Origin of the sequence: Bradyrhizobium sp. RD5-C2 (assembly GCF_019972155.1) — a bacterium.
In the GTDB taxonomy this organism is placed as follows: domain Bacteria; phylum Pseudomonadota; class Alphaproteobacteria; order Rhizobiales; family Xanthobacteraceae; genus Bradyrhizobium.
In genome coordinates this window covers 58,201-115,871 of sequence record NZ_BOVL01000022.1, presented here as the reverse complement: position 1 = coordinate 115,871, position 57,671 = coordinate 58,201, and the positions used below count along the sequence as shown (strand labels likewise).

The 57,671-nt window shown below is 63.2% G+C and carries 49 protein-coding genes, 1 tRNA gene and 1 pseudogene (2 of these 51 only partly in view); 20 read left to right on the top strand and 31 right to left on the bottom strand.

Going from position 1 to position 57,671, the window contains the following annotated elements; translation table 11 throughout:
- Both BraRD5C2_RS29330 and BraRD5C2_RS29325 read left to right on the top strand, forming a co-directional pair.
- Positions 1–589: the 3' portion of a GntR family transcriptional regulator gene (locus BraRD5C2_RS29330; protein WP_223974575.1), read on the top strand. Its footprint begins 161 nt before the window's first position; 589 of the gene's 750 nt are visible here — the last part of the coding sequence; its start codon lies off the left edge, out of view; it ends in the stop codon at positions 587–589.
- Between the two features lie 142 nt (positions 590–731).
- Positions 732–1,595 (top strand): AraC family transcriptional regulator, encoded by an 864-nt coding sequence (locus BraRD5C2_RS29325; protein WP_223974574.1) that lies wholly within the window; start codon positions 732–734, stop codon positions 1,593–1,595.
- 46 nt (positions 1,596–1,641) lie between these two features.
- Here BraRD5C2_RS29325 and BraRD5C2_RS29320 read toward each other — a convergent pair whose 3' ends face one another.
- The 13 genes from BraRD5C2_RS29320 to BraRD5C2_RS29260 form a co-directional block, all read right to left on the bottom strand.
- Entirely contained in the window at positions 1,642–2,835 is a 1,194-nt protein-coding gene (locus tag BraRD5C2_RS29320) for an ABC transporter substrate-binding protein (RefSeq protein WP_223974572.1), read from the bottom strand.
- A 161-nt stretch (positions 2,836–2,996) separates the two neighbouring features.
- Entirely contained in the window at positions 2,997–4,868 is a 1,872-nt protein-coding gene (locus BraRD5C2_RS29315; protein WP_223974570.1) for an AMP-dependent synthetase/ligase, read from the bottom strand.
- A gap of 1 nt (position 4,869) precedes the next feature.
- The gene (locus tag BraRD5C2_RS29310) at positions 4,870–5,649 is read right to left on the bottom strand and encodes an enoyl-CoA hydratase/isomerase family protein (protein WP_223974568.1); all 780 of its coding nucleotides are present in this window, start codon (positions 5,647–5,649) and stop codon (positions 4,870–4,872) included.
- Positions 5,650–5,676: 27 nt separating this feature from the next.
- Complete coding sequence (locus BraRD5C2_RS29305; RefSeq protein WP_223974566.1) at positions 5,677–6,807, bottom strand: LLM class flavin-dependent oxidoreductase; 1,131 nt, start codon at positions 6,805–6,807, stop codon at positions 5,677–5,679.
- A 140-nt stretch (positions 6,808–6,947) separates the two neighbouring features.
- Positions 6,948–7,715, bottom strand: a complete 768-nt coding sequence (locus tag BraRD5C2_RS29300; protein WP_223974564.1) for a creatininase family protein — start codon at positions 7,713–7,715, stop codon at positions 6,948–6,950.
- Positions 7,716–8,483, bottom strand: a complete 768-nt coding sequence (locus BraRD5C2_RS29295) for an enoyl-CoA hydratase/isomerase family protein (RefSeq protein WP_223974561.1) — start codon at positions 8,481–8,483, stop codon at positions 7,716–7,718. It lies immediately after the preceding gene.
- Between the two features lie 165 nt (positions 8,484–8,648).
- Positions 8,649–9,368 carry an ABC transporter ATP-binding protein gene (locus BraRD5C2_RS29290; RefSeq protein ID WP_223974559.1) on the bottom strand — a complete coding sequence of 240 codons (720 nt, stop codon included), beginning with the start codon at positions 9,366–9,368 and terminating at the stop codon, positions 8,649–8,651.
- Positions 9,361–10,086, bottom strand: a complete 726-nt coding sequence (locus BraRD5C2_RS29285) for an ABC transporter ATP-binding protein (RefSeq protein WP_223974557.1) — start codon at positions 10,084–10,086, stop codon at positions 9,361–9,363. Before BraRD5C2_RS29285 ends, BraRD5C2_RS29290 begins: the two co-directional genes overlap by 8 nt.
- Positions 10,083–11,000, bottom strand: a complete 918-nt coding sequence (locus tag BraRD5C2_RS29280; protein ID WP_223974972.1) for a branched-chain amino acid ABC transporter permease — start codon at positions 10,998–11,000, stop codon at positions 10,083–10,085. Before BraRD5C2_RS29280 ends, BraRD5C2_RS29285 begins: the two co-directional genes overlap by 4 nt.
- A 97-nt stretch (positions 11,001–11,097) precedes the next feature.
- Positions 11,098–11,967, bottom strand: coding sequence for a branched-chain amino acid ABC transporter permease (locus tag BraRD5C2_RS29275; protein ID WP_223974555.1), 870 nt, complete (start codon positions 11,965–11,967; stop codon positions 11,098–11,100).
- 6 nt (positions 11,968–11,973) lie between these two features.
- The gene (locus BraRD5C2_RS29270; protein WP_223974553.1) at positions 11,974–12,483 is read right to left on the bottom strand and encodes a flavin reductase family protein; all 510 of its coding nucleotides are present in this window, start codon (positions 12,481–12,483) and stop codon (positions 11,974–11,976) included.
- Positions 12,484–12,549: 66 nt separating this feature from the next.
- Positions 12,550–12,900, bottom strand: a complete 351-nt coding sequence (locus BraRD5C2_RS29265) for a VOC family protein (protein ID WP_223974551.1) — start codon at positions 12,898–12,900, stop codon at positions 12,550–12,552.
- An 88-nt stretch (positions 12,901–12,988) separates the two neighbouring features.
- Entirely contained in the window at positions 12,989–13,147 is a 159-nt protein-coding gene (locus BraRD5C2_RS29260; RefSeq protein ID WP_223974550.1) for a hypothetical protein, read from the bottom strand.
- 128 nt (positions 13,148–13,275) lie between these two features.
- On the opposite strand from BraRD5C2_RS29260, the gene BraRD5C2_RS29255 reads away from it, so the two are divergent.
- Positions 13,276–13,899 (top strand): Lrp/AsnC family transcriptional regulator, encoded by a 624-nt coding sequence (locus BraRD5C2_RS29255; RefSeq protein WP_223974549.1) that lies wholly within the window; start codon positions 13,276–13,278, stop codon positions 13,897–13,899.
- Positions 13,900–13,984: 85 nt separating this feature from the next.
- Here the strand turns inward: BraRD5C2_RS29255 and BraRD5C2_RS29250 are convergent, their stop codons facing one another.
- Positions 13,985–14,506: a filamentous hemagglutinin family protein gene (locus BraRD5C2_RS29250; RefSeq protein WP_223974548.1), complete on the bottom strand. Its 522-nt coding sequence runs from the start codon at positions 14,504–14,506 to the stop codon at positions 13,985–13,987.
- 86 nt (positions 14,507–14,592) lie between these two features.
- On the opposite strand from BraRD5C2_RS29250, the gene BraRD5C2_RS29245 reads away from it, so the two are divergent.
- A complete protein-coding gene (locus tag BraRD5C2_RS29245) occupies positions 14,593–15,630 on the top strand; it encodes a catalase (RefSeq protein WP_263010021.1) in 1,038 nt (345 codons plus the stop codon).
- 8 nt (positions 15,631–15,638) lie between these two features.
- Here BraRD5C2_RS29245 and BraRD5C2_RS29240 read toward each other — a convergent pair whose 3' ends face one another.
- Positions 15,639–16,571, bottom strand: coding sequence for a helix-turn-helix domain-containing protein (locus BraRD5C2_RS29240; protein ID WP_223974971.1), 933 nt, complete (start codon positions 16,569–16,571; stop codon positions 15,639–15,641).
- 272 nt (positions 16,572–16,843) lie between these two features.
- Here BraRD5C2_RS29240 and BraRD5C2_RS29235 point away from each other — a divergent pair, with 272 nt between their 5' ends.
- Positions 16,844–17,788, top strand: coding sequence for a helix-turn-helix transcriptional regulator (locus BraRD5C2_RS29235; protein ID WP_223974546.1), 945 nt, complete (start codon positions 16,844–16,846; stop codon positions 17,786–17,788).
- A 26-nt stretch (positions 17,789–17,814) separates the two neighbouring features.
- Here BraRD5C2_RS29235 and BraRD5C2_RS29230 read toward each other — a convergent pair whose 3' ends face one another.
- Entirely contained in the window at positions 17,815–18,741 is a 927-nt protein-coding gene (locus tag BraRD5C2_RS29230) for a helix-turn-helix domain-containing protein (protein ID WP_223974545.1), read from the bottom strand.
- A 426-nt stretch (positions 18,742–19,167) separates the two neighbouring features.
- Between BraRD5C2_RS29230 and BraRD5C2_RS29225 the strand changes: the two genes are divergently transcribed.
- The 8 genes from BraRD5C2_RS29225 to BraRD5C2_RS29190 all read left to right on the top strand — a co-directional run bounded on the left by BraRD5C2_RS29225 (position 19,168) and on the right by BraRD5C2_RS29190 (position 27,377).
- Positions 19,168–20,112: a helix-turn-helix transcriptional regulator gene (locus BraRD5C2_RS29225; protein WP_223974543.1), complete on the top strand. Its 945-nt coding sequence runs from the start codon at positions 19,168–19,170 to the stop codon at positions 20,110–20,112.
- 508 nt (positions 20,113–20,620) lie between these two features.
- Complete coding sequence (locus tag BraRD5C2_RS29220; protein WP_223974541.1) at positions 20,621–21,823, top strand: NAD(P)/FAD-dependent oxidoreductase; 1,203 nt, start codon at positions 20,621–20,623, stop codon at positions 21,821–21,823.
- A 97-nt stretch (positions 21,824–21,920) separates the two neighbouring features.
- Positions 21,921–22,856: an MBL fold metallo-hydrolase gene (locus BraRD5C2_RS29215; protein ID WP_374708061.1), complete on the top strand. Its 936-nt coding sequence runs from the start codon at positions 21,921–21,923 to the stop codon at positions 22,854–22,856.
- Positions 22,857–23,025: 169 nt separating this feature from the next.
- On the top strand, positions 23,026–24,174 hold the full coding sequence (locus tag BraRD5C2_RS29210; protein WP_223974539.1) for an HlyD family secretion protein: 1,149 nt from the start codon (positions 23,026–23,028) through the stop codon (positions 24,172–24,174).
- A 35-nt stretch (positions 24,175–24,209) separates the two neighbouring features.
- Positions 24,210–25,829: an MDR family MFS transporter gene (locus BraRD5C2_RS29205; RefSeq protein WP_223974538.1), complete on the top strand. Its 1,620-nt coding sequence runs from the start codon at positions 24,210–24,212 to the stop codon at positions 25,827–25,829.
- Positions 25,830–25,861: 32 nt separating this feature from the next.
- Positions 25,862–26,326: a carboxymuconolactone decarboxylase family protein gene (locus BraRD5C2_RS29200; protein WP_223974537.1), complete on the top strand. Its 465-nt coding sequence runs from the start codon at positions 25,862–25,864 to the stop codon at positions 26,324–26,326.
- Between the two features lie 75 nt (positions 26,327–26,401).
- Positions 26,402–27,112 carry an SDR family NAD(P)-dependent oxidoreductase gene (locus tag BraRD5C2_RS29195; RefSeq protein ID WP_223974536.1) on the top strand — a complete coding sequence of 237 codons (711 nt, stop codon included), beginning with the start codon at positions 26,402–26,404 and terminating at the stop codon, positions 27,110–27,112.
- A gap of 112 nt (positions 27,113–27,224) precedes the next feature.
- A complete protein-coding gene (locus tag BraRD5C2_RS29190; protein WP_223974535.1) occupies positions 27,225–27,377 on the top strand; it encodes a hypothetical protein in 153 nt (50 codons plus the stop codon).
- Between the two features lie 66 nt (positions 27,378–27,443).
- Here BraRD5C2_RS29190 and BraRD5C2_RS29185 read toward each other — a convergent pair whose 3' ends face one another.
- From BraRD5C2_RS29185 to BraRD5C2_RS29165, 5 genes are all read right to left on the bottom strand, one after another.
- The gene (locus BraRD5C2_RS29185; RefSeq protein ID WP_223974534.1) at positions 27,444–28,676 is read right to left on the bottom strand and encodes an acetyl-CoA C-acetyltransferase; all 1,233 of its coding nucleotides are present in this window, start codon (positions 28,674–28,676) and stop codon (positions 27,444–27,446) included.
- A gap of 68 nt (positions 28,677–28,744) precedes the next feature.
- A complete protein-coding gene (locus BraRD5C2_RS29180; protein ID WP_374708058.1) occupies positions 28,745–30,310 on the bottom strand; it encodes an AMP-binding protein in 1,566 nt (521 codons plus the stop codon).
- A 35-nt stretch (positions 30,311–30,345) separates the two neighbouring features.
- Positions 30,346–31,578, bottom strand: a complete 1,233-nt coding sequence (locus BraRD5C2_RS29175; protein WP_223974533.1) for an ABC transporter substrate-binding protein — start codon at positions 31,576–31,578, stop codon at positions 30,346–30,348.
- 58 nt (positions 31,579–31,636) lie between these two features.
- Positions 31,637–32,398 (bottom strand): crotonase/enoyl-CoA hydratase family protein, encoded by a 762-nt coding sequence (locus tag BraRD5C2_RS29170; protein WP_223974532.1) that lies wholly within the window; start codon positions 32,396–32,398, stop codon positions 31,637–31,639.
- Between the two features lie 43 nt (positions 32,399–32,441).
- A complete protein-coding gene (locus BraRD5C2_RS29165) occupies positions 32,442–33,608 on the bottom strand; it encodes a CaiB/BaiF CoA transferase family protein (RefSeq protein WP_308444456.1) in 1,167 nt (388 codons plus the stop codon).
- Positions 33,609–33,793: 185 nt separating this feature from the next.
- Between BraRD5C2_RS29165 and BraRD5C2_RS29160 the strand changes: the two genes are divergently transcribed.
- Positions 33,794–36,601 (top strand): helix-turn-helix transcriptional regulator, encoded by a 2,808-nt coding sequence (locus tag BraRD5C2_RS29160; protein WP_223974528.1) that lies wholly within the window; start codon positions 33,794–33,796, stop codon positions 36,599–36,601.
- A 50-nt stretch (positions 36,602–36,651) separates the two neighbouring features.
- Here BraRD5C2_RS29160 and BraRD5C2_RS29155 read toward each other — a convergent pair whose 3' ends face one another.
- Positions 36,652–37,791 (bottom strand): acyl-CoA dehydrogenase family protein, encoded by a 1,140-nt coding sequence (locus tag BraRD5C2_RS29155; protein WP_223974526.1) that lies wholly within the window; start codon positions 37,789–37,791, stop codon positions 36,652–36,654.
- 381 nt (positions 37,792–38,172) lie between these two features.
- Between BraRD5C2_RS29155 and BraRD5C2_RS29150 the strand changes: the two genes are divergently transcribed.
- Together BraRD5C2_RS29150 and BraRD5C2_RS39725 are read left to right on the top strand one after the other, a co-directional pair.
- Complete coding sequence (locus BraRD5C2_RS29150) at positions 38,173–40,413, top strand: NADP-dependent isocitrate dehydrogenase (protein ID WP_223974524.1); 2,241 nt, start codon at positions 38,173–38,175, stop codon at positions 40,411–40,413.
- Between the two features lie 63 nt (positions 40,414–40,476).
- Positions 40,477–40,734, top strand: a pseudogene (locus BraRD5C2_RS39725) (RidA family protein); the annotation flags it as partial.
- A 68-nt stretch (positions 40,735–40,802) separates the two neighbouring features.
- Here the strand turns inward: BraRD5C2_RS39725 and BraRD5C2_RS29135 are convergent.
- From BraRD5C2_RS29135 to BraRD5C2_RS29115, 5 genes are all read right to left on the bottom strand, one after another.
- Positions 40,803–40,892 (bottom strand) — tRNA-Ser (locus BraRD5C2_RS29135).
- Between the two features lie 437 nt (positions 40,893–41,329).
- Positions 41,330–42,781: a trehalose-6-phosphate synthase gene (locus tag BraRD5C2_RS29130; RefSeq protein WP_223974522.1), complete on the bottom strand. Its 1,452-nt coding sequence runs from the start codon at positions 42,779–42,781 to the stop codon at positions 41,330–41,332.
- Between the two features lie 202 nt (positions 42,782–42,983).
- Entirely contained in the window at positions 42,984–43,817 is an 834-nt protein-coding gene (gene otsB, locus BraRD5C2_RS29125; RefSeq protein WP_374708057.1) for a trehalose-phosphatase, read from the bottom strand.
- 3 nt (positions 43,818–43,820) lie between these two features.
- A complete protein-coding gene (locus BraRD5C2_RS29120) occupies positions 43,821–45,263 on the bottom strand; it encodes an MFS transporter (RefSeq protein ID WP_374708060.1) in 1,443 nt (480 codons plus the stop codon).
- 368 nt (positions 45,264–45,631) lie between these two features.
- Entirely contained in the window at positions 45,632–47,665 is a 2,034-nt protein-coding gene (locus BraRD5C2_RS29115) for a methyl-accepting chemotaxis protein (protein ID WP_223974518.1), read from the bottom strand.
- A 466-nt stretch (positions 47,666–48,131) separates the two neighbouring features.
- Between BraRD5C2_RS29115 and BraRD5C2_RS29110 the strand changes: the two genes are divergently transcribed.
- Both BraRD5C2_RS29110 and BraRD5C2_RS29105 read left to right on the top strand, forming a co-directional pair.
- Entirely contained in the window at positions 48,132–49,304 is a 1,173-nt protein-coding gene (locus BraRD5C2_RS29110) for an FIST N-terminal domain-containing protein (RefSeq protein WP_223974516.1), read from the top strand.
- Entirely contained in the window at positions 49,301–50,674 is a 1,374-nt protein-coding gene (locus tag BraRD5C2_RS29105) for an ATP-binding response regulator (RefSeq protein WP_223974514.1), read from the top strand. Before BraRD5C2_RS29110 ends, BraRD5C2_RS29105 begins: the two co-directional genes overlap by 4 nt.
- Here the strand turns inward: BraRD5C2_RS29105 and BraRD5C2_RS29100 are convergent.
- From BraRD5C2_RS29100 to BraRD5C2_RS29085, 4 genes are all read right to left on the bottom strand, one after another.
- Positions 50,669–51,409, bottom strand: coding sequence for a LuxR C-terminal-related transcriptional regulator (locus BraRD5C2_RS29100; protein ID WP_223974511.1), 741 nt, complete (start codon positions 51,407–51,409; stop codon positions 50,669–50,671). The genes BraRD5C2_RS29105 and BraRD5C2_RS29100 overlap by 6 nt on opposite strands.
- Before the next feature lie 118 nt (positions 51,410–51,527).
- The gene (locus BraRD5C2_RS29095; RefSeq protein ID WP_223974509.1) at positions 51,528–52,208 is read right to left on the bottom strand and encodes a response regulator; all 681 of its coding nucleotides are present in this window, start codon (positions 52,206–52,208) and stop codon (positions 51,528–51,530) included.
- A gap of 138 nt (positions 52,209–52,346) precedes the next feature.
- On the bottom strand, positions 52,347–53,549 hold the full coding sequence (locus tag BraRD5C2_RS29090; RefSeq protein WP_308444455.1) for a c-type cytochrome: 1,203 nt from the start codon (positions 53,547–53,549) through the stop codon (positions 52,347–52,349).
- Positions 53,550–53,575: 26 nt separating this feature from the next.
- Positions 53,576–55,291 carry a PQQ-dependent dehydrogenase, methanol/ethanol family gene (locus tag BraRD5C2_RS29085; protein ID WP_223974504.1) on the bottom strand — a complete coding sequence of 572 codons (1,716 nt, stop codon included), beginning with the start codon at positions 55,289–55,291 and terminating at the stop codon, positions 53,576–53,578.
- 404 nt (positions 55,292–55,695) lie between these two features.
- Here BraRD5C2_RS29085 and BraRD5C2_RS29080 point away from each other — a divergent pair, with 404 nt between their 5' ends.
- Both BraRD5C2_RS29080 and BraRD5C2_RS29075 read left to right on the top strand, forming a co-directional pair.
- A complete protein-coding gene (locus BraRD5C2_RS29080; protein WP_097675807.1) occupies positions 55,696–56,181 on the top strand; it encodes a (2Fe-2S)-binding protein in 486 nt (161 codons plus the stop codon).
- 90 nt (positions 56,182–56,271) lie between these two features.
- On the top strand, positions 56,272–57,671 hold the 5' portion of the coding sequence (locus BraRD5C2_RS29075) for a xanthine dehydrogenase family protein molybdopterin-binding subunit (RefSeq protein WP_223974502.1). The gene runs 940 nt beyond the window's last position; the window shows 1,400 of its 2,340 coding nt (coding positions 1–1,400); its start codon is at positions 56,272–56,274; its stop codon lies beyond the right edge, outside the window.

Genomic DNA, 57,671 nt, shown 5'->3' with positions numbered 1-57,671 from the left:
ATCAGAAGGCTTTGTGGTCAGCGAACCGCAACGCGGCTTCCGCGTGGCGCCATTGTCCGTCGATGCGCTGAGCGACCTCACGAATGTTCGATGCAGCATCGAGGAACTGTGTCTTCGGGGTGCGATCGAGAAAGGCGGGATCGAGTGGCAGACGCAGGTGGTCGCCGCGCTGCATCGCCTGTCGCACACGCCGGTATGGGCAGATAAGGCCGCGCGGCGCTACAGCGAAGAATATGCGCGGGCGCACGAGATTTTCCATGAAGCGCTCGCAGCGGGATGCGGCAGCCCCTGGCTGCTTCATCTGCGCGCGACGCTTTACAATCACTCCGAACGCTACCGCGCGTTTTCCGGTCCTTTGTCCAAGGTGGACAGAGACCTGGACAGGGAACATCGGGAGATTGCCGAGGCCACCTTGGCGCGGAACAGCGAACGCGCCGTCACGCTGATGAACCAGCACTTGCAGATGACCACGAAGGTCATCCTCGATTCCGTATTGGCCGGCGAGCCGGCTCCGGAATCGGCAAAGGCGAGACCAGGCGATGCTCACCTGCCTGAAAGCCTGCCGCGCAAACGCGGCGCGCCGGCCTGACGCGGCATCGACGGCGGGGTCCGCATACGCGCATCGCTTTTCCGTGACGATCCTGCGCCGGAGCGCTATGCTTTAGCGGAATCCTCCGCCGGCCCAATCGCCGCCCGCCAGACTGCAATTGCAGTCTCCACGAGTGAATTCGATGCAGAAGTCACCCGCGCTTGAAACGGATCAGGGCTTTGCCCGAATGAACGTGCCGGACGTTCGGATCAACTACGATCCGATCGATCCAGACCAGTTCGACCGGCCGATTGTCGCCATGTCCATCGAGACAGGTCAGGGGAATGAGGAGCTGCCGCTCCATTCGCACAGAAAGGGCCAATTGGTGGTGGCCTCTCATGGATCGGTCATGTGCCGTGCGCCGGGAGGACTGTGGATCGTTCCGCCGCAGGGTGCGGTATGGATACCCGCCGGAGTCCTGCACAGCAACTGCATGTCGGAGGCGAAAAAGGTCTACGTCGTCTTCATCGATCCGCAGGCGAGCGCGCTTCCGACCACTTGCTGCACATTCACGATATCGTCGCTGGTCCGCGAGCTGATCCATCGATTGTCGGTATTCCCGCCGCTGTACCCGATCGAGGGACCGACAAGCCGACTTGGGCGCGTCCTGCTCGACGAACTGGTCCAGATGTCGACCGAACAGATGTACCTGCCGATCTCCGCTGACAGCCGGCTTCAGCATCTGGCCGCATCGCTGCTCGATGATCCGGCCGACCGGAGTACGGTCGACGAGTTGGCCGCCCGATACGCCATGAGCGAGCGCACCTTCGCACGGCTGGTGTTGAAGGAAACCGGAATGACATTCGGGCGCTGGCGACAGCGCCTCCACATCCTTGTCGCGCTGCAGCGACTATCGACCGGATCTTCCGTCCAGGCGGTCTCGCTCGATCTGGGCTATGAAACGCCGAGCGCCTTCATCACCATGTTCAAGAAGACAATGGGCAAGAGCCCTCGTCGCTTCCTCGCCGAGCGGTCGAGCTTCGTCAGCCATGAGCCGTTCGAATAGGCAGCAAGTTGCGGCTTCGTATCCTGAAGCCGCGGCTGGCAATGCCCTATCTCGAATTAAACGGCACCAGCGGGTACTGAAGGGTCGCTTCGGCCACGGCTTGCGGCGCCACCACGCGGGGCTTGCCATTCTGTCCCTGCAGCAGGGTCACATCGCTTCCCATATTCTGACCACTGGCATCGAACTTGATCCTGCCGCTGGACATCAGGATCGGCGTCATATCGGTCGCCTTGAGCGCGGCATGGATAGCCACCGATTCAGATGAGCCGGCGCGGCTCACGGCGTCCGCAACGATCTGTACGGCTTCGAACGCACATCCTGAATTGGCGTCAAGCCAGTCGTTTGGATAGTCGGCTGCGAATTGCTTGAGGATCGCCGCGGCGTCGGGAGCCTTCGGGTTGGACCACAGCGTCGACAGGATCGCGCCGTCGCCGTATTTGCCCAATGCGTCGTAGTATGCCTTGTCTTGCACGCCATTCGAGTTCGGCGAGAAGATCAGCTTGGGATTCCACCCCTGCTTGACGCACTCCCGGATGATCATGATGGCATCGTTGACGCGCGTCACCGATATCAGCGCGTCGGCGCCCGAGGCTTTTGCCTTGGCCACCTCGACCGAGAGATCCCTCGCCTTCTCGTCGTATGGGATGTACTGGGCGATCTTCAGAGGCACATCGACCTCCTTCCAGGCCTGATCGATGCTGGCCGCGGTCGATTGCCCCATCGTGTTGTTGAGATGCATGATGGCCGCGCTCGTCGGCACATCCTTGAGCGGCGACAACAGCGACTTCAGTTCGATCAGCGACTTCCTGACGACCGTCAGCGACGTCGGATAGTAACGAAAGACCTGGGTGAAGCCCTGCGAAGTCACCTGGGTCGCGCTCGCGATATGCACCACCATCGGCACTTTCGCGGCCTCCGCCGCCTGCAATGCAGATATGGTTGCGCCCGAGTCCCAGGCTCCAATGAGCACCGTGCAGCCCTGCCGGATCAGGTTTTCGGCCGCAATTCGCCCGTTTTCTGGTCTGCTCTGCGTGTCGGCATGGATGATTTCCATGTCTATTCCGAATTTCTCCTTGGCGAACTTTGCGCCGGCGTCGATCCCGCGCACGCAGGCCTGGCCGGGAAACGCCAGGACGCCGCTGCTCGGATTGATCGCGCCGACCCGCACCTTGCCGGGGAGGTTTGCCCTTGCCGGCCACGATACGAGCCCTGCTGCAGCGCCCACGCCACTGCCGAGCAATGCACGACGCGTCAGGCCATTTTCGTTGCTGATCCTCATGTGACATTCCCCTCAGTCGACTGCGTGAATATTGCGGCGATCGAATCAAGAAACTCGATGACGGGCGGCGCACGCGACACGCGCCGGACGCGCGCATCTCGCAGCAGGCGCGCCCGTTCAAATCACGTCTTCATCTCGGCCCTGACCAGATCGTCTTCGCTCTCGTCGTAGAGCGTGTCGATCAACGACCGATATCTCTCGGTAATCTGCTTCCGGCGCTTCTTCCTGGTCGGCGTCATCACGCCATTCTCGGGAGACAGCTCTTCCGGCAGGATCCGGAACGCCTTGATCTGCTCGGCCCTGGCCAATTTGCTGTTGGCCTTGCCGATCTCGCCTTCGATCATCCGGACGACGATTTCGGAGTTCGCCAGGTCCGCGTATTGCGCGATTTGCAGATCCCGCGATCTCGCCCACTCCATCGTCGCAACCGCGTCGACTTCGATCAACGCGGTGAGATACTTCTTTCCTTCGCCGATCACCGCGGCCTCGGAAATGAACGGGCTGTGCCGGATTTCATTCTCGATCTGCGTCGGGCTGATGGATTTTCCGTTGGACGTGTTGATGATCTCTTTTTTTCGATCGACCAGCTTGAACAGGCCTGTCGGGCCGATATCGACGATGTCTCCGGTGTAAAGCCAACCATCGCGCAGCGCCGATTTCGTTTCCTCAGGCTTGTTCCAGTAGCCAACAAACAGCCCCGGTCCCCGAACGATCATCTCCCCGTCCTCGAGAACCGCCGTCTCCCAGGCCGCATCATGCACGGGCACGCCAACGGTGCCGGCTTCCGGCCATTCCGCCATCTGGACCAGATTGGCGCCGACCAGCTCGGTCTGGCCGTAACATTCCTTCAACTGCAGGCCCCATAGCTGCCAGAGAGACATCAGCTCGGACGGCATCGCAGCCGACGACGTGTAGGTGACCGCGAGTTCCTCGAACCCGACTTCGGCAAGCAGCGGACGGAAGATCTGGTCCTGGCAGACCGCGAACAGCGCCGATATCAGGGGATCCGGCGTGCCGCCGGCCTGGCGGTCGTCGAGCGCCTTGCGCGCGATCGTCATCGCGAACTGATAATCCTGCTTCTGCTTCGCCGATCCGGAATGGACTTTGCTGAGGATCTGGGTGGCGAACCGCTGATAGAAGCGGGGCGGTGCCGTGAAGTAGGTCGGCTTCACCTCCTTGATGGTCTGGGCAAACTCCATGCTGGTCTCGCCGAAATGCGGCACCAACCGGGCCAGCAAAGGCAAGGTCGTCGCCTGCGCACGCGCCACCGTGTGCGACATCGGCAGATGCACGACGACGCGATGGGTGTCGGAACGCATCCGCGGGCTGAACGTCGTCACGCTGTGCGCACCGGCGAGCAGCGACAGATGGGTCAGCATCGCGCCCTTCGGAAAGCCCGTGGTGCCGGATGTGTACCCGATGCTGACCAGGTCGCTCGCCCTCGCTTGCGCGGCCTGCCCGCGAAGAAGGACATCGGCATCGACCGAGATCCCCTCGCAAAAGGCCCTGAGAGAGACGACGTTCGCCGCTGCGCCCGCCCCAGCCCACGCCGGATCGAGCACGATGATCTTCCGCAACCTCTCGGCCTGGCCGGACGCCAGGACGATGCCGAGCTGAAGCTCGCTGCCGACAAAGACGAAGGAGGTTCCAGAATCGCTCAGGCAATAGCCGACTTCCTCCGGCGACGAGGTGAAGTACACGCCGACCATGACGCCGCCGGCGCAGATCGTCGCCATGTCGGCCAGCAGCCATTCCTGCGACACATCGCCCATGATGGCCGCACGATCACCGCGCTCGAATCCGGCCTGCTGCAGGGCGGCCGCCAGATTGGCCACCTGGTCGGAATACTGCCGCCAGGTCACGGCGATCCATTCGCCGCGACGCTTTTGCTTGTAGGCGACCGCCTCGGGCCGCTCCGCCCTTCGCGCGCTCAGAAGCTGCGGGATGGTCACCTCGACGAGTTGAGCTCCCGACGTGATGGATTCGACGTCCATCTCACCGCTCCGCGAAGCGCTTCCGCTTTTCAGCGAAGGCGGCGACGGCCTCGCGCCGCTCGGGCAGCGCGAAGGTCAGCATCTCCAGCGCGGCCGAGGTGTCGAGCACCAGATGCGAGTACTGCTTGATGATCTTGTTGACGCTGTACTTGGTCCAGATGATGGATTCCCGCGGGCCGCTTGCAAGCATCTCGGCATATTCGATCGCCGCGTCCTTGACGTCCCTGCCCGAAATGACCTCGTTGATCATGCCCATGGCGGCGGCCTTCTCGGCGGAGATGAACTCGCCCGTCATCAGGTAGTGCTTCGCACGCACCGGCCCCATCAGCAGCGGCCAGATCACCGCGCCGCCGTCACCAGCAACCACGCCAGCGGTCACGTGGGTATCGGCAAATCGCGCGGTCGGATTTGCGAAGATGACGTCGCAGAACAGAGCAAGCGTCGCCCCGAGCCCAACGGCAACGCCGTTGACCGCCGCCACGATCGGCACCTCGACCTCGAGCATATTGCGAACCAGATGGCGTCCGCTCCTGGTCGGCGACGGCAGCGGGCCCTTGTCGAGCGACTTCTGATCGCCGCCCGAACAGAAGCCTCGCCCCGCGCCGGTCAGCACGATCGCGCGGACGTTCTTGTCGTGATCCAGCTCGACGAAAACCCGCTCCAGCTCCTCGTGCATGTCCCAATTGATGGCGTTCAGGATCTCCGGCCGGTTCATCGTGACAACGGCAACGCCGCTGGAGCGCTTCTCGACGATCAGATACTTGTAGCTGTGCTGTGACATTGGTTTCTCCGTCCTGCTGTCCTGGAATTACTTTTGAGGCCGCATCGCGCGGATCTTGTCGAGGATCTCCTCGGTGGGTCGCACAACGTTGTTTCGGTCGTTGAAGTGCGGGATCACGTAGCGACCGCACATTTCGATCGCCTCCATGATCTTCTCATGGTTCACCGAATCGAGGTGAAGCAGGACTTCGTCGATGCCCAATGCCTCGAATTTCTCGAGCTGACGGATGACGGTGTCCGGGCTCCCGCAAACGGTGGTCGCCGATTCGTTGAGCAGATAGTCCCAATCCGTTCCGGCGCGTTGCGCCGCCGGCTGGCTCTCGCTCATGTATGCGTAGTCACCGGAGAGCTTCGCCAGCCGGGGATAAGCGTCGGTCGCTATCCGGGCGTAGTGCATCAGAGGCTCAGCGTAGTCTTCCTTCGCCTTCTGGTCCGTGGCACCGATGCCAAAGAAGATCGGAAGGCCGATGCGAGAGCGATCGAGCGGGCCAAGCTCGTCACGCTTCCAGGCGCGACGGTAGGTCTTGATCAGCTTGGCTTGATAGTCCCACCCTTGGTAGATGTTGCTGCTCAGCACGGCGAACCCCTCGGCGCCTGCCCAGCTATGGCTCCGTTCACTTGTGGCAGCGATGCCGATCACTGGATGGGGCTTCTGAAGCGGCTTCGGAACCAGCATTCGCGGCGGAATCCGGTAATACTTGCCTTCGAAGGTGAAGATATCCTCGCGCATCGATTTCTTGAGCAGCGCGAGCCCCTCTTCCATTTGGGGGAGCGTTTCATTCGGGTCGACGTTGAAGGCGCGCATGGCGATAGTCGTGTTGGCGCGGCCGGCGTAGAACTCCATGCGGCCATGCGACAGAATATCGGTGACCGCCAGCCGCTCCGCCGAGCGCAAGGCGTGATTGATCTTCTGCGGCATCAGGGTCACTGCGGACCGCAGCTTCACGCGAGAGGTCACCGCGGCGAGATAGCCGTAGACCACCTCAGGGGCCGAGCTCGAGATGCCGCCGAGCGCGACGTGCTGCTCGGACAGCGCGACGCAGTCGAACCCCATCTTTTCCGCGAGGCGCACCTCATCAACCAGTTCATGAAGCCGGCGTGCATAGCTCTGCCCGACCTGGGTTTCCTGCTCCGACCAGAACCCGAACGAAAGTGCCATCTTCTAAGTCCTCTGGAAGATTCGAGATGGCAGAGGATTTCATAGGCGCGGCAACATTTTCGTCCGAATGCTGGTGGCGGCTGCGCAGCTTTCCAAATTTTATGCTGTCAGCAGCTGGCGGACCGCATGCCGGCGTCACCTCATCTGGCAAACGAGGACGCCAGAAGATCCGCGATCGCCTTGAGGCATCGCGCGCCGATCTCGACCGTCGATCCATGCGGATCGCCAATGATCCCGTTGTGCGTGATCGACTTGATCCCGTTCTTCCACATGGACTCAAGCTGCGCTTCAGACAGCGCGCCCAGGTACCCGGCTTCGAACCGGTCCAGCCGCACGCTATCGGGGCGGAGCCGCATCATCAGCGACGTCTCCGCGATGTCGGCGTGCCCGCCGACTGCGTTGGGGGCACCCCCGGCATCTCGGACGGCGCTTCGCCATGTGTCGATCCAGGCAATGGCGTCGCAGAACGCATCGATCTCAACGCCAGGCGCGACCTCGCGCCTCAACCGCGGAAGCATGTCGCGCAGGACGGGAAAGTTTCCGATATGCCCGGAGAACAGCAGGATCCGCTTGAAACCATGCTGGGCGAGACTCGTGCAGTAATCCCGGCAGATCGCCTCGAAGGTTTCCGGTCGAAGCGAGATCGTACCGGGGAAGACAAGATGGTGAGCTGAACAGCCGACCTTGATCGTCGGAGCGATCAGAGCCGAGCCGAGATGCTGCGCCAGTCTTGCCGCGAGCGCCTCCGCGTGATCGGCATCCATGCAAAGCGGAAGATGCGGCCCATGCTGCTCGACAGCACCGCACGGTATCAAGGCCGTCGAATATCCTCGCGCCAAGGCGGCCGACACGTCCTCGAAGCTCATGAGCTCCAGGCGGATTTCTTCAAGGGATGGCAGCACAGCCATTCATGCCTTCTTTGAATTCTTCGACAGGAAGCGGGCGCGCGCGTCTGCCGAGCTATCCCCGGTCAAATAGGCGCCGAGATCCTCGATCGTCATCGCCTCAAGCGAAGCGTCATCCATCTGTCCCGTCAAGTTCAACGAGCGCTTGATCGCGGCGAATAGCCTCTGCTCCTTCCCGCGAAGCTGCCTGCATACCTCCACGGCACGGTCCATCACCTTCACAGTGGTTGCGACCTCGCTGATCGCTCCGATTTCGAGCGCCTTCCGGGCGTCGACCAACTCGCCCCAGTAAAGCAATGCCTGCGCTTCGCGAAGTCCCAGTTTCCGGACCGCTTGCCGCATTCCCTTGGCCGCGGGCAGGAGACCGTGGTTGATCTCGGGAAACCCGACCATGCAGGCCTGGTCTGCGACGACGTAGTCGGCATGAAGCAGGAATTCGAAGGCGCCCCCGACCGCATAGCCGCGGACGGCGCACACCAGCGGGCCCGGATATCGCTCCATCTCGCACAGCAGCGCGTGGAAGTTCCTCATACGAGGTCTGGATATCTCGATGCCGGCGACTTCCTTGATGTCGCCTCCCGCACTGAAGAAGCGATCGCCTCCGCCGGTCAAGACGATACCTGGTGGTGAGGCTTGAGCGGACAACGCACGAATCGTGTCAAGCAAACGCTCGACCAGTCGGTTGTTCAAGGCATTCGCCGGCGGCCTGTTCATCGTCATCGTGACGATGTCGAGGTCGCGCTCGACGAAGAGAGCGTCGTCGTTCTGCATGGCGACAGCCTATGTGGCGCGCCTCGGAATTGGTTGCCATACGACGCTTCCGTATCAGGCCGGATCGACACAAATCGCCGTCGCGGCACGGGATCGCAGCATGATCTGCTTGATCTTGTCCCGGTTCCGCGCCGGGCGGATCAATGCCACGCTGGCGACACGCCACTACATTCCAAGATAAGCGCGCTGAATCTCGGCGTTGCTCAGCAGTTCGTCGCTCGGTCCGTGCAGCACGATCGAGCCGTTCTCCAGGACGTAACCGCGATTGCTCAACGCAAGGGATTTCGCGACGTTCTGCTCGACCAGCAGCACCGTGATGCCCTGCTCGTGCAGGGACTTCACCACCTCGAACATCACGTCCGTCAAGGCGGGTGACAGTCCAATCGACGGCTCGTCGAACATCACGATTTCAGGCTTCGCCATGATCGCGCGCCCGATCGCCAGCATCTGCTGCTCGCCGCCCGAAAGCGTTCCGGCAAGCTGCCGCCTGCGCTCTCGAAGCCTTTCAAACAACTGGTAGACGAACTCAAGCGTTTCGAGCTGACCGGCCTTCGCGCGCTTCAGCGCGCCACCCAACAGCAAATTCTCTTCGACTGACAGGCTGCCAAAGATCTGTCGACCTTCGGCGACTTGCGCAATGCCGCGTTCGCAGATCTCCCACGGCGGCATCCCGGTGATATCGACGCCGTTCATCTTCACGGCGCCGGCCGAAGATGGAACGATGCCTGCGATCGATCTGATCAGCGAGGTCTTTCCCGCGCCATTCGCACCCACGACACAGATCAACTCACCCTTGTGGATCCGCAGGGAGACGCCGTTCAGGGCGTTCGATCCGTCGTAGGCAACACAAAGCCCGTCGATTGATAAGAGCGCCTCGTCAAGCATGGAAGCCTGTCCCCAGATAGCTCTCAAGGACCCTCGGGTCCGCGGCCACCTCGCCAGGACTTCCTTCGGCGATCCTGGCGCCGTGATGCAGCACGACGACACGCGACGCGACCTCCATCACGATGCGCATGACATGCTCGACGAGGAGGATCGTCAGCCCGGCTTCGGCAAGTCCCTGCAATACGCGGACAACGCTCGCGGCTTCGGTGGGACGGAGGCCCGCCATCACCTCGTCGAGCAGCAGCAGCTTGGGCCGGGTGGACAGCGCTTTGGCGGTTTCCAGCATTTTCCGATCCGGCAGCGTCAGCTGGTCGGTCCTTGCATTGGCCTTGCCGGCAAGTCCAACGCTTTCAAGGGACTCGTATGCCGTCGACCTGGCTTCGCTGACGTTCCGGGTCCAGCTGAAGGCGCCGACCATTGCGTTCTCGAGCACCGACATGTCGCGCATCGGCCGCACGATCTGGAATGTCCGCGCGATACCCATCCTGCAGACAAGTTCAGGCGGTGTATTCTCGATCGGGCGTCCCTCGAACAGCACCTCCCCGCTGGTCGGCTGCATGGCGCCCGCAACGAGGTTGAAACATGTCGTCTTTCCTGCCCCGTTCGGCCCGATCAACGCGGTGATCCGTCCGGCTTGCAGTGCGAAGCTGACATTGTTCACCGCGACCAATCCGCCGAACGATTTGGAGAGATTCTTCACCTCGAGCAAGGCCGTCATTCTTCGGCCTTTCTCGGTTGCGGCAGCCACACCCGGGACGGCAGCTGGATCGCCTTGCAGAGCCGCACCATCGCCGGCCAGATGCCGTCGGGCAGGAACCAGACGACGAGCACCAGCACGACACCGTAGGCGATGTTGTTCAGTCCCGGGATCCGCAGACTGTCGCCGAGCGCGCTCATCAGATGGTTCAGGGGAATAGCCGCGAGCGACCCGACCAGCGGACCAAACGTCGTGCCCAAGCCGCCGACCACGGGCCCGATCAGGACGTCGACGGAGAGCCCCATCCCCATGATCGAATCCGGGAATATCGATCCCTGCACCAGCGCCAGAATTCCGCCGCCCACGGCCGCCGTCGCCGCCGAGATCGCGATCACAAGGATCTTGTGCCGGAATGTGCGAACACCGAGCGCGCGTGCCGCCTGCTCGTCGTCCCGCATCGCTCGCCAGACGTATCCGAGATACGATCGCGAGATCAGTTCGGTGCCCACGATGCCGAGGGCGGCCAGCGCAAGCGCGACAAAGTAGTAGAAGCGCGCGTCGCCCCGGAGCATCGAGAACTCGATCGCATTGGTCGGTGCGGGAAAGAACAGCCCCTGCATTGCGCCAACGAACTCCCAGCCACTGAACATGATCCTGGCGAACTCGGCGGCGGCGATCGTCAGCAGAGCGAAGTAGATTCCACGCACCTCGAACCGGAAGCTCAACCACGCCAGCGCCGCGCCGACGGACCCGGCAAGGAACATCCCAAGCAACAGGCCTATCCACGGAGAGATACCGTACTTCACCTCGAGCACAGCAACTGAATAGGCTCCGAGGCCGACAAAGAGGGCATGACCGATCGACAGTTGCCCGCCGATCCCGAGCATCAGATTCCAGGATTGGCCGAGGAACGTGAACAGCAACACGATCGTCATCAACGAGATGAGGTACGGATTCGCCAGCGCGCCGACGAGGGCAAGGGTCACGAAGACCATTGCTCCCGCAAGCCACGGCCTGATGTCGGCCGACCCCTCAAATCTCTTTTGCACCAAAGAAACCTCTCGGACGGAAAATCAGGATGATGATCAGGAGCGCATAGGGAAGCGCCGTCTTCATCGACGGCGTGAACATCAGCGCTGCAATTGCTTCGGCGACGCCGATCAGCAGGCCGCCCAACAGCGCGCCGCTGAAGCTGCCGAGACCGCCGACGATCACCGTCACGAAAGCCAGCAGGGTAAAGTCGACGGCCAGATATGGCTGCGCGTCGAACAACGGAGATATCAGCGCGCCGGCGACGCCCGCGCAGGCCGCGCCAAGACCGAAGGTCACCGCATAGACCCGGGGGATGTTCAGACCGACGACCAGGCCGCCCAAGCGGTTGTCCGCCGCCGCGCGCAACGACCGGCCGAATGATGAAAACTTCAGGTAAGCGCCCAGCAGCGTGATGAGCAGGCCCGCGGTTGCTGCCGCCTGCAGTCGCGCCAGATCCAGCGTCACGAAGCCGAGCGATACGGTGTGAAACGACAGCTGCGACGCGGTGGGGCGCGGATCCGGCCCGAACGTCACCAGCAGCGCGCCGGTGAAAAGCAACGATAGCCCGATGAAGACGATGAATTGATAGTGATGCGGCCGGTTGACGAACCGTTTGACGAGCAGGGTCTCCAGCAAATATCCGAAGACGAACATCACGACCGCCGCGATCGCCGCCGCGACGATGATCGGAACGTCCCAAAGGCGGACGGCCCAATAGCCGATGTAGACGCCGAACACGACCATCTCACCATGCGCGAAGTTAACCACGCGCATGACGCCGAAAATGATCGTCAGACCGAGCGCCACGAGCCCGTAAACGAGACCGAGCAAGACACCGCTCGCGAGAACATTGAGCCAGAGTGACAGCATGAGCGATCACCGGCACTTGGGCACGGTGAATTCACCCTTCACATAGACGAGAGGTTCGCGATCGGCGTTGGTCGCCTGCGCGACCACTGCGCCGACGAAGATCGTGTGACTGCCGGCATCGTATGAATCGGACACGCGGCAATCAAAGCTGCAGATCGCCTCGACCAGACTCGGCGCCCCCGTCGCGAGTTCGCGCCACAAGCCTTCGCTGAATCGAATGTCGCCCTTGCTGCCGTCCTGGCCTGCGAATTTCTGCGCCAGCGCAGCGTGATCCGCCGTGAGGATGTTCCAGCAGAACGATCCGCTCTGCTTGATCGTATCGTGGGCGCCGGCCGACTTATTGACGCAGACCAGCACGCTCGATGGCTCGGTCGACACCGAGCAACCGGCCGTCAATGTCAAACCGTGCCTGCCCGGCCGCGCGCCCGTCGTGACGATCGACACGGCGCCCGGGACGTTGCGCATGGCGCTGCGGAATTCCGTGCTGCTGAACACCGGGTTGTCCTGACTGGGCATGGGCGAGACTCGTAGGTTCATGGTGGATTGCCCTGATACATGGAGCCGAAATGATGATCTGCGGGCCTACTTGGCCGCAGCCTGAAAGAGCTGGATCGTATTGTGCTGACGGTCCTTGAAATGGGCCACCCGACCATGCGCTCCCATGTCCCTGATGTCGCCAAGCACCTCGGCCCCCTGAGCCCGCGCGCGATCGAGAGCAAGCTCCAGATCATCCACCTCGAAGACGAGGACAGCATTCCGGGACGGCTCAGATACGGATTCAGCGGGACTTGCGACACAAAGAGCGGCCTTCTCTCCTGCGAATTGAATCCACTTGCCGCGATCGGCGAAGCGGATCGTCAATCCGAGGCCCTCGTAGAACCCAGCCAGCTCTTCGGGTTCGACGGCAGTCAGATAGACGTGCTTGAGCTTCACTTTCTCACTCCCGATTCCGAACGGGCCCTCGATCTGCGATCTCCACAGGCCCCGATCGTCCGGAGATAGTCGCCCCGTTTGGCCGGCATTAATGCTCGAACAGTTGGCTGCCCGCATCGTTGAGCAGCATGATGTGCCGAGACATGCCCACCTTGGCGCCATTGCTCACCAGTGCTCGCGGCGAGCGGACGATGTCGATTTCAGCGCGTGCCAGCCCCCGGGGGAGATTGACCGTTTTTCGATACAAGTCGTCTTTTTGTCGAAATACCCACGGCCGCGACTGCGGTTAGCATCGCTGTCATGGAGTTGTCACCACGCGAGATAACGCGCGGGACCGAACCTCGACGAAGCCACAGTCGGCCAGGGAGAAATCGAATGACGACGACTCTGGACAGGATCGACATCAAGATTCTGAATGAACTGCAGCAGAACGCCGACTTGACCAACGTCGAGCTTGCTTCGCGCGTCAATCTCTCACCTTCACCCTGCCTCGCCCGCGTTCGCACGCTAGAAAAGCTCGGCGTGATCGATCGGCGAATTGCCGTGCTGGATCCGGCAGTCGTCGGGATCGGCGTTACTGCGTTCATCCAGGTCAAGCTCGAGAAGCAGGTGCAGCTCTCGCTCGAGAACTTCACGCGTTCGATCGATCGCCTGAACCAGGTGATGGAGTGTTACCTGATGACCGGCGATAGCGACTATCTGCTCCGCGTGATGGTGTCCGACATCGAGGCGCTTGAAGACCTCATCGTCAACAAGCTCTCGCGCATACCGGGCGTGACCAGCATTCGTTCGAACCTGGCCTTGAAGCGGATTTCCCACAAGACGGTGCTGCCTATCGACTCCAGTCGACCGGTTCAGATCAAGTCGTCCAGCCCGGCTTCCAGGCGAATCGAGAGACCGGCCAAGCCACAATACGACACTGCCCTTCAGACGCGGATCGACGCCGGCATGAGCATCGAGACGTCGCGCGCGCTCGACCACAATGCGGCCAGCTTCTGACGGCCGCAGCGACAAGGCGATCGAGGAGCTCCGTGAGGATATCGCCGGGCGTCGAAATGACGGAAGCCTTGCACACGCGGTATCGCTACCGCGACGACAGACGCTGCCTTTCGGCATCAGTCAGCTGCAGCGCCTGTTCAGCGGTCAGTTCACCGCTGCCGACCACGCGAAACATGCTGTTCGGATCATAGCTCTGCCGCTCATTGCCGCCGCGGCGCTGGTCATTGCCGCCGGGATCCGGCGTGCCGTCACCGCCGCCGTAGCCGAGCACCTCGACAATGATGACCGACGGCTGTCCGGTATTGGCTGCCGGTGCCGCCGCCGTCGGTTGCTGGGCTGCGCCCGCGGTGTTGTTCGCCGCGGTTAAGGCGCCCACCGGCGGTCCCTGCACCACCGGCACACCGACCGAAATGCCCTGCACCTGGATATTGGCGATGTTGAGCACCTGGAGCGCCTGGAGGGTGAGATTACCCGACACGCGAATGCCGGCCTCGCCGGCATCGATGGTGCCGTGCGGTACACGCCGGGCTTGCTCGATCAGGGTGACGGTCTTTGCGGTCGTGGCGGCTGGGTCAAACCCATGCCGGCTCGCTCTGGACGACTGCAACAGTGATGCTCCGTTCGCTTATTCTTCGTTCCTTTGATTGTGCGCCCTTCCAGTCACCGCGACCTTACCAATTGATGTAGGCCGCGATGGCCGGCACCCGAAATAACAGCAATCGCGCGACAATCGCCGCAATCGCTCTGGGGCGGCGGGCGCCGGGATTACTAGGCTGTTGCGGTCAAACCCAAGACCAGTCAATGACCAAGTTCCCGCGTGGCACGACCGCGACGCCCGCCTCCATCGTCGACGCGCTGAATGCAGTTGCCGGCGAGAGAACCAGGGTACGAGCGAGCTTTGCCGCAGGCCAGTGCGTCCACGGCACCTATATTCCTTCGGACCGATCGGTGGAGATCACCAAATCCCGAAGCTTCTCGAGGCCATCGCGGGTGCTGGCGCGCTTCTCGATGGACGGCTGCAATCCCGAGCTGTCAGGTGCCGACAGGCTGTCGTTGCGCGGCTTCAGCTTCCGGCTGGGGCGTGACGATTATTGCTCGGACATTCTGACGCAGAGCGCGCCCGTGCATTTTGCCCGGACCCTCGACCAGATGCAGGCATACCTCAAGGCGCGCATTCCGGATCCCAAGGGAAAGCTGGATACGGATAAGGTGAAGGCGTTCTCCGCCGCCAATCCCGAAACACTAAGCCAGGCAGCCTACCTCGCGACGAGCCAATTGCCGACAGGCTTTGCAGGCGCAACGTATTGGGGTGTCCATTCCTTTCCTGCAACGAACGCGGACGACGAGACGCGATTCATCAAGCTCAAGGTTGTCCCCGTCGGCGGAGATCTCGCCGCAAAGGCAGACGAGGCGACCACAACGTCTGCAAGGGCCATCTACGACGACCTCCGGAATCGAATCGCAGCCGGTGAAGTCCGCTTTAGCGTGATCGCGCTGCTCGACCGTCCTAATGATCCGGTCCTGGATGTGACGATCCGCTGGCCCGACGAGGACAGCCGAGATGAAATCAGGCTGGGCACGATCGTGATCACGGGCGTCGAAGCGAACGCCGTGTGCGACGCCTCTGTCTTCGATCCGGCAAATCTTGCCGAAGGCCTTGATCATCCCTTGGACGAGATCTTCGCGGCGCGACGCGAAGCCTATGCCATCTCACTGGCGCGGCGTCGGTAACCGGCCAATCACGTCTGACCATCCCTGACATCAAGCACCTCGCGGCGCCATGCCGCCGGGCTCATGCCGACCAGAGCCGAGAATACTTTCGTCAAATGGCTTTGGTTGGCAAACCCGGCCGATATCGCGATCTCGGACAGCGACAGGCCCGCAACGGTCATCAACTGCTTGGCCGCCTTCACGCGCTGGCGAAGCAGCCACTGGTGCGGCGGCAACCCGGTCGACGTTCGAAACGCGCGCGAGAAATGGCTGACCGAGAGGCCAAACTCGGCCGCGATCTGCTTCAAGGTCAGTGTCCCGCCGAGATCGGCGTCGAGCATTTCGCAAGCTTGTTTTGCTTGCCTTGGGGTGAGACCGCCGCGGGCCAGCGCGCGGATGGCTCGCAGTCCGCCATAGGTCTGCGCGACGTGCGCGGTGATTGCGAGCATCGCGTGGTCGATGAAGAGCCGGTTGGCCTCAGCCGGCCGACGCAGCGCTTGCTGGAGCGCCCCACCGATATGACGCACGACCGGGTCGTCGTGGCCGACGCCAAGCTCACAAGGCAGCTCACCAACGCGCGGTGCATGGAACTGCTCAGCGATACCGTTGAGCGCCGAACGCGGAAGATAGAAATGAAGAGTGTGGAACGGCTTGTTGATGACGAAGCGCAGATCCGTTTTCATGTCATACAGGTATGTTGCGCCCGCTCGGATATCGGCCTTGGTGACACATTTGCCGTGTGCCCAGAGCTCGCAGCTCGGGTATTCGTAAAGTTTCAGGCTGACAACAAAAGAATCTTCAAGGGGCATCCCGCCGGAAAGGCTCCGCGCGGGAGCATCATCCCGGGTTTCGGTGACGGCGATTTCGGCGTTGCGCAGCGAACGCGTGATCAATGAGCACGGTTCCTGCGCAAGGCGGCAGAACTGCCTAGCATTCTCACCGTAGAAACCCGTCTGCCTCATGACCGGCCCGTGCATTTTCCAGGCAGCGCATCCGCGGAAGCGTGCGAGGTTTAAGCTCATTATCCGGTATCCAAGTGCGGAGGTCTAGGTTCGCGGGCGGCGCAAAACGCGATTTTTGGACGGATCAGCCGCCGCGCCAGAACGCTTTGAGCAGAATCAGGAAAAGCGCGGCCGTTTTGGGAAAGAACCCGAAAACCTCCGGGCCTAGAAAGCACAGTTACGTAAACCGCGCCCGGCACGAGCGCATGCCCTCCCTAAGCGAACGCGTCGTCATGAGCGAGCCGATCGATCTCTCGATGATTTCAGCTGACGAGTCCGATCCGCATCGCAACGGCTTGCCGGCTAACGGCCACCGTCATGCCGATGAGGAGATGGCGCGTGTGCTCGGGACAACGCCATTCCAGATGGCTTTGGACGCCTCCGGCGCCGGGATTGCCCATTGGAAGCACGAGCCGCTGCACGACATCGTCGAGCCGATGACCCACCATGTCATCATGGCTTACAACGGCGCGGTCCAGCGCATGGAGCGACGATCGGGTCGGTCGGTCGCCGCGGGAACGTTTCGTCCCGGGGTCGTGATCATCATTCCCGAAGGATCGAGCTCGCGATGGGATATTCCAAAGCCCGTTGACGTCGTCCAGCTCTATCTACCGCAGACGACGCTCGAACGCATCGCCACCGAAGCCGGCACCGCCGCATCGACCGAGTTGCTGGAAAGAACCGCGCATCCTGACCCCGTCACATCCCGATTGCTTGTGAGCGCGGTGGACGCCCTGGAGGGCAACGAGGCTCTTGATACGTTGTTCAGGCAGCAACTGACAGACCTTCTGGCCACGCGTCTGCTGGCTGCTCACACCGATCTACCAACCACGATCCAGCCGGTCAGGGGCGGCTTGGCGCCGAAGACGCTGCTTCGCGCGATCGAGCGCCTGCGTTCGGATAGCGACGCTGACGTGTCATTGGCAGCTCTCGCTTCAGAGGCCGGCCTGTCACGCTTCCACTTCTGCCGCGCGTTCAAGGAAAGTACCGGGCTTTCGCCTCATGCCTGGCTCCGAAAGCACCGGCTCGAGCAGGCCATGAAGCTGCTCCGCGACACCAATGAAGCCGTCGTGTCGGTGGCGGCCGAGCTCGGCTACACGTCGCAAACAGCTTTCGCTGCGGCATTCAGGAAGCTCACCGGCGAAACACCGAGCGACTGGCGGCGGCGCACGCGTTGAAGCAACGGCGCTCCGCCGATGCACCATCAAGCGTCGCTTTTCCTCGCACCAAACGCTTCGCGGCGCCATAGCGCCGGGCTGACACCGACTTGCGCCGAAAACACCTTCGTCAGATGGCTTTGGTTGGCAAACCCGGCCGATATCGCAATCTCGGACAGCGGCAGATCGCGCACGCTCATCAGCTGTTGGGCCACCTTCACGCGCCGGCGAAGCAGCCATTGATGTGGCGGCAGACCGGTGGAGATACGAAATGCGCGGGAAAAGCGGCTGACCGAAAGATCAAACTCGGCCGCAATCCGCTGCAATGAAAGCGTTCCACCGAGATCGGAGTCGAGCCTTTCGCAGGCCCGCTTCACCTGCCAGGGGGCAAGGCCGCCGCGTGCCAATTCGCTGGTCGGCTGCAATCCGCCATAGGCTTGCGCGACGTGGGCAGCGAACGCCAGCAGCATGTGATCGATGAAAAGCTGGTTCGCTTCCTCCGGCCGGCGTAACCCGTTCAACAGCGAACCGCCAATATGGCGCATGGTCGAATCGTCATGACCGGAGCCGAAGCCGATAGCGAGGTCGCCGAGTTGGAGACGGGATTCCGCGGCAATGCTATCAAGCGCCGAACGCGGAAGATAAAAATGGAGCGAATGATAGGGCTTGTCGATGACGTAGCGCGGATCGTGCCGAAGATCGTACAACCACGTTGTGCCGGCTCCAACGTCCGACGTGGTGACGTACTTGCCATGCGCCCAGAGCTCGCAGTCCGGGTAATCCTGAAGCTTCAGGCTGACGATGTAGGCTTCGTCGGCCAGCGAGCCGGAAAGACCCGGTTCGGGATTGGCATGCTGCGTTTCCGTGACCGCGAGTTCGACGCCGCGCCGTGAACGCGTGATCAGCGCGGACGGCGCATCAGTCAGATTGAGATAACGTCCGAACCTCTTTCCGAACGTACTTGCGTGTGCCATGTCGATCGGCGGTCCGTAGGATGTGGTCGATTTGATTGAAGAAAATCAGCGTATTGCCGTCGCCGCGGGTTCGCCCGTGATTATCCGGGATCGCCGCACTGAGGTCTAGGTCCCCAGCGGAATCGGCAGTCATTCCGACAGACTGCGGCCCCGGTTGTAACAGGCCGATTTTCAGACGTCATTTCAACAGTGGTCGCCGACGATCGCGGCCTTTGTCATCTCTTGGTTGAGGCCCGGCGCCCGGAAAAGCCTATCACAAATTTGCGCGTGACGAAACGCTTTGGGCAGATTTGGGAAAGGCGGTGCAGCTTTGGGAAAGAGCTCGAAGACTTACGGGCCTAATAGACTGCGCAGATCGCAGCGGCGCCGCGCCCCCATAAGTTCGAGCCGGCCGAGCGCAGGCGGTCCTGACGCGAGCCCATCGCCATGAGCAAGCCAATCGATCTCTCAATGGTACCATCCGGCGCGTTGGAGGCGCATCGCGAGGATTTGCCGGCGGGCGGGCGTCGTCATGCCGACGAAGAGATGGCCCGCGTGCTCAAGACTGCGCCGCTGCTGATCGCCGCGGATCCATCGAACGGTGCGATCGCCCATTGGAAGCATGGCGCGTTGCACGACGTGGTCCAGCCGATGATCGATCACGTCATCATGACTTACCCATCGGGCGTGCAGCGCCTGGAGCGGCGTGACGGCAAATCGGTTGCGATTGGAACGGCGCGATCCGGCGTGGTGACGATCATTCCAGCTGGCACGAGCGCCCGATGGGACATTCCCGGGTCAGTGGACGTCGTTCAGCTTTATCTCCCGCACGCAACGCTCGAGCGCGTCGCCCGCGAAGCTCGCACGGTCGTTCCCGGCGATCTTCTGGAGCGAACGGCATATTCCGATCCTGTCGTATCCGGGTTGCTCCTCAGCGCTTCGGATGCACTCGAAGGCAACGCTGCCCTGGACGCCCTGTTCAGGCAACAGGTGACTGAACTTCTAGCCACGCGGCTGCTCATCGCGCATGTGGGCACACTCATGACGGCGCCGCCGGCCACGGGTGGGCTCTCGCCGAGCGTGCTCCGGCGTGCCATCGACCGTTTGCGCTCGGATCACGATGCCGAGATATCACTCGCCTCGCTTGCTTCAGACGCTGGCCTGTCACGCTTCCATTTCTCTCGCGCCTTCAAGGAGAGCACCGGTCTTTCACCCCATGCCTGGCTGCGCCAGCAGCGACTCGAGCAGGCGATGAACATGTTGCGCGACAGCGACGCATCGATCGCGTCGGTGGCGGCCGCGCTTGGCTACGCCTCGCAAAACGCTTTCGCCGCAGCATTCAGGCGACTGACCGGTGAAACACCGAGCGATTGGCGCCGACGTATTCGGTAGCAGCAACGACTCTACAGGTGCCGCAATCACTCTGGCGCGGTTGCAGGTCCGATCCGATAGACAAGCAGGGTGCCCACGATCCTATGGACGGAGACGAACATGATCTGGAAACGCTTTTTGAGCCTCGCTTCAATCGCGCCACGACGGAGGATCGTCGCAACCACTATCGTGTACGGACTTTCACTGGCGGTTCGCTTTACCTCGGCAACCGGCGACGAAGTGGAAATTCCGCCACAGTCCCTGCAGCGCCCCAATCCGGGGATGTCCATCGTGACAAGGGACAACGCTCAACTCCCCTACGCTGAATGGATCCCGAGCACTCCCCAGCCCATCTTGCTGCGCAGCGCATGGCCGCGGCGAGGACTACCGACCGCGGGCTGTATCCAGCCCTAGACCGCCGATTTCGCTTCACGTCTTCGCGCCATCGTTGATCGCAGAAAGCTTGCCGCAACAGCGGCGGCGATGGCGCGCGCATGCCCGGAAGAAACCAAACCACAGGAGTAGTCACATGAGACTCGTCATCATCGGCGCCGGCTTCGCCGGCATGTATGCCGCACTTTCCGCTGCCCGCCTGCGCGATATCCACGGCGTCTCACCCGATACGTTCGAAATCGCGCTGGTCGCGCCGGAGCCCACGCTCGTGGTTCGCCCGCGACTTTATGAACCGAAACCCGAGACCCTGACGGCGCCGCTGTCGGATGTGCTGAACGCCGTCGACGTCACCTATCTGCGGGGCAGCGCGGAGACGGTTGATACCAAGTCCCGCACCGTGACGATCACGACCGCAACGGGCACGAATGAGCTCTCCTACGACCGCCTGGTCGTGGCCACCGGCAGCCGGCTGTTCCGACCGGACATTCCCGGCCTCTCCGCGCACGGCTTCAGCGTCGACCAGCTCGACGACGCCGTTGCCCTCGACAAGCATCTGCATGGCCTGGCTCGCCGGCCGGCCGGCAACGGCCGCGATACCGTGGTCGTCGCCGGCGGTGGTTTCACCGGCATCGAGGCGGCGACCGAGATGCCGGCGCGGCTTCGCGCGATCCTCGGCAAGGATGCCAAGCCGCGCGTCATCATCGTCGAAAGGAACGCCGCGATCGCACCGAACATGGGCTCGGATTCCCGCCCGGTCATCGAGGACGCGCTCCGCAGGCTGGGCATCGAAACACGGGGCGCTGCCGGCGTCGCATCGCTCGACGAAGCCGGTGTCACGCTGTCCGACGGCGAACGCATCGAAGCCGCAACCGTGGTTTGGGCGGCGGGCATCCGTGCCGCTCCGTTGACCGCGGAGATTCCCGGCGAGCGTGACAGGTTCGGCCGACTGCTGGTCGATCGCGACTTGCGCGTTCCGGGCGTAGCCGGCGTCTTTGCCACCGGCGACGCCGCACGCGCCGCCTGCGACGATGCCGGCAACTACGCACTGATGTCGTGCCAGCACGCCACCCGCATGGGCGCCTTTGCCGGCAACAACGCCGCTGCCGAGCTGCTGGGCAAGCCGACCAGGCCGTATCACCAGAAGGTCTACGTCACCTGTCTCGACCTTGGCGAGGCCGGCGCGCTGTTCACGCGCGGGTGGGAGCGCAAGCTCGAAATCGTCGGCGACGATGCCAAGAAGACCAAGCGCGAGATCAACACTGTCTGGATCTATCCGCCGAAAGCCGAGCGCGCCGCGGCTCTCGCTGCAGCGGATCCGGAGCAGGTGGTGAACCTCTAGACACCCAGGCGAAACGGCCGCGCGCCCCGAAGTGCGCGGTCTGCCGAAGCACGACCCGACAAGGCCCTTCACCATGAAACAGGAGACCACGATGACTGTGAAGCAGATGACAAATCCCACCTCGAGCACATCCTCACGCCCTCGCACGGGCGAGCCCGAAGAACTGGTGCCGTCGCGTTACGCACTGAAGGTCGGCGAGATCGAGGTACTCGTCGTCAGCGATGGCGTCCTCCCGCTGCCGGCCACGATGCTGGCGCATAACGTCGCCTCGTCTGTTCGGACGGCCTGGCTGGACGACATGTTCCTGCCGTCGGACGCTTTCGATTGGGCGCTGAATGCGGTTGTCGTGCGCAGCGGCGGCAAGACCATCCTGATCGACGCTGGCCTCGGATCCGACCCGAATCTGCACCTGCCGCGGGCCGGTCAGTTGATCCGGCGCCTCGAGGCCGTGGGCATCGATCTTTCGTCCGTGACCGACGTGGTGCTGACCCACATGCACATGGACCATATCGGCGGCCTGCTTGCCGATGGCGTGAAGGAACGGCTGCGTCCGGACTTGCAGATCCACGTGGCGGCCGCGGAGGTCAGCTTCTGGGAGGCGCCCGATTTCTCCCGCACCGCCATGCCGCAGGGATTTCCGGATGCGCTTCGCGCGACCGCCAAGCGCTTCGCGAAGGAATACCACAACCAGCTACGGTTGTTCGACGACGAGCACCAGGTGGCGCCGGGGGTGGTGGTGTCTCGCACCGGCGGTCACACGCCCGGGCACAGCGTGGTTCGCCTGGCGTCCGGCGACGAGCGGCTGATGTTCGCCGGCGACGCCGTGTTTTCGGTCGGGTTCGATCACCCCGACTGGCACAACGGCTTCGAGCACGACCCGGAGGAGGCGACGCGGATTCGCGTCCGATTGCTGCGGGAGCTTGCCGAGACCGGCACGTTGCTGGTGGCCACTCACGTGCCGTTCCCGTCCATCGGACGGGTCGCTGTCGATGGCGAGGCCTTCCGCTTCGTACCAATTTTCTGGGACTACTGACGGGTTGAACGGGCGCGAGCTTCCTTGCCATCGAGAAGTTCGCGCCCTGGCACGCCGCCGCTATGCCGATCGGCACGCGCCGCGTCGACCTCCAGCAGTCGCCTCATCATCCATGTTGTTCATCGTCCCGATTGACCTTCCGCGCTGCCTGCAGACACCGGAGAACCCCATGTCCACTCTCACTTACGCTCCCGAGCAAACCGCCAAGACCGGCCTTCGCCCATCCAGGCAAGCCATCAAACGATCGACGATCGCCTTCGCCGCAATGCTCGGCGTCGCCGGCGCAACCGCTTTCGCCCGCTACTACGTTACGACCGGCCGCTATTTGCAGACCACCGACGACGCCTATGTGAAGGCCGACTCCACGATCATCGCGCCGAAGGTTTCCGGCTACATCTCCGATGTGCTGGTTGCCGATAACCAGCCGGTGAAGGCCGGCCAGCTCCTGGCGCGGATCGACGATCGCGATTTCAAGACCGCGATGGAGCAGGCCAGGGCCGACGTCGCCGCCTCCGAAGCCGCGATCCGCAACCTCGATGCCCAGATTGAGTTGCAACAGCCGGTCATTCAGCAGCAGGCCGCGCGGGTCGACGCGACCGAAGCCAATCTGAAATTCGCGCAGCAGGAGCGCGCCCGCTACGACGACCTCATGAAGACCGGCGCCGGAACGATTCAGCGCGCCCAGCAGACCGACGCGGCGTTGCGCGCGCAGACGGCGCAGCTGCAGCAGGGCAAGGCGGGTTTGTCCGCGGCCAACAAGACCGTCGAGGTGCTATCGACCCAACGCGCCCAAGCCGTCGCGCAACTCGAACATGCCCGGGCGCTCGAGCAGCAAGCCGCATTGAACCTGTCCTACACACGGATTGCCGCGCCCGTCGACGGCACCGTCGGCGCACGCACGCTGCGGGTCGGGCAATATGTCCAGGCAGGTACGCAGCTGATGGCGGTCGTCCCTCTCGATCAGGTCTATGTGGTCGCCAATTTCAAGGAGACCCAGCTCACCTATGTGCGCAATGGCCAGCCCGTCGTGCTGCGCGTCGATAGCTTCCATTCGACCAACCTGAAGGGGCACGTCGACAGCCTGTCGCCGGCGAGTGGTCTGGAATTCGCGCTGCTGCCGCCCGACAACGCCACCGGCAACTTCACCAAGATCGTGCAGCGCGTCCCGGTCAAGATCGTGCTCGACGACCGGAGCCTGAGCGGCCTGCTGCGTCCCGGCATGTCGGCGGTACCGACCGTCAACACCAAATCGACCGTCGTCGCCGAGCGCAAGGCCGCGGAGCAACTGGCGTCGCGCGGCAGCGAGCCCCGCAGCTGATCGATGCATTCTCCGGCGCAGCCGAGGAGACAACCATGACCGCACTGCAAACCCGCGTCGGCGGCGCCCCGGCCAGCGAACATCCGCCATCTTCCGCGGCTTCGGCGCCTGCAGCCGTCACCGCAAGAACCTGGCTTGCGGTGACCGGAGCCACGCTGGGCGCATTCATGGCCGTGCTCAACATCCAGATCGTCAATGCCTCGCTTGCCGACATCCAGGGCGGGATCGGTGCGGGCCTCGACGACGGCGGCTGGATCTCGACCTCATATCTGATTGCGGAGATCGTGGTGATCCCGCTCAGCGGCTGGCTTTCCCAGGTCTTCTCCGTCCGCATCTACCTGCTCGTCAACGCATTCCTGTTCCTGGTGTTCTCGGCGGCCTGCGCGCTGGCGCAAGACCTGCCGCAGATGATCGCGTTGCGCGCCGTGCAGGGATTCACCGGCGGCGTGCTGATTCCGATGGCGTTCACGCTGATCATCACGCTCTTGCCGAGAGCGAAACAGCCGATCGGATTGGCGATGTTCGCGATCTCGGCGACGTTCGCACCGGCGATCGGTCCGACCATCGGCGGCTATCTCACCGAGAACTTCGGCTGGGAATACGTCTTCTATGTCAACATCATTCCGGGCGCCGTGATGATCGCGATGCTCTATGTCTCGCTGGAAGCGAAGCCGATGAAGCTCTCGCTGCTGCGCGAGGGCGACTGGTTCGGCATCGCCACGATGACGATTGGCCTCGCCGCCCTCCAGACCGTGTTGGAAGAAGGCAACAAGGACGACTGGTTCGGTTCACCTTTCATCGTGCGGCTGGCGGTGATCGCTGCCGTCGCGCTCACGCTGTTCCTCGTGATCGAGCTGACCACGAACAAGCCGCTACTGAACCTGCGCATCCTGCTCCGTCGCAATTTCGGCTTTGGCGTGCTTGCGAACTTCCTGCTCGGTGTCGCGCTTTATGGCTCGGTCTATATCCTGCCAGTCTATCTGTCCCGTATCCAGGGCTACAATTCGGAGCAGATCGGCATGGTGTTGGCATGGACCGGCCTGCCGCAGCTTATGCTCATCCCGCTGGTGCCGCGCCTCATGAAGCGCGTCGACTCGCGCCTCGTGATCGGCGTCGGCTTTGCGCTGTTCGCAGCCTCCAACTTCATGAACATCTACATGACCAATGACTACGCGGCCGATCAGTTGTTCTGGCCGAACGTCGTCCGTGCGATCGGGCAGGCCCTGTGTTTTGCGCCCCTCTCGGCGGTCGCGACCTCCGGGATCGAGCAGGAGAACGCCGGCTCCGCATCCGCCCTGTTCAACATGATGCGCAACCTTGGTGGCGCGATCGGGATCGCCGCGCTGCAGACGCTCCTCACCAAACGCGAGCAATACCACTCCAATCTGCTTTCGCAGCAGGTCACCATGTTCGAGCAGGCGACCCGTGCGCGGCTCGATCAGCTGACGCAGTATTTCATAAGCCATGGCGTGATCGATCGCGTCGACGCGATCCACCGCGCCTATGTCGCGATTGGGAAGATCATCCAGAAGCAGGCTTTCATCCTCGGCTTCAGCGACACCTTCTATCTGCTCGGCGTCTCGCAACTCATCGCCCTGAGCGCGGCGCTCATGCTGACCAGGCCCGACCGCCTCGACGGCGGCGGCGCCCACTGACGACCGTCTTCAACCCCGAAAGGAGAACGACCATGAAGCCTCGCATAAATTTCTACCAGGCCGCCCCCGAGACCATCAAGGCACTCGCCGCGGTCGAGATGCAGATCCAATCGTCCGGGCTCGAACTGTCGCTGATCGAGCTTGTCCGGACTCGAGCCTCCCAGATCAACGGCTGTGCCTTCTGCATCAACATGCACACGCAGGATGCGCGCAAGCACGGCGAAACCGAGCAGCGCCTCTATCTTCTCGACGCCTGGCGCGAGGCGCCGATCTATACCGATCGCGAACGTGCCGCGCTGGCCTGGACCGAGGCGGTGACATTGATCACCGAGACGCATGCGCCCGACGATATCTACCAGGAGCTCCGCAAGCAGTTCTCCGAGGCCGAGGCCACCAACCTGACGATTCTGATCGGCACCATCAACGCATGGAATCGGCTGTCGATCGCCTTCCGTGCGGTGCCGCCCGCCAAGGCGAAGCCGGCGACGGCTGCGTGATCGCGGCACGAGCTGGGGCACGGCGAGCGCCGAACCGGCGCCTGCCGCTTCAACAGGGAAACATGGAGGCCTATCATGGCAGCAGGGCACAAAGTCGCTATCATCACAGGCGCGTCGCAGGGTATCGGCGAGGCGCTGGTCAGGGCATATCGCGATCGCAATTTCCGCGTCATCGCGAATTCGCGCTCGATCAAGCCGTCGTCCGATCCGGATATCCTGGCCGTTGCCGGCGACATCGCTGATCCCAGGACCGCGGAACGCATCGTCTCGCAAGCGCTCGCGCGCTTCGGCCACGTGGACACGCTGATCAACAACGTCGGCATCTTCATCGGAAAGCCATTCACCGAATATACGGCTGAAGATCATGCCAACATGCTGGCGATCAATCTCAGCGGCTTCTTCCATATCACCCATCGCGCCGTCGCCGAGATGCTGAAGCGGCAATCCGGGCACATCGTGCAGATCACCAGCAGCCTCGACGAGAATGCGAACAGCCGCGCGCCGTCGGCGCTGGCGGCCCTGACGAAGGGCGGCTTGAACGCCGCAACGAAGTCGCTCGCCGTCGAATATGCAAGCCGCGGAATTCGCGTCAACGCTGTGGCGCCTGGTGCGGTCAAGACACCAATGCACGCGCCGGAGATGTACGACTTCCTCGCCAAGCTGCATCCCGTCGGACGGATGGGTGAGGTGCGCGACGTCGTCGACGCGGTGATGTATCTCGAAGGCGCCAGCTTCACCACCGGCGAGATCCTGCATGTCGACGGCGGACAGAGCGCCGGACTCTAGGACGGGGCCATCGTCATGTCGATTGTCGTTCAAGAGCGCGTCCTGGCTACCTCTCCCGAAGGTGCCGCCGGGCAACTCATTCGATTTTGGACCGCCGGCGAGCGAGATATCATTGGGCATCGTCGTGTTGGCGGCCACGCTCCTGTTCAAGATGGCTCTGCTGACTGACATCGCCGCAAATGCCGGCGCGGCATTTCTGGTCATCCTGGCAATGACCTTCGGCCTGATTCTGCCGCGCATGCTGTCTGAAGGTCGCGGCTCGTGACTTGGCGCGCGCCCTCCTCCGGCCGGCTCGCGCATCGCGAGCGGTCTTCTCATCCTCCAAACATCGTCAGATCCGTTCGATGATGATCGCGGGAGCCATCCCTCCGGCCGCACACATGGTCACGAGACCTCGCCTGAGATCGCGTCGCTCCAGCTCATCGAGAACGGTCCCGATCAGGATCGTACCTGTCGCTCCGATCGGATGCCCCAGTGCGATCGAACCTCCATTGACGTTGATCTTGTCGCGATCAATCTTCAGATCACGAATGTACTTTTCGACCACGACGGCAAAGGCCTCGTTGACTTCGAACAGGTCGATATCGCCGAGCGTCAATCCCGCCTTCGCGAGCACCTTGCGCGTCGCCGGGACCGGCGCGTTCATCATCAACGTCGGAGAATCGCCCATATTGGCGGTCGCGACAATACGCGCCCGCGGCTTCAGGCCATGCTTCTCAGCATAGCCTGGCGATCCCAGCAGGATCGCGGCCGAACCGTCGACCACGCCCGACGAATTGCCGGCGTGATGCAGGAAATTGATGTCAAGGTCAGGATATCGGTCGAGGATCAGCTTTCGATAGGTGGTCCCGCGCTGGTCGAGCGGGTAATCCGCCATCGCCGCGAAGGCCGGCTTCAGCGTCGCCAGCCCCTCGAGCGTGCTGTCCGGCCTTGGATATTCGTCACGGTCGAGGGCAAGCGTGCCGTCCTCGCGATAAACCGGCACCAGGCTCTTGCTGAAGCGACCACCCTCGATCGCCGCGGTGGCGCGCCTCTGGCTCTCCAGTCCGAGTTGGTCCAGTTCCTGGCGCGTGATGCCTTCGAGCGTTGCCACCGCATCGGCGCAGACGCCCTGATGCGATTGCGGATGCCGGGCGCGCAGGCGCAGGTTTCCGGCGTCCATGACCATCGGTCCTTCGCCGCGGCGGCCTTCCATCGACATCATTTCGGTGCCGCCCGCGATCACGAGATCTTCGGAGCCCGACATGATCGCATGCGCGGCCATGGTCACGCTGGTGATGCCCGAGCCACAGAACCGATCCAGCGTGACGCCGCTGGCGCGGACATCGTATCCCGCGTCAAGCGCAGACATCCGCCCGAGATCGCCGCTCTGCTGGCCGCGTTGCGAGCTGGTGCCCCATACGATGTCGTCGACATCGGCGGTGTCGATGCCGGTGCGATCAGCGAGGGCGCGCAACACCGTCGCGCCGAGCTGCTGCGGGTGAATTCCGGAGAGAGCCCCCTTGCCGGCTTTGCCGATGCCGCGTGGTGTCCTGCATGCATCGATGATCAGCGCGTCAACCATGTCATTGTCTCGAATGTTGGAGCGATTGGATTCGTGATTCCGAAGCGAACTGCCGAGCGACCAGGCCGCTACCCGACCTGCCGTTCCTGCCCGGCCCAGTACTTTGCGCGCAGCACCTTCTTGTCCACCTTGCCCACCGCGGTCAGCGGCAGGCTTTCGACGAACTCGATCTGCTTGGGGGCATGCGTGCCGCCTTTATGCCGCTTGACGAGATCCATCAGCGTTTCGGCGCTGGGCCGCTTGCCGGGCTTGACGACGACCAGGGCCGTGACCGCTTCACCCCATTTGGGATGAGGTATGCCGATAACTGAGGCCATCGCCACATCGGGATGCGACGACAGCACGTCTTCCACCTCGCGAGGAAAGATGTTGAAGCCACCGGAGACGATCATGTCCTTCTTGCGATCGACGATGTAGAGATAGCCGCGCTCGTCGGCCCTCGCGATGTCGCCGGTGTGCAGCCAGCCGCCGGCGAAGGTCTCGGCGGTCTGCTCGGGCCGCTTCCAGTATCCCTCCATCGCCTGTGTGGCGCGAACGCAGATTTCTCCGGCATCTCCCGGTCGGACCTGCTGGTTGTTGTCATCCAGCAACGAGACGCCACAGGACGCCAGCGGAAAGCCGCAGGATGCAAACAGTTCGGGACGCCTGGCGTCGTGATCGGCCCGCCCGAGCAGACTGATCGGGAAGCACTCGGTTTGGCCGTAGAGCTGCGCGAAGATCGGGCCGATACGCTCAAGCCCCTCCACCAGCCGTGTCGGCGACATCGGCGATGCGCCGTACAGCAGCAGTTCGAGTGACGAGAGATCCGTACTTGCGAGCTTCGCGCTGTCGAGCATCAGGTAGATCATGGTCGGGACCATCATGGTCACATTGATCTTTTGCCGCATGATGGTGGCAAGAAACTCTTCGGGATCGAAGCCCTTCAGCAGATGCACAGTTCCGCCGCGCGACAACGACGGCAAGACGAAGCTCCCCGAGACGTGCGTGATCGGCGCCGCGGCGAGATAGCGTGGCGTGTCGGGCAACCCGAACTCGGCTGCGACCGACTGGGCCGACGCCACCAGAGCACGATGACGGCGGATCGCTCCCTTCGACTTTCCGGTGGTGCCGCCGGTGTAGTTGACGATCGCAAGCTCATCGATGTTGGTGAGGTCGACAATCGGCACGGCGCCGGCAGCGCGCGCCGCGGCAAGCAAATCGCGGCCGAACTCGCTCCGCCCCATGGTGAATGTCAACCTGAGCTGCGTGGCGGCGCCGGCTGCAAGTTCTGCCCCGCGCTGGCCGTGCGTCTTCGGGTCGACGATCAAGGCCGTCGCCTCGATATCTTCGATGACAGCAAGGTGATCCGCGAGCGAGCCGAGCGGGTGTAGCCAGGTGATGACGAGGCCGAGCGCCTGCGCCGCAACGCCTGCGCACCACGTCTCGGCGCTGTTGGCGCTCAAGAGCGCGACGACGTCACCCTTTCCGAGACCGGCCTGAACCATTCCCGACTGCAAGCCGGCGATCAGGTCACGCACCGCGGAATAGGTCAGGCTGCCGCCATTCCAGACGAATGCCTGGCGATCCGGAAACCGCGACAGTGCGCGCAGGATCATCGTTGTCGTGGTCGGCGCAAACCCGATTTGCTCGTTCACTGTTCACCTCCTGCCCAAGCTGGCTTCTTGTTCGATCAACCGGCCGGACTGCCGACCTCGCCATTCATGACGGGACCAAACAGCTCCCACACGCGTCCATCGAAGCGTCGCATCTGCAGCTGTTCGACCGGAAAGAAATCGGTTGCGCTGGTGTTGACCTTGATACCCGGCAGCAGGACGTCGACCTCGAAATCCCTGAGATTTGCCGCCTGCCGCATCACGTTCGCGCGGGACAGATCGTCGCCGCATCGCCGCAGGACCTCGACCAGCGTCTGGGTCGCCATGTAGGACGAGACGTAGCCCTGGTCCGCCTTGTTCGCGCCCGGCATGTATTTATCCATGAATGCGTTCCACTTGATCATCTTTGGATCGTCCTTCCACAACGGATCGGACGGATCCTTGGTGTAGGCCGTGCTGAGCAGGCCCTTGGCGTTGTCCAGCCCGGCCGGCTGCAACACCGAGCCGATCGACCCGGAAACGCTGCTGATGAAATGCATCGGCTTCCAGCCGAGCTCGGCGACCTTCCGAATCGCCAGGGCCGCAAACCTCGGCGACGTCAGATCGACAAACACGTCGGCATTCGCCGTCTTGAGCTTCACGATCTGCGAGTCGGCGGTCGGATCGGAAATCTCGTAGGTTGCTTCTGCAACGATCAGCGCCGTCTTCTCGCCAAGGCCGTCCTTCAGGCCCTTGAGCACATCCTTGCCGAAGTCGTCATTCTGGTAGAGGACGCCGATCCTCGCCTGCGGACGATGCTCGAGGATATATCTTGCGAAGATCCGCCCCTCGCTCTGATAGTTCGGCTGGAAGCCCATCGTCCAAGGGAAGTTCTTCGGATCGCCCCATTTGGTCGCTCCGGAGGCGACAAAGAGCTGGGGGACCTTCTTGGTGTTGAGATATTTCTGGATCGCCGTATTCCCCGGCGTTCCAAGCGGCTGGAAGATCAGCAGCACATCGTCGTTCTCGACGAGCTTCCTCGCCTGTTCAACGGTCTTCGGCGGACTATAGGCATCATCATAGGTAACGAACGTGATTTTGCGGCCATTGATGCCGCCTTCATCATTGATCATCCGGAAATAGGCTTCGCTCGCCTTGCCGATGACGCCGTAGGCGGATGCAGGTCCGCTATATGGCATGATGTTTCCGATCTTGATCTCGGTGTCGCTGGCACCGGGATCGTACTTCCTCTGCGCGTCCGCCGGCGTGCTCGCCACAGCAACGCAGGCCGCGAGTGCCAAGGCTCCGACCATCAGGTCCTTGCAGGTCATTTCGTGTCCTCGGGTTTATTTGTCGTGATGGGTTGACGAGACCTTGTGGCCCGACGTCTCAGCGTCCGCGCCAGACCGGCTTTCGCTTTTCGGCGAACGCGCGAAGACCTTCCGTGCGATCCTCGGCCTCGAACGCGATCGCGGCGATCGGAGCCTGTCGGCTCCAGGCCTCCTCATCGGTCCAGTTCGCCGACTGGAGCATGATCTCCTTGGACGCGGCGAGCGCGGTGGGGCCATTCACCAGCAGCTCCTCCGCAAAAGCGATCGCGTCGGCCAACGCGTGTCCCGGTTCGCTGATGCGGTTCACCAGCCCATAATGCCGGAAGAACTCGGCATCCTGGAAACCGCCGGTGAGTGCAAGCTCCATCGCGACATGATAGGGAATGCGCCGCGGCAGCCGAAACAGCCCGCCACCCACCGCCGCAACGTTGTGCCTCACTTCGGGAAGCCCCATCCTTGCGTTCCGTGCGGCAACGATGAGATCGCAGGACAGGCAAAGCTCGAGCCCGCCGCCGACCGCAAATCCTTCCACCGCCGCGATCAGCGGCTTGCGTGACGGACGCTTGAACATGCCGAAGCCACCGCGCTCGGTCACCGCGCGCTCGTTACGCGCGACCGCCTTCAGGTCGGCTCCGGCGGAGAACGTGCCGCCGGCCCCGGTGATGACGCCGACGAAGAAACCGTCCTCTGCGTCGAGCAGGTCCATCGCGGCATGCATCGCCTGGGCGGACGCAAGGTCGAAGGCGTTCTTCGCCTCCGGGCGATTGATGGTGATGACCAGGATATGGCCGCGCCGCTCGATCAGAACACGTTCACTCATTTTGTCCCCGTTTCGAATCACATTGAGAAGGAGAAGCCGCCATTCACGCCGGCTGCGGCTCGGCTTGACCGAGAAATCCGACGCCGAGTTCGCGCAGCCTCGAAACACCCGAGGGATTGAATCCCCATTGCCGCAGCGCGGCGTCGCCACATTCACCGCGCCGCGGCGCGGACTTCGGCGCTTGCGACGGAGTGCCGAGGAACCGCGGCGCCGGGGCCGGCTGGATGACGCCATCGATTTCGATGAAGTTGCCGCGGGCGCGATTTTGCGGATGATGCGGCGCCTCCGAGAAGGCGAGCACCGGCGTCACGCAGGCATCGCTGCCCTCGAAGATGGCGCACCATTCGTCTCGGGTCTTGCCGAGAAACGCCCTTGCGAAGGCATTGCGCAGCGCCGGCCAGCCGCTGCGATCGTACTGCTTGGGAAGATCGGCCCCGGCAAGGCCCAGTCGCTTGACGAGTTCGGCATAGAACCGCTGCTCGACGGCGCCCACGGCCATGTAGTGGCCATCAAGCGTGCGATAGCTGTCGTACCATGGCGCGCCGCCATCGAGAATGTTGCTGCCGCGTTGCTCTTGCCAGCCACCTCCCGCCACCAGACCCCACATGATGGACCCGAGTTGCGCCGCACCTTCGATCATCGCGGCATCGACGACCTGCCCCGCCCCGCCCCGCTGCACATTGAGCAGCGCAGCGACCACCCCGAGCGCGAGCAGCATGCCCCCGCCGCCGTAGTCGCCAACCAGATTGAGTGGCGGCAGGGGCCGGCCGCCCGCCGGACCGATCGCCGACAGGACACCCGATAGCGCGATGTAGTTGAGATCGTGGCCGGCATCGCCGGCGAGCGGACCGGTCTGCCCCCAGCCGGTCATCCGTGCATAGACCACCCGCGGATTGCGTTCGAGCACCAGATCAGGACCGAGGCCGAGCCGCTCCATCGTCCCCGGACGGAATCCCTCGATCAGCACATCGGCTTTTTCGATCAGTTCAAGGACAGCAGATGCCGCAGAAGACGATTTCAGATCGAGCGTGATCGAACGGCGCCCGCGGCCGGTGATGTCGACCGGCTTTCCGGTGCGACGCGGCCCAAGGTCTTGCGGCGGCAACGGCCGATCGATCCTGAGCACGTCCGCCCCCATGTCCGCGAGCAACATCGCGCCGAAAGGGGCTGGCCCAATCGCCTCGAATTCGAGGACGCGAATTCCGGACAAAACGCTCAATTTTGCTCCGATCAGCTTGTGTGCCGGTGTCAGCTTGCGCCAGAACTACACCTGACAGAGGCTACGCCGCCCCACCCGCTCCGGGTGGTCTGCATGACACCGGGCCGCTTTATGTGGCCTCGACACCGTCAAGCTGGTGGAACGGGATCTCGGCGTGGGATGGAGGAACAACTGAGATGGTGACCCGTCCGTCGGACGAAGCAGGTCCGTCACACGAGGTCCTGCAGCCCATCGTCAGCACCAAGCTGTTTCCGCCGCGCGAAGGCGGCCGCCTGCTCCCGCGGGACCACCTGATTGCCCGGCTCGTCAAGGCACGGCGACAACGCTGCGTGCTGGTGCACGGCCCGGCCGGCTCCGGCAAGACGTCGATCGTTGCAGCCTGGCGCCGCGAGCTGCTTACGCTCGGCTTTGATGTGGCCTGGTTGACGCTCGCCCCTGACGACAACGAGGTTTCCCGCTGGCTGGACTACGTTCTTGCGAGCTTCGCCCAGGTCGATCCAGCCATCAGTCAGGCTGCGTCGCAACTGGCGGGGCGCGGCATCGACCGCGAGGCCGTCGAGCGCACGCTCATTGCGCTCGTGCGAAGTATCGCGGTACGGGCGCGAGAGACCGTGCTGGTGCTGGACGACCTCCATTTGCTGACGGATACGGCAAGCCATTGGGCTCTGCAATGGCTGCTGGATCAGGCGCCTCACAACCTCCATGTCGTTCTTGTTTGTCGTGGCGCCGCTCCGATCTCGCTGTCGCGGCTGCGCGATCAGCAGAGCATCTTCGAGCTCGATTTTCAGGACCTGCGCTTTTCCCAGGCCGAGACCGATGCCTTTCTCCAGAGCAGGTTCGGCAAGAGCGACCGGCGCGCCGCCCGGCGTCTCTACGAACTCACGGACGGGTGGGTGGCGGGCCTCCAGCTTCTTTCGATCGGCTGGTCCAGGAAGGGCGCCCCAAGGGAAATCAGGCTCGCGTCCCGCAGCCACCTCCAGGACGCGCAATCATTCGCCGACTATTTCGAGCACGAGATCCTGTCAAAACTTTCCAAGGACGAGCGCGCGCTGCTCGAGACGGCGTCGATCTGCACGCGGTTCTGCGCCTCCATCTGCGCCGCACTGCTGGGCAGGGAGCAAGACGGCGCCAGCATCGAAGCACTGTTGGCAAACCTGGCAACGCAAAACGGCTTCATCATCCCGGTCGAATCGTCGGAACGCGTGCTCTGGTATCGCTTTCATCCCCTGCTCGGCGAAGCCATGCGCGGCCGGTTTCGCCAGCGTGCGGACGTGCAACAACGGCAATGCCACAAGGCGGCATGGATCTGGCTCCGCGAGCATGGCCATGTCGATGAGGCTGTTCGCCACGCCATCTCCGCCGACGAAGCGGCCGCGGCTGCCGACCTGCTGGACCAATATGGGCAGGACCTGCTTGCGCGTGGGGATGTCCGTAACCTCAACAGCCTGGTTCGCCTGCTTCCGGAGCACGAGGTACAGTCGCGCACAAACCTGCGGCTCTGGATGGCCCGATCGCAGCTTCTGGCGCGCCAACTGGACGCCTGCGGTGACAGCCTCGAGCAGCTCGAAGCCGATCTGCCGGCAAGCGACGCGTCCGCGCGATTTGCGCTTGCGCTTCTGAAGGCGACGCTGGCGGTCGCGCGCGACGACACCGACGCGGCGATGCTGGTCCTTCCGCAGTTGCTGCATCCGCCGGCAGGCGTCGATCCGGCCGCCATCGGCGGACGCGACAACATCCTGTCCTGGTTGTACATGCATCGCGCAAATTACGAACTGGCGCGACAGGTGCAGCTCGGATCCCCTTCGACCGGAGCCGGCGGGACGCCCCTTCTCGGCACTCCCGGCGGCCGGCTGCAGGGCCGCTGCCTGGTCGGGCTCAGCTATGCGCTTCAAGGCCAGATCATCGAAGCGGAGCGGATCTATCGCGACGTTCTCTATGAATCGGAGCAGCGTGGCCCATCCTGCATCGATCCCGCCTGCCTGGCTGCGGCGCTGCTCGGAGAGGCGCTCTATGAACTCAATGATCCCCTGGCCGCCCTGCAACTGCTGGACGATCGCGTCGACGTGCTCGAACGCGTTTCGATTCCCGATTCCGTGCTGCGGGTCCTTTCGGTGCTCTCCGCCTCACACTGGCTCGCCGGCCGGCGCCAGGAGGCCCTTGCCTATCTCGAGCGACTTGAAGACTACGCGCTGAACCTCAAGCTCGATCGATTGCTCGCACACAGCCTCGGCGAACAGGTTCGACGTCATCTCGAGCAAGGTGAGTTCGAAACGGCGAAACGCAAGCTCGCCGGCCTCGACAAAATCGGGCGGCGGCATCCGAAGTCGGGCAGCAATCTGGGCGACGAGATTTTCATCATCGTCGAGCGGGCGCATGTCAGAGACGACATTGCGGTCGGCCGCTATGAGGCGGCCGCAGCCCGGCTCGATTCGCTGATCGAGATCTGCGAAGCGCGTGGCCATCAGCAGATCGTGGCCATGCTCCAGCTGCAAAGTGCTCTTGTCGCGAAGCGACGCGGCATGGGCGAGCAGGCCGACGCGATGACACTGGAGGCGCTGCGTCTCGGCCATCGGCTCGGCCTCGTGCGAAGCCTGCTCGATGCTGATGCCTCCGCGCTCGACCTTGTCCGCTCGCGCGGCGCGGCGCCGGGCTTTGATGTCTTGCTGTCATTCTATGTCGAGCATCTGCGCGACGCGGACCTGCCGGCGCGGCGGGCCGCGCCCGCCTCGCGCAATGATACAGCCGAGAGCCGTTCCGGACTGCTGGAGAGCCTCAGCGAACGCGAACTCGACGTCATTCGCATGCTTGCGCAGGCGTTTCCCAACAAGAAAATCGCGCGGGCGCTCGGCCTTTCGCCCGATACCGTGAAATGGCACCTCAAGAACATCTACGGCAAGCTCGGCGTCGCCGGTCGCGATGACGCCGTCGCGCGCATGCGCGACCTCGGATGGAACGCGAACGGCCAGGCGGCACGCTCACCGTGAGGTGACGCCCCCAGTCTCCGCCTACACCGCGCTTCGGCCGCAACAGGCCGTCAAAGCTGGCGGGAAATAAGGTCGCGCATGACCTCGCTGGTTCCGCCGTAGATTCGGCTGACGCGCATGTCGACGAACGATCTGGCGATCGGATATTCCATCATGTAGCCATAACCACCGTGGAGCTGCACCATTTCGTCGAGCGCCTTCCCGAGCGTCTCGGTCGCGAACAGCTTTGCGATCGCCGACTCCTGAAGCGTCAACCCGCGCTTCATATGCTCGGCCAGGTAATGATCGACCATCAGCCGGACTGCCACGGCCTGCGCCTTGATATCGGCAAGCTTGAACTTCGTGTTCTGAAAATCCCACACTGTATGGCCGAAGGCTTTCCGTTCCTTGACATAGGCCAGCGTGTGATCAAGCGCGGCCTCCAGGCGCGCTGCAGCCGATACCGCAATCGAGAAACGCTCCTGCGGCAATTCACCCATCAGATATTTGAATCCCATTCCCTCTTCGCCGAGCCTGTTGCTGACGGGGACCCGGACGTTGTCGAAGAACAACTCGGCCGTATCCGCGGCATGCTGTCCGACCTTCTTCAGCTTGCGCCCTCGCCGGAACCCCGCACGATCCGCCTCGACGACAATGAGGCTCATGCCCTTGGCGCCGGCGTTTGCGTCCGTCTTGCAAACCACGATGAGGATGTCGGAGTTCAGGCCATTGCTGATGAAGGTCTTGCTTCCGTTGATGACGTAATCGTCGCCATCTTTGACCGCGGTCGTCCGTATCGACTTGAGATCGCTGCCCGTGCCCGGCTCGGTCATCGCGATCGCCAGAATCAGTTCACCGGAACAGGCGCGCGGCAGCCACTTCCTCTTCTGTTCCTCGTTTCCGACCCGTGCGATGTATGGCGCGATGATATCGGAGTGCACCTGAAAGCCAGGTCCGCTTATGTTGGCGCGTGCCATTTCCTCCGCCATCACCACGGCATGGCCGAAGTCGCCACCCCCGCCGCCATATTCTTCCGGCAGGATGACCCCCAGCAGGCCCTCCTGGCCGGCCTTGAGCCAAACCTCGCGGTCGACACGACCCGCATCGTCCCATTCCTCCTGCCGCGGCACGCATTCACGTTCGATGAAGCGGCGAACCGTAGCGCGGAACATTTCGTGGTCTTCGCGAAAGACGGAGCGAGCGATCTGCATCTGGAAGGTCTCTTAGGTCCGGGAGCTGGTTGGGTTCAGTCCGGAAGCTAGCTCGTGCGGCCTGAAGTTCGACCACCCGCGTTGGGTAGGGTCGGGGGCGGGGCGACATCGCCTGAAACGATCCAGGCGAGGCCGATCCCTGATTATGGTCAGGACGGCTTGCGCGGTCTTGATCGCGCCCCGCCCGCTCCATCTCGACGACGAAGATCTCGAACCGGGGTGGTTGCGCGCCTTCCGCAAGATCATATGCGGCACGGGGGCGGCTCCCCGGCGCGCCGCTACGCTTCCCCTTGCACCTCGCCCGAGGCTCGTTCATCTTCATGGCGAACAACGCCGGTGGATGCATCGGCATAGATGTTGCCCCGCCAAGGAAGCGAATGCATGAGTACGGCATCTCCCACCATCATCTACACGCTGACCGACGAGGCCCCGGCGTTGGCGACCGCAGCGTTCTTGCCTATCGTGCGTGCGTTCACGGCACCCGTCGGCATCAACGTCGTTACCAGCGACATCTCGGTGGCGAGCCGAATCCTCGGTGAATTCCCGGAATTCCTGACCGAAGAGCAGCGTTTACCCGACAACCTGGCCGAACTGGGCCGGCTGACGCTGCTGCCAGGCACCAACATCATCAAGTTGCCCAACATCAGCGCATCGGTGGCGCAGCTGATGGCCGCGATCAAGGAGTTGCAGGACAAGGGCTACAAGATTCCCGATTATCCCGAGAGCCCAAAGTCGGACGAAGAGAAGGCGATCCGGGCGCGCTATGCCAAATGCACCGGGAGTGCCGTGAATCCGGTATTGCGCGAAGGCAACTCCGATCGCCGCGCTCCGCTCGCCGTGAAGAACTACGCGCGCAAGAATCCGCACAGCATGGGTGAATGGAGCCAGGCCTCTCGCTCGCACGTCTCTCATATGCACCAGGGCGACTTCTACCATGGCGAGAAGTCCATGACGCTGGACAAGCCGCGTGACGTCAAGATGGAGCTGATCACCAAGAGCGGCAGAACCATCGTACTGAAGCCCAAGGTGTCGCTTCAGGACCGCGAGGTCATCGACTCGATGTTCATGAGCAAGAAAGCGCTCCTGGAGTTCTACGAACAGCAGATCGAGGACGCGTACAAGACGGGCGTGATGTTCTCACTGCACGTGAAAGCCACCATGATGAAGGTCTCGCACCCCATCGTATTCGGCCACTGCGTGAAGATCTTCTATCGCGACGCCTTTGCCAAGCACGGCCAATTGTTTGACGAACTTGGCGTGAACGTCAACAATGGCATGGTCGACCTGTACAACAAGATCGGTAGCCTGCCGCAGAGCAAGCAGGATGAGATCAAGCGCGACCTGCATGCCTGCCACGAGTACCGGCCCGAACTGGCGATGGTCGACTCGGCCAAGGGCATTACCAACTTTCATTCGCCCAACGATATCATCGTCGACGCGTCGATGCCTGCGATGATCCGGAACGGAGGCAAGATGTGGGGCGCCGACGGTCGCCTGAAGGATGTCAAGGCCGTGATGCCCGAAAGCACCTTCGCGCGCATCTATCAGGAGATAATCAATTTCTGTAAGTGGCACGGCGCCTTCGACCCCAGGACCATGGGCACCGTGCCTAACGTAGGACTGATGGCGCAGCAGGCCGAGGAATATGGCTCGCACGACAAGACGTTTGAAATCCCCGAGGACGGCATTGCCAATATCACCGACCTCGCCACCGGCGAGGTGCTCCTGAGCCAAGACGTGGAGCAGGGTGACATCTGGCGCATGTGCCAAGTGAAGGACGCCGCTATCCGCGACTGGGTCAAGCTGGCCGTCAATCGCGCTCGTCATTCCGGCATGCCGGTCCTGTTCTGGCTGGACCCGTACCGCCCCCACGAGGCGCAGCTCATCACCAAGGTCAAGATGTATCTGCACGAGCACGACACCAGCGGCTTGGATATCCAGATCATGAGCCAGGTGCGGGCCATGCGCTACACGCTGGAGCGCGTGATCCGAGGTCAGGACACGATCAGCGCAACCGGCAACATTCTGCGCGATTATCTGACCGACCTGTTTCCGATCATGGAGCTCGGCACCTCGGCCAAGATGCTATCGATCGTGCCGCTGATGGCCGGCGGCGGCATGTACGAGACCGGCGCCGGTGGCTCGGCGCCCAAACACGTGCAGCAGCTGGTGGAAGAAAATCACCTGCGCTGGGACTCGCTCGGCGAATTCCTGGCCTTGGCCGTATCACTGGAAGACCTCGGCCTGAAGACAGGTGACCAGAAAGCCAAGCTGCTGGCCAAGACCCTGGACGCCGCCACGGGAAGGCTGCTGGACAACCGGAAGTCGCCCTCGCCGCGTACCGGCGAATTGGATAACCGTGGGAGCCAATTCTACCTCGCAATGTATTGGGCACAGGAACTCGCTACGCAAACCGAGGACCCCACATTGCAGTCGAAATTCAAGCCGCTGGCCGAGGTGCTGACCAGCAATGAAGACAAGATCGTTGCCGAGCTCGCGGCCTTGCAAGGCAAGCCCGCCGACATCGGTGGCTACTACCTGCCCGACTTGCACAAATGCGAAACCGTGATGCGGCCGAGTCCGACGCTCAATGCGGCGCTGGCTCAGATGGGAAGTTCGTAGAGACCCGAAGCTTGGTTGGCCTCGGAAACTCAAATCGACTGTGTCTCCTGGTCAGAGGCCGAGATGAAGCGGCGCGGCGCGCACCATCAAGATGCCTTTCCGCCGCTTGAATCCCGTGTCGTCGCCGACGGCCGCCGCGTCCCGCTCGGACCGAGCGGAGATCTGCTGTTCTTGTCAGGAAGCCTTTGCGTCGATGAGGACGCACGCGATAACGTCGAACTCCTGACCCGCCGGATATTCGAGCGCATCGCGCGCGTGCTGCGCAAACATGGCGCCTCACTCTCGGATATCGTGAAGACCACGGCGTTCTTGGCCGACTATGACGGCTTCAACCCGGCTCGCATTGAAATATTCATGGACGCCAAGTCTGGCGCACAGAATCGCGCAAATGGCGGAGAGAGTGGGATTCGAACCCACGGTACGGTTTCCCGCACACACGCTTTCCAAGCGTGCGCCTTAAGCCACTCGGCCATCTCTCCGGGAGGCCTCTCTTGAAGGGCTGAGGCGGATTTTGCAAGGGAGCGCGGGGCCGGAGCGTGAAATTTCCCCAATGGATTGAAAATATTAGGTAAATTGGCGGCGACATCAGCGTCGCCCGGCGACATCGCTTGCCGTGGCACGCGATTTTGGCCGCTGGCAGGTCAAGGACCGGCGCAAATCAGGCCATACAATCGATCGGCCGATCCTTGCCACTCCCGGGTACGCGATTGCGCAACTGGCGCATGCGGCTTTGCCTCCGAGCTTTCTACCTTTGCTCAGGGGTTCGTGGGGGCGAAATACCGATTGTTGCGCCACGCTGGAACGACGAGTCCCGTTCACGACATCCGCCACGGCGTATGGGTTCCGGTCTCCGCCGGGACGACGGAGTAGCGGATGGGCAAATAACGCGCGCCCATCCTGCAACGCCAGTGCTAGCTCAGTGATATCGCGCGGCAAGATCCGCCGTGCGGCGCCGCCACAGACTGGGTGGCTCCGGCAGCGCCGCGGCACCCGCATTGTGCGTGTCTTGCAGCGCCTCGATGAAATCGGCGAACCATTGCTGGATGGTGCCGCTGTTGAGCTTCTCCATCATGGCTTCCCAGCGCATCCGCCGTTCGGTCAGCGGCATCGCGAGCGCGGTCGCCAGGGTGCGCGCCATGCCGTCGATGTCGTGCGGATTGACCAGCAGCGCGGCGTCGAGTTCGTTGGCCGCACCGGCGAATTTCGACAGCACCAGCACGCCGGGGTCGGCCGGGTTCTGCGCGGCGACATATTCCTTGGCGACAAGGTTCATGCCGTCCTGCAACGGCGTCACCACGCCGACCTGCGCAGTGCGATAGAGGCCTGCGAGCACGCCCTGGCCAAAGCCCTTGTTGAGGTAGCGGATCGGCGTCCAGTCGACCTCGCCATGCACGCCGTTGACGTCGGTGACGAGCTTCGCCACCTCGCTCGCGAGATTGCCGTAGGCCTCGATCGCGCCGCGCGAGGGCGTTGCGATCTGCAGCAGCGACACCGAACGCTTCAGGTTCGGATGCAGCGCCCACATCCGGTCAAACGCCTTGATGCGGTTGACGAGGCCCTTGGAATAGTCGAGCCGGTCGACGCCGATCGCGAGCTTCTCGCCGTTGAGGCTGCGCCGCAGCCGCGTCACGTCGGGATGCATCATCGCCTTGGTCGCCTGCTGCGCGAATTTTCCGGGATCGATGCCGATCGGAAACACCGCAGCGCGGGTGCGGCCGAACGACGAACTGATCACACCGTCGCGCACCGCGAAATCGAGATCGTTCTGCACATAGCTAAGGAAGTTCTCGCAGTCCTCATCGGTCTGGAAGCCGATCAGGTCATAGGACAGCATCGCCTCGATCAGCTCGCGATGATTGGGCACGCCGGCGATCACCGCGCGCGCCGGCCACGGCGTGTGCAGGAAGAAGCCGATCGGCTGCGTGACGCCGAGATCGCGCAGCTCGGCACCAAGCGCGAGGAAATGATAGTCCTGAATCCAGAACACGGAATCAGGCTTGCGGAAGCGCAGCAGCGCGCGCGCCATGAACGCGTTCACTTCGCGATAGCTGTTATAGTCTTCGTGCGAGGCACGGATCAGGTCGGCGCGCGAATGCATCGCGGGCCACAGCGCCGAATTGGCAAAGCCTTCGTAGTAGCCGCCATAGTGCGCAGCCGGCAGATCGAGCATCGCCAGCGCGCCCGCACCGAGAGCTTCGACCTCTGCAAAAGGTTCCTTGTGGTTCCCGTCGCGGACGCGTCCGCTGGAACCAACCCAGATTGCCCCTGTCTTTTCCACCACCGGCAACAATGCCGCAGCCAGCCCCCCCGTCATGGGTTCATTGGGTTTTCCGCGCGAGACGCGGTTCGATACGACGACGAGGTTCACCCGGTCCCCTCCTGTTGGTCAACTCGCGTATTAACAACCATTCATCAAGATGGTTCCTGACCAAGGAATCTCCCAAATGAAACCAAATTCTGACGAAGCGAGAAGGAACTCGCGGGAACTCGCGAAAAGAAAATTTCATGCGAGGTTGACGCAACGACGCAAAAGCACCGCATTCGACTCGGCTGCGATGAATGTGACTCTGTTAGGACAGCCTGACATCCCTATCATCGTCGAGCAGTTGCGCGAGAAACGCGCGCACGTCGCTCGGCCCATCGAAATGTCCGGCGACGCCGGTCGCGCGACGGCCGACTGAAAAGGCGAGACCGTTGAAATCGGGCATGATCGCAAACACGGTCTCATCGGTGACGTCGTCGCCGATGAAGAACGGGAGACGTCCCTTGAAGGGCTCATGCGTCATCAGCTCGAGCACGCCGGTCGCCTTGGTGAAGCCGGAATGCTTGATCTCGCAGACGCTCTTGCCCGGCAACACCTCGATCGGCGCATTCGGCAGCTCGGCGCGGATCAGCGAGACCGCCTCGTAGATCGCCCTCTCCGCCTGCGGCGCCAGCCGATAGTGCAGCGCCAGCGAATAGCCCTTGTCCTCGAGCAGAATGCCGGGACTGAGCTTGGCGATCGCAGCGAGGCGGCGCTTCAATTCCTTGTCCAGTGGTGGCGCGTGCGCGGCGACCGCCTCGCTGTCCGGCTGCAGCCGCATCTCGGCGCCATGGCCGCCGACCGCGGGAAACTGCTCCGGCGCGAAGATCAGATCGATATCGTTGAGCGAGCGGCCGCTGACGAGCGCGAGCGCGCCGCCCGTGCGATCGTGCAATTGCTTCAGCGTGGTCGCGAGCTCCGGCGGCACCCAGACCTCGCGCGGCGTCGGCGCAAAATCGAGCAAGGTGCCGTCGATGTCGAGCAGCACCGCGGTGCGATCCAGCGGCGGAATCAGCGATGCCGGCGCCGGCATGCTGCCGGTCGTCGCATCAGGGGTGAAGTCGTCATCCAGGGGCATTTCGGCCAATTCATGCTTCGTCATAGTCTACTCCACAAATGCCAGTGGTCGCGCGACAGATTCGAGCGGTTTTCGCTCGGCCGCGACGGCATAGCGCCATGCGACGGCTGCGGCGACCAACATGAGTGCCGCCCCCAGCAGGTAGCCGGCGAACACGCTGTTGCGCGATCCGGTGTCGATCAGCACGCCGAACAGCGCGGGTCCAATCACGCCGCCGATGCCGGTGCCGACCGCATAGAAGACGGCGATCGCGAGCGCGCGGACCTCCAGCGGAAACGTCTCGCTGACGGTGAGATAGGCGGCGCTCGCCGCCGGCGAGGCGAAGAAGAAGATCACCATCCAGGCGATCGTCTGGGTCTGCGCGCTGAACACACCAATCGAGAACAGGTAGCCGGACAACGCCAGCAGCACACCCGAGATGCCATAGGTCAGCGCAATCATGGTGCGGCGGCCAACCGTGTCGAACAGGCGGCCGATCAGCAGCGGCCCGAGGAAGTTGCCGGCGGCGAATGGCAGGATGTACCAGCCGACATTGCTGGCGGCGATGCCGAAGAAATCGGTCAGGATCAGCGCGAAGGTGAAGAAGATCGCATTGTAGAAGAATGCCTGCGCGGCCATCAGCGTCAGCCCGACCAGCGAGCGCTGCCGGTAAGTCGAGAATAGCGTCACCGCGACCTCGCGCAGCGGCGTGTGATCGCGCATCCGGATCTTGATCTTCTCGAAGCCCTCGCCCGGCTGTTCGTGACCGAGCACGGAAGTCTCGATATCGGCGACGATCCTGTGGGCCTCTTCGGGGCGTCCATGGATCATCAGCCAGCGCGGGCTTTCCGGAATCCACATCCGCATCAGCAGCACGACGAGACCGAGCACGGCGCCGGTGAAATAGGCGATCCGCCAGCCGTGATCAGGCGCAAGCAACGCAGGATCGAGCAGGACGATGGCGCTCACCGCACCGATCGCGGCGCCGATCCAGAAGCTGCCGTTGATGACGAGATCGGTCCAGCCGCGATAGCGCGCCGGCACCAGCTCCTGGATGGTCGAATTGATCGCGGTGTATTCGCCGCCGATGCCGGCGCCGGTGAGAAAGCGAAACAGCGCGTAGCTCGCGACGTTCCACGACAGCGCGGTCGCAGCCGTCGCCGAGAGATAGAGCGCGAGCGTGATGAAGAACAGCTTCTTGCGGCCGATCCGGTCGGTGAGCCAGCCGAAGCCGAGCGCGCCGAGCACCGCGCCGGCGAGATAGGCGCTGCTGGCAAGCCCGACATCGGCGTTGGAGAAGCTCATGGTCGGGCTCTCCTTCAGCGCGCCCGACAGCGCACCCGCCAGCGTCACTTCGAGCCCGTCGAGGATCCAGGTAATGCCGAGCGCCAGCACGACGCGGGTGTGGAAACCGCTCCAGCTGAGATTGTCGAGCCGAAGTGGGATCGAGGTCTCGATGATGCGGTCGTCATTTGACGTGACTAGCGCCATCGCCGCATGCGTCGTCGCAGAGCTCAACTGTGTCCGCTGCAGTGTCATCAGAATGGACCAATGAGAAACGCCCCGGAACGCTGTGTTCCAAGGCTCTCCCTCCCAGGATTGCGGCAAACGGAGTGCCCGCCACGCGACGTCAACGCCGCAGCCCGGCAAGGGTTCCCGCAATGCGGCAAGGCGAGGGAAGTCGCTAGATCGACGAAACAGTTCGTGCGGAATTGATTTTGTTGTCCTGGCGAAAGCCAGGACCCATACGCCGCGGCCATGGCAATGGGCGCGCGGCGAATTGCACGGGCAACAATAACGTGTGGTGGTTATGGGTCCTGGCCTTCGCCAGGACGACGATGGATAGACCAGCGCGCCGCTTACGCTGCGCGGATGTTCGCCATGAAGCGGTCGAGTTCCTCGCGCAGCCGCGAGCTCTCGACCGACAGCGAGCGGGCCGAGTTCAGCACCTCTTCGGAGGCGACTCCCGTCTCGGTGGCGCCGCGGTTGACCTGGGTGACGCTGGAGGCGGCTTCCTGGGTGCCCTGCGCGACGTTCTGCACGCTGCGTGCGATCTCCTGCGTTGCCGCGCTCTGCTGCTCGACCGAGCTCGCGATGTTGGTCGCGATCCCGGAGATCTGCCCGATCGTGCCGCCGATCTCCTTGATCGCGGCGACCGATTCCTGCGTCGCGGCCTGCATGCCCAAGATGTGAGTGGAGATCTCGTCGGTGGCTCGCGCGGTCTGGCTCGCCAGCGACTTCACCTCGGAGGCGACCACCGCGAAGCCGCGGCCCGCGTCGCCGGCACGCGCAGCCTCGATGGTGGCGTTCAGCGCCAGGAGGTTGGTCTGCTCGGCGATCGCCGTGATCAGCTTGACCACGTCGCCGATCTCCTGCGCAGCGCGCGAGAGCTTGCCGATCCGGGCATCGGTCTGCTCGGCCTGGCGCACGGCGGAATCGGCGATCTGGCTGGATTCCTTGGCGCGGCGGCCGATCTCGTCGACCGACGCCGACAGCTCCTCGGTCGCGGACGCGACCGACTGCATGTTGCTGGAGGCCTCCTCGGAGGCGCCGGCGACCTGGCTCGACAGGTTCTGCGTGGTCTCCGCAGTGCGGGTCAGCGTCCCGGCCGCGGATTCGAGCTGCACGGCGGAAGCCGACACGTTGGAGACGATCGAGCCGACGGCGGATTCGAATTCGTCGGCGAAGCGAATGAGCTCGGCGCGCCGTGCGGTGGCGCTCGCCTTGTTCTGCGCTTCCTGGGTCGCGGCATCGCGCTCGGCCTTGGCGACCGCCTGGACCTTGAACTCTTCGACTGCGCCGGCCATCTCGCCGAGTTCGTCGCGACGGCCGAGGCCGGGCAGCACCACGTCGAAATTGCCGGCCGCAAGCTCGCGCATCGCCGCACACATCGCCGCGATCGGCCGCGAAATGCCCTTGCCGAGCAGGAAGGCCCACACCAGCCCGAGCACCAAGCTGCCGGCGGCAAGCATCAGGATCAGTTGCTCGGTTTCGCCGATCATGGAATGCGATTCGGTCTCGAGCCGCTTCTGGTCGGCGAGCAGGTCGGACTTCATCGCCGCCGCACCTTGGCTGATGGCGGCCGCGGATTCCGTCATCTCGACGGTCAATTCGTCGATCGACTTCGCATTCGCGATCAGCTTGGCCAGCGCCTCGCGATACTCTTCAAGCAGCCCGGTGATGTCCTTGACGCCCTGGCTGATCCGCTCGTTCTTAGAGGTGATCCCCTTCATGAGATTATCGGCGAATTTCAGCCGGGCTAGCGCGCTGGAGGCAACGGTCTTGTCGCCGTTGACGACGAACGTGTTGACCGCGCCGGTGATCGACTGCAGCTGGTCGGCGACCTTCTTGGCGCCGAACTGAATCGACTGCAGCTCGGAATCATCGGCATTGCTCGGCAGATCGTCGAGCTTGTAGCGCATCGAGGTCGCGCTGCGGACCAGCCTGTTCTGCGCGGTCTGCGCGCTGTCGTCCTTGATACGGACGATCTCGGCAAAGATCTTGGTGAAGGCGCGGAATTCGCGCTCCAGCTTGGTGATCTGCTCGAGCCGGGCCGGATTGGTGGTGCCCTTCATCGACGCCACGATGGCATCCTTCAGGCTGGCCTCGGCGGCGAGCGCGGCCTTGGCGTCGTCCTCCTTGCCGGTGGCGACGTAGTAGCGCGCCAGCGAGCGGTAGGAGATCAATTCGCGATCGATGTTGCGGGCGAGATCGGCTTCCGCGACGCTCTGGCGGTAGGAGCCGACACCGGCGGAGACCCGCTCGAAGCCCATATAGGCAAAGCCCATGGTCGCCGCCGACAGCGCCAGCGTGACGGCAAAGCCGAGCATGATCTTGGCTTGAAATCTGAGGGTTGGGAACCTGATCGACAGCGATCGCTTGAGTCCCGGCATTCCAACCCCCGTCTTCATTCTGAAAACCACGCGGGGTCCGGCAGCAACCAGCCCCAGCCCCCGGAGGGCAAAACTAAGGCAGAATCAATAAGGCCCGGTAAATGAGCAACAGGGTCAGCCAATTCGGCGCGCTACTACCTTGGTCGGGCTCGGGGGGTGGGCAAGGTCATTGACGCGCGGGTCCGGCCCGATACTTTAGAACCGATCAACCCTGTCCCTGCCCGGGCCGGGAGAACACATCGGGAGGTGTCCCATGTCATCGCGTCGAGCGGCGCCGTTGGCGCTTGCGGCGAGCGCAGCTGCCGGCAAAGTCGCCCGGCCCATGACATTTCCCCTCACGACCTAGAAGATACCGGCAGGCCTGACCGCAACCAAATCGCGGCATGGCCCGTATGCCCTTACGACCCGTGCTGTCACGACAGGCCGCGCCAAGAAAAACAAAAAATTCTGGTCAGGGAGAACACCTTTGGCGAAGCAGAACGGCAGCGCCACCGACAGCATTGTCGTGGTGCAGGCAAAGACCGACGGGCCGCGGCAAGCGGCCGACGAGATCGCGCGCCAATTGGCGGCGGCCGATCTCGCGATGCTCGTGGTGTTCGTCTCGCCGTTCTATGACCCGCAAACGTTCATTGCCGAGTTGTCCAGCCGGATGCCCGACGTCCCGATCTTCGGCTGCACCACGGCCGGCGAACTGTCGCCCGGCGGCTGGGATGAGGACAGCGTCGTCGCGATGGGCTTTATCGCCGCCGATTTCGTCATCGCGGCCCGGCCGCTGTTCGATCTCGCGACGTTCCGGGTCGATCACGGCCGCTCGATGTGCACCGAGCTGCAAAGCGAATTCGCGCAACGCACCGAGCATTGCGACCACACTGAGGATTCCTTCGGGCTGCTCTTCATCGACGGCATGTGCCAGCGTGAGGAAACCATCATGTCGGCGATCTATGCATCGCTCGGCGACATTCCGGTGGTCGGCGGCTCCGCCGGCGACGGCCTGCGCTTCGAGAAGTCGTGGGTCTTCCACGGCGGTCAGGCCCATACCGACGCCGCCGTCTTGATCCTGATCCGGACGCGGCTGCCGTTCCGCACCTTCAAATGCGATCATTTCGAGCCGACCTCGACCAAGATGGTGGTGACCGAGGCCGACATCGAGCACCGCATCGTCAAGGAATTGAATGCCGAGCCCGCCGCGCTGGAATATTCCCGCGCCGTCGGCCTCAGCGACAGCAAGCTCGAACTGTTCTCGTTCGCCGCGCATCCGGTCCTGGTGCGTGTCGGCGGCGCTTATTACGCGCGGTCGATCCAGCGCACCAATCCGGACGGGTCGCTGCAATTCTTCTGCGCCATCGACGAGGGAATGGTGCTGACGGTGGCGCGCGAGCGCGACCCGATCGACGTGACGAGCCGCCTGCTCCAGGAACTGACCGAGGAACTCGGCGAGGTCTCGATGTTCATCGGCTTCGAATGCGTGCTGCGCCGGCTCGATGTCGAGCAGCGCCAGCTGTCGCGGGAGATGTCGGAACTCTATCGCCGCAACAAAGTGATTGGCTTTCAGACCTATGGCGAGCAGTATCGCTCCATGCATGTCAACCAGACGCTGACCGGCATCGCCATCGGCAAGCGGGCTGTCGCCCCGCAATGACCGACAGCAAGACCACGCGCATTGCGGCCCTCGAACGCGAAGCCGAGAAGCTGCGCAAGATCAACGCCGCGCTGATGTCGCGCGTCGAACGTTCGACCGACCAGCAGCTCAACGCTTTCTCGCTGTTCGAGACCGCCATCGCGCTGGATCAGCAGGTGCGCGACCGCACCCAGCAGCTCAAGCAGGCGCTGCAATCGCTGGAGAAAACCAACGGACGCCTGCTGCAGGCCAAGCAGCAGGCCGAGGCGGCAAGCTCACTGAAATCATCGGTGCTGGTTTCGGTGACGCACGACCTGTTGCAGCCGCTCAATGCGGCGCGGCTGACGCTGTCCGCGCTGACCGAGATGGCCAGCGAGCCGAAGAGCGGCGCGCTGACCGATCAGATCGACCGTTCGCTGGCGACGCTGGAAGACATGCTGCGGACGCTGCTCGACATCTCGAAGCTCGATGCCGGCGTGCTCAGGCCCGAATTCGGTCCGGTCGCGATCGCCTCGCTGTTCGAGCCGCTTGAGCACGAATTTGTAGCTACCGCCGCGAAGCGCAACCTTGGCTTCAAGATCATGCCGTCATCGGCGGTGGTGCGCTCCGATCCGCTGATGCTGCGCCGGATCCTGCAGAACCTTGTGGCCAATGCGCTGCGCTACACCCAGCGCGGCACCGTGCTGATGGGATGCCGCCTCCAGGGCGACGACATCTGCATCGAGGTGCATGACACCGGGCCGGGCATCCCGGAGGCCCAACGCGAAGCCATCTTCGTCGAGTTTCAGCGTGGCGACGCCGGCGCCGGCGACAAGGCCGGCATCGGTCTCGGTCTTTCGATCGTGCGCCGGTTTGCCGACCTGCTCGGCCATGACATCAAGCTGAGTTCGCTCGCCGGCAAGGGCTCGGTGTTCTCGGTCACCGTGCCCCGCACCCTCGATCCGGTTGCGATCCCGGTGCGCGAACAGGCCAGCGTCGACTATCGCTATGGCGGCATGGAAGGCGCGAAGATCCTGCTGATCGAGAACGACCTGTCGAGCGCCGAAGGCCTCGCCCATCTGCTGGAGAAATGGGGCTGCGACGTCGCCGTGACGATCTCCAAGACCGAGGCGCTCGAGCGCATCCACGCGCTGGACGGCATTCCCGACGCCATCATCGCCGACCTGCATCTCGACAATGGCGAGACCGGCATCCAGGCCGTCGACGTGATCCGCGGCGAGATCAACGCCAAGGTTCCGGCGATCATCGTGACCGCCGACTACTCGGCGAAGGCCGCCTCCGACGTCTCGGCCTTCGGCCACGAACTCTTGAAGAAGCCGATCAAGCCGGCCGAGATGCGCTCGCTGCTGTCGTTCCTGCTGGCGGCGGAGCAGTCGGGCGCGCGGTTATGAGTCCGCACCGGGCGGCGGGGCCGTCACCGGCGCGTGGTCGTGCTTGCCGAAATCCAGTTTCGACAGCGCGATGATGGCCTCGGTCCGGCTGCGCACGCCGAGCTTGCGCAGGATCTCGGAGACATGCACCTTCACCGTGGTGACCGAGATATCGAGCTGATAGGCGATGTGCTTGTTCTGCAGGCCGCGGCAGATCATGTCGAGCACGCGAAGCTGCTGCGCGGTGAACTGGCCGAGCTGCTGCACCAATTGCTTGGTGTCGGCCTGGCCCTTCCGGGCGGCAGCCGAATCGCGGAAACGCGTCGGCAGGCACACCTCGCCTTCGAGAATGCCGCGCAGCAGCCGTGCCAGCTCGAGCTTCGGCGTCGACTTCGGAATGAATCCGGAAATCCCGAGCGAGATCGCGCCGCCGATGATCCGGGAATCGTCATGCGCCGACACGATCACGAGCGCGCTGCGCGGCGCGGCGGCCCGCACCCGGTAGGCACCGAGCAGGCCCGTGGTGCCCGGCATCGACAGATCGAGCAGGATCAGATCGAGGCCCTCGCGCGCGGCGATCACGTCGAGCGCGCCATCGATCGACGTCGCCTGCAGCACCTCGGCGTCGGGAAACTCGGCCCCGATCACACCAATCAGGGCAGCACGGAACAGCGGGTGATCCTCGACGATCAGCAGTCGAGGCGCACCCGCTTGATCGACCGGCGGCTCGTCCGCCAGGGGCGCGGTCGTGGTCAATGCTGCGCCGTCCTCCCTCGGATGCTCATGACAGCCATTGTGCGCAGGACATTATCTCAAAGCCGACCGGCAGCCTATAGGTAGCATGCCGGATGCCCTCGCCTTGCAGCGCAGCAACCTAGGGCGCCTTCTCTGCCTTCGCAACCGAGCTGGCTTCAAAGACGGGAAGCGGAATCTTGCCGAGCTCGATGATCGCTTTGTTGCGGCTGAACAGCTTCAGCTTGCGCAGGATCTCGGTGACATGCGCCTTCACCGTGGATTCCGCGAGCTTGAGCTCGGAGGCAATCTCGCGGTTCTGCAGGCCGCGGATGATCAGATGCAGCACGCGAACTTGCTGCGGCGTCAGCTTCTGGATCCGCTCGCGCAGCGTCCGCGCCGACTCGGACTGATCCAGCGCGCCGACCGCGACGAAATCCCGCGGCGCCGAGACCGATCCGCTCAGCACACGCGCGATCGCCTGCGACAACTCGCCGAGCGAGGTCGATTTCGGCAGATAGCCGACCGCGCCCATTTCCAGCGCCTCGCGGATGGTGTGCTTGTCCTCTTCGCTGGAGACGATGGCAATCGGCAGCCGCGGATAGCGATCCCTGATCTTCTGGAAGCCGGAGAAGCCGACGACGTCGGGCAGCAGCAGATCGAGCAGCGCGAGGTCGATATTCGGCTCGCTGGCGAGGATACCAAGCGCGCCCTTGATCGAGGTGGCCTCATAGATCCGGGCATCGGGATGCGAGATGCGGATGGCGTTGCCAAGCGCCTCCCCAAACAGGGGGTGATCGTCGATGATCAGGAACCTCATCATGAGGACCCTCGCACTGCGCGAGCCTTTTCCGTTCCGATTGAATCGGAACGGGGCTCTCGATTCTCATTTTGACGCGTTGTCTTCACGCGAACCGGTGTCCACTTCGCTCGAAAACGCTTCTATTGCGGATCGCGGCAGCTAGTTCGATCCGCCGCTATCCTGCACACTCTGCAGATAGGCATATACGTTTCTGAGCTCGTCGTCGCTGAAGACGTCTTTCCAGGCCGGCATGCCCTTGGCCGGCCGCCCGTCATGGACCGTCTTCCAGAATGTCGTTTCCATGTCGTCAGCATAGCGCTTCTTCAGCAGCCTGAGATCGATCTTTCGCTCGGCCTGCACCGCATCCGGGCCGTGACAATGCGCGCAGGTGCCGTTGAAGACCTCCCGCCCCGCGGTGGCATCACCCTTGGCATCCCCGGTGGTTGCAGCTGTTTGAACCGGTTTGTCGGCCGCGGCCGCCTGCCCGACGGTCACCGGCTCGGCCGCGCCAGTGGACGACGTCGTTGCCCGATCCGCCTGGCCAAACTTCACCGGAGCGCCGTCCGGCACACCGTATTTGGCAAACAGGGCGGAAATCTCCGGCTGCAGCGAGGGCAGCACGCCGTCGACTTCATCGCGCAGCGCGCCGGACGCCTTGGCGAAGCCGATCGCGGTCGCCCAGAGCAGGCCGTCACCCTCGGTCGACACGATCTGGTACTTGTCGCCATAGGTCGTCTTGTTGAGCCAGCCCGCCACCGGCGCCCAGATGAAGGCGATGTCCGCGTTGCCCTGTTCGAGGGCCGCCATGCCCTCCTCCGGGCTGAGCACGGTGACCTTCTGGATGTCGTCACGCAGCGCCAGCAGATTTTGCGGCGTCGACTGATACTGCACCGCAACCCGCAATCCCTTGAGGTCGTCGATGCCGGCGAGCTTGCGATCCTTGCCGCCGACCAGCGCGTAACCTTCATGGGCAATCGGCTTCGAGAAGATCACCGAAGGGCCCATGAAATCGTCGATCAGCGGCAGGCCGACCATGGCGTCGCACTGCTTGCTGAGCAGCGTCTCCCGAACGGTGCGCTTGCCGAAATAGGACTTGTACCAATTGGTGCTCACCGTGCGGCCGAGCTTCTGCGCCACCGCCTGGCCGATCTCGAGATAGAGGCCGGGCTTGCCCGGTTGGTCGCTCGAGAACGGCAGGTTGGTCGGGTCGGCGCAGAGCCGCAGCGGCGGTTTTGCCTCCTCGGCGCCGGCCGCCAGGGCCGGCACCATAAGGAAGGCGGAGAGCAGCACGGTCCGGATCGCATGTTCCAACCGCGTGTTGCGCGAGGGGGTGCGCAGTTCGTTTCGGGCGATGCAAGACACGGACAATGCTGCCTCCTTGACGATCGTTATTGCAGGGCGAACACGAACAGCGAGCCGCCTTCGGGCGCCGCGGCGACCATCTTCTTGCCGATGTCACCGAGGAAGGCCGGCAGCGCCGCGGTGCGTCCGACCACGATCGCGACATACTGCTTGCCGTCGACCGAATAGGTCACCGGACCCGCGCCGATGCCGCTGCCGAGGTTCTTGGTCCACACCACCTTGCCGTTCTTGGCATCGATGGCGCGGAAATCGCCGTGCAGATTGCCCGAAAACACCAAATTGCCGCCCGTCGTCAGCGTGCCGCCGTTGAAGGGCAGGTCTTCCTTGATGCTCCACACCTTCTTGTTGGCGACCGGATCCCAGGCCACGAGTTCGCCGAGGAAGCCACCGGGGCCTTCCTTGGTCGGGAATTCGGCGCCGAGGTAGAACACGCCGCGCTTGTAGTTCACGTCAGAGACCGACCAATCCATGCAGACATTGTTGGTCGGGATGTAGACGAGGCCGGTCTGCGGGTTGAACGACATCGGCTGCCAGTTCTTGCCGCCGATCAGGTTCGGACAGATGTCCTTGGCGGGATGGCCGGGGCCCGGACGCTTGTCCGGATCCTCTTCCGCCCGCATCGTGTTGATGTCCCACTTCTTGGCCCAGTTGGCGAAGACGTACTTCTCGGCCGAGATCATCTTGCCGGTCTCGCGGTTGGCCACGAAGAAGAAGCCGTTGCGGTCCGCCTTCATCAGGACCGGCGTCTCGCTGCCCTTGATCTTGAGGTCGGCGAGCAGCAGCTCGTTGACGCCGTCATAATCCCAGGCGTCAGCCGGCGTACCCTGGATGTGCCACTTGATCTTGCCGGTGTTCGGATCGATCGCCAGCGTCGAGGCGGTGTAAAGGTTGGTCAGCTTGCCGAAATTACCGTCGCCGGTGGAGCGCACGCCGGTATTCCAGGGTCCCGGATTGCTAGTCCCCCAGTAGACCGTGTCGGACTTGGCGTCGTAGGAGCCGACCAGCCAGGCGGCGCCGCCGCCATGCAGCCCGGTGTCGCCCTTCCAGGTGTCGCTGCCGGGTTCGCCCGGCGCCGGCACCGTGTAGGTCTGCCAGAGCAGCTTGCCGTCCTTGAGCGAGAACGCCTGCAACGAGCCGCGAACGCCGTATTCGCCGCCGCCGAAGCCGGTGATCACCTTGTCGCGGACGATGAGCGGCGGCGAGGTGATCACCGAGCCCTGCTTGTAGTCGACGACGGTCGAGGTCCAGAGCTCCTTGCCGGTCTCGGCGTCGAGCGCGGTCAGCTTGCCGTCGAGCCGGCCGACGAAGATCTTGCCGTCGGCGTAGGACACGCCGCGGTTATTGACGTCGCAGCAGGCGTATTGAAGCACGTCATCCGGAATGTCCGGCTGCCAGGTCCATTTGCGCGCGCCGGTCGCGGCATCGACCGCATAGACGTATTTCGGCCCCCACGATGTCGACACATACAGCGTCTTGCCGATCACCAGCGGCGACGACTCGTTGGAGCGCAGCGAGGCCAGCGACAGCGAATAGACCAGCTGCAGCTTGCCGGCATTCTCGGAATTGATCTGCTTCAGGGGGCTGAAGCGCGTATTGCCGTAGTCGTGGCCGGCGATCGCCCATCCGTTCGGATCGGATGCCGCCTTCACGACGGAATCATTCGCTTTTGACGCGCCGATGCCTGCCATCACCATGGCAACCAGCGACACACCGGCAAAGAAAATCCCGCTCCTCAGCTTCATTGGCTTCCTCCAATATGGTTTCGTTGCCGCGATGGATGCATCGCGCGCGCGGATCGATACCCAATTTCATGAACCAGCGATCTGCTGTCGCTGCGTCGCCAATGAAAATGACAGCAACGCAATTGCGTCGTTATAGGCGGAAGGTAGTAGCAATCGCGGCGGCGATTTTCGGCGCGCCGTCACACCATCCGCCTGCCGAAAACCGCTTGCACTGCGGCGTGATTTCGTCTCGCCGGAGCATGCCCATGGCAGCTTGCAAATTGCCCCTCGAACGGCTGCCTGCTAGGATCGGAAATACAGCCCGGCGCCTTCACGACAGGGCCGCACCTACGACTTTGATCGCGGTTACGTCCCAAATGAAGCGTGGTCTACTGGGCCCATAACGAAGCTATTGGGAGAAACGCGTGTCTACAGTCAAACTGACGGTAAACGGCAGGGCGGTTTCGGTCGACGTCGAGGACCGGACCCTCCTCGTGCATCTCTTGCGCGAAAACCTCAACCTCACCGGCACCCATGTCGGCTGCGATACCAGCCAGTGCGGCGCCTGCGTCGTCCATGTCGATGGGCGGGCTGTGAAATCCTGCACCATGCTGGCCGGCCAGGCCGCCGGCTCCAACGTCACCACGATCGAAGGCCTCGCCAAGGGCGACGAGCTGCATCCGATGCAGGCGGCGTTCCGCGACAATCACGGCCTGCAGTGCGGCTATTGTACCCCCGGCATGATCATGTCCGCGGTCGATATCGTGCACCGCCATGGCGGCAAGCTCGACGAGGAAACGGTTCGCCACGAGCTTGAAGGCAACATCTGCCGCTGCACCGGCTACCACAACATCGTCAAGGCGGTGCTCGATGCCGCCGGCCGCATGAAGGTCGCGCAGGCCGCCGAATAGCCGGCCCACGCAGTACACACGATCAAGCTCATCACCGCCGGTCTCGATGGAAACGGCGGCAAATCGAATCTCCGTTGGGAGGACTAGACTATGGGTGTTGAAGGAATTGGCGCACGCGTCGTGCGCAAGGAAGATCGCCGGTTCATTACCGGACAAGGAAAATACGTCGACGACGTCAAGATGGTGGGCATGAGCTACGCTCACTTCATCCGCAGCCCGCATGCACATGCCAAGGTCAAGGGCATCGACTCCACCGAGGCCATGAAGATGCCCGGTGTGATCGCGGTGCTGACCGGACAGCAGATCGTCGACGACAAGGTCGGCAATCTGATCTGCGGCTGGGCCATCACCTCGAAGGACGGTTCGCCGATGAAAATGGGCGCGTGGCCGGCGATGGCGCCGGAGACCGTGCGCTTCGTCGGACAGGCCGTCGCAGTCGTGATCGCCGAGACCAAGAACCTGGCCAAGGACGCGGCGGAAGCCGTCGTCGTCGACTACGAAGAACTTCCCGCGGTGGCCGACGTCAGGGCCGCGATCAAGTCGGGCGCACCGCAACTGCATCCCGAAGCCCCCGGCAACATCGTCTATGACTGGCATATCGGCGACGAAGCCGCGGTCGGCGACGCCTTCAGCAAGGCCGCCAACGTGGTGACGCTCGAGCTCACCAACAACCGCCTGGTGCCGAACGCGATGGAGCCGCGCGCGGCGGTCGCGCAATACGACCAGGCCGAAGAGCACTACACGCTCTACACCACCTCGCAGAACCCGCACGTCGCCCGCCTCGTGCTGTCGGCGTTCTACAACATCGCGCCCGAGCACAAGCTGCGCGTCATCGCACCCGACGTCGGCGGCGGCTTCGGCTCCAAGATCTACATCTATCCGGAAGAGATGGTGGCGCTGTGGGCCTCGAAGAAGGTCAACCGCCCGGTGAAGTGGACCGGCGACCGTTCGGAGGCCTTCCTCACCGACGCACATGGCCGCGACCATGTTTCGAAGGCGGAGATGGCGTTCGACAAGGACAACAAGATCCTTGGCCTGCGGGTGAAGACCCACGCCAATTTCGGCGCCTACATGTCGCTGTTCTCCTCGGCGGTGCCGACCTATCTCTATGCGACGCTGCTGTCGGGCCAGTATGTGATCCCGGCGATCTACGCCGAGGTGATCGGCGTCTACACCAACACCACGCCGGTCGACGCCTATCGCGGCGCCGGCCGTCCCGAGGCGAGCTATCTGCTCGAGCGCATGATGGAGACCGCGGCGCGGCAATTGAAGGTCGATCCGACCGAGCTGCGCAAGAAGAACTTCATCAACGCGTTCCCGTATCAGACGCCGGTGATCATGGCGTATGACATCGGCGACTTCCACGCCTCGATCGATGCGGCGATGAAGGCGATCGACTATGCCGGCTTCCCGGCCCGCAAGGCCAAGGCGAAAGCCGACGGCAAGCTGCGCGGCATCGGCGTCTCCTGCTACATCGAGGCCTGCGGCAT

Excerpts from the sequence above, each read along its gene's own strand:
- BraRD5C2_RS29325 (WP_223974574.1), top strand. The coding sequence starts at position 732 with ATGCAGAAGTCACCCGCGCTTGAAACGGATCAGGGCTTTGCCCGAATG.
- BraRD5C2_RS29315 (WP_223974570.1), bottom strand. The coding sequence starts at position 4,868 with ATGGACGTCGAATCCATCACGTCGGGAGCTCAACTCGTCGAGGTGACC.
- BraRD5C2_RS29310 (WP_223974568.1), bottom strand. The coding sequence starts at position 5,649 with ATGTCACAGCACAGCTACAAGTATCTGATCGTCGAGAAGCGCTCCAGC.
- BraRD5C2_RS29305 (WP_223974566.1), bottom strand. The coding sequence starts at position 6,807 with ATGGCACTTTCGTTCGGGTTCTGGTCGGAGCAGGAAACCCAGGTCGGG.
- BraRD5C2_RS29300 (WP_223974564.1), bottom strand. The coding sequence starts at position 7,715 with ATGGCTGTGCTGCCATCCCTTGAAGAAATCCGCCTGGAGCTCATGAGC.
- BraRD5C2_RS29295 (WP_223974561.1), bottom strand. The coding sequence starts at position 8,483 with ATGCAGAACGACGACGCTCTCTTCGTCGAGCGCGACCTCGACATCGTC.
- BraRD5C2_RS29290 (WP_223974559.1), bottom strand. The coding sequence starts at position 9,368 with ATGCTTGACGAGGCGCTCTTATCAATCGACGGGCTTTGTGTTGCCTAC.
- BraRD5C2_RS29285 (WP_223974557.1), bottom strand. The coding sequence starts at position 10,086 with ATGACGGCCTTGCTCGAGGTGAAGAATCTCTCCAAATCGTTCGGCGGA.
- BraRD5C2_RS29280 (WP_223974972.1), bottom strand. The coding sequence starts at position 11,000 with ATGACGATCGTGTTGCTGTTCACGTTCCTCGGCCAATCCTGGAATCTG.
- BraRD5C2_RS29275 (WP_223974555.1), bottom strand. The coding sequence starts at position 11,967 with ATGCTGTCACTCTGGCTCAATGTTCTCGCGAGCGGTGTCTTGCTCGGT.
- BraRD5C2_RS29270 (WP_223974553.1), bottom strand. The coding sequence starts at position 12,483 with ATGCCCAGTCAGGACAACCCGGTGTTCAGCAGCACGGAATTCCGCAGC.
- BraRD5C2_RS29255 (WP_223974549.1), top strand. The coding sequence starts at position 13,276 with ATGACGACGACTCTGGACAGGATCGACATCAAGATTCTGAATGAACTG.
- BraRD5C2_RS29245 (WP_263010021.1), top strand. The coding sequence starts at position 14,593 with ATGGCCGGCACCCGAAATAACAGCAATCGCGCGACAATCGCCGCAATC.
- BraRD5C2_RS29240 (WP_223974971.1), bottom strand. The coding sequence starts at position 16,571 with ATGAGGCAGACGGGTTTCTACGGTGAGAATGCTAGGCAGTTCTGCCGC.
- BraRD5C2_RS29235 (WP_223974546.1), top strand. The coding sequence starts at position 16,844 with ATGAGCGAGCCGATCGATCTCTCGATGATTTCAGCTGACGAGTCCGAT.
- BraRD5C2_RS29230 (WP_223974545.1), bottom strand. The coding sequence starts at position 18,741 with ATGGCACACGCAAGTACGTTCGGAAAGAGGTTCGGACGTTATCTCAAT.
- BraRD5C2_RS29225 (WP_223974543.1), top strand. The coding sequence starts at position 19,168 with ATGAGCAAGCCAATCGATCTCTCAATGGTACCATCCGGCGCGTTGGAG.
- BraRD5C2_RS29220 (WP_223974541.1), top strand. The coding sequence starts at position 20,621 with ATGAGACTCGTCATCATCGGCGCCGGCTTCGCCGGCATGTATGCCGCA.
- BraRD5C2_RS29210 (WP_223974539.1), top strand. The coding sequence starts at position 23,026 with ATGTCCACTCTCACTTACGCTCCCGAGCAAACCGCCAAGACCGGCCTT.
- BraRD5C2_RS29205 (WP_223974538.1), top strand. The coding sequence starts at position 24,210 with ATGACCGCACTGCAAACCCGCGTCGGCGGCGCCCCGGCCAGCGAACAT.
- BraRD5C2_RS29200 (WP_223974537.1), top strand. The coding sequence starts at position 25,862 with ATGAAGCCTCGCATAAATTTCTACCAGGCCGCCCCCGAGACCATCAAG.
- BraRD5C2_RS29195 (WP_223974536.1), top strand. The coding sequence starts at position 26,402 with ATGGCAGCAGGGCACAAAGTCGCTATCATCACAGGCGCGTCGCAGGGT.
- BraRD5C2_RS29185 (WP_223974534.1), bottom strand. The coding sequence starts at position 28,676 with ATGGTTGACGCGCTGATCATCGATGCATGCAGGACACCACGCGGCATC.
- BraRD5C2_RS29175 (WP_223974533.1), bottom strand. The coding sequence starts at position 31,578 with ATGACCTGCAAGGACCTGATGGTCGGAGCCTTGGCACTCGCGGCCTGC.
- BraRD5C2_RS29170 (WP_223974532.1), bottom strand. The coding sequence starts at position 32,398 with ATGAGTGAACGTGTTCTGATCGAGCGGCGCGGCCATATCCTGGTCATC.
- BraRD5C2_RS29160 (WP_223974528.1), top strand. The coding sequence starts at position 33,794 with ATGGTGACCCGTCCGTCGGACGAAGCAGGTCCGTCACACGAGGTCCTG.
- BraRD5C2_RS29155 (WP_223974526.1), bottom strand. The coding sequence starts at position 37,791 with ATGCAGATCGCTCGCTCCGTCTTTCGCGAAGACCACGAAATGTTCCGC.
- BraRD5C2_RS29150 (WP_223974524.1), top strand. The coding sequence starts at position 38,173 with ATGAGTACGGCATCTCCCACCATCATCTACACGCTGACCGACGAGGCC.
- otsB (WP_374708057.1), bottom strand. The coding sequence starts at position 43,817 with ATGACGAAGCATGAATTGGCCGAAATGCCCCTGGATGACGACTTCACC.
- BraRD5C2_RS29120 (WP_374708060.1), bottom strand. The coding sequence starts at position 45,263 with ATGGCGCTAGTCACGTCAAATGACGACCGCATCATCGAGACCTCGATC.
- BraRD5C2_RS29115 (WP_223974518.1), bottom strand. The coding sequence starts at position 47,665 with ATGCCGGGACTCAAGCGATCGCTGTCGATCAGGTTCCCAACCCTCAGA.
- BraRD5C2_RS29105 (WP_223974514.1), top strand. The coding sequence starts at position 49,301 with ATGACCGACAGCAAGACCACGCGCATTGCGGCCCTCGAACGCGAAGCC.
- BraRD5C2_RS29095 (WP_223974509.1), bottom strand. The coding sequence starts at position 52,208 with ATGATGAGGTTCCTGATCATCGACGATCACCCCCTGTTTGGGGAGGCG.
- BraRD5C2_RS29085 (WP_223974504.1), bottom strand. The coding sequence starts at position 55,291 with ATGAAGCTGAGGAGCGGGATTTTCTTTGCCGGTGTGTCGCTGGTTGCC.